Source organism: Mesorhizobium sp. WSM4828 (genome assembly GCF_055811175.1).
Genome location: NZ_JBVVQK010000007.1, coordinates 1 through 57,147, shown reverse-complemented (window position 1 = coordinate 57,147; position 57,147 = coordinate 1). Strand labels below are relative to the sequence as shown.

At 60.1% G+C, this 57,147-nt stretch carries 50 protein-coding genes, 1 tRNA gene and 5 pseudogenes; 34 read left to right on the top strand and 22 right to left on the bottom strand.

What is annotated here, in order from left to right:
• Positions 1-114 precede the first annotated feature (114 nt).
• A tRNA-Leu gene (locus AC0L2X_RS10525) sits at positions 115-199 on the top strand.
• A gap of 137 nt (positions 200-336) precedes the next feature.
• Positions 337-1,719, top strand: a complete 1,383-nt coding sequence (locus AC0L2X_RS10520) for a DUF6538 domain-containing protein (RefSeq protein WP_473599763.1) — start codon at positions 337-339, stop codon at positions 1,717-1,719.
• A gap of 535 nt (positions 1,720-2,254) precedes the next feature.
• On the opposite strand, the gene AC0L2X_RS10515 is transcribed toward AC0L2X_RS10520, so the two are convergent.
• Positions 2,255-2,452: a hypothetical protein gene (locus AC0L2X_RS10515; RefSeq protein ID WP_473599762.1), complete on the bottom strand. Its 198-nt coding sequence runs from the start codon at positions 2,450-2,452 to the stop codon at positions 2,255-2,257.
• 54 nt (positions 2,453-2,506) lie between these two features.
• Here AC0L2X_RS10515 and AC0L2X_RS10510 point away from each other — a divergent pair.
• From AC0L2X_RS10510 to AC0L2X_RS10495, 4 genes and pseudogenes are all read left to right on the top strand, one after another.
• A pseudogene (locus tag AC0L2X_RS10510) lies at positions 2,507-2,840 on the top strand (transposase); the annotation flags it as partial.
• Between the two features lie 174 nt (positions 2,841-3,014).
• Entirely contained in the window at positions 3,015-4,001 is a 987-nt protein-coding gene (locus tag AC0L2X_RS10505; protein ID WP_473599820.1) for a methyltransferase, read from the top strand.
• A 301-nt stretch (positions 4,002-4,302) separates the two neighbouring features.
• The gene (locus tag AC0L2X_RS10500) at positions 4,303-4,767 is read left to right on the top strand and encodes a GNAT family N-acetyltransferase (RefSeq protein WP_473599761.1); all 465 of its coding nucleotides are present in this window, start codon (positions 4,303-4,305) and stop codon (positions 4,765-4,767) included.
• 635 nt (positions 4,768-5,402) lie between these two features.
• A complete protein-coding gene (locus tag AC0L2X_RS10495; RefSeq protein WP_473599760.1) occupies positions 5,403-5,714 on the top strand; it encodes a DUF736 domain-containing protein in 312 nt (103 codons plus the stop codon).
• Between the two features lie 89 nt (positions 5,715-5,803).
• Here the strand turns inward: AC0L2X_RS10495 and AC0L2X_RS10490 are convergent, their stop codons facing one another.
• Positions 5,804-6,337, bottom strand: a complete 534-nt coding sequence (locus AC0L2X_RS10490; protein ID WP_473599759.1) for a Ros/MucR family transcriptional regulator — start codon at positions 6,335-6,337, stop codon at positions 5,804-5,806.
• Positions 6,338-6,963: 626 nt separating this feature from the next.
• On the opposite strand from AC0L2X_RS10490, the gene AC0L2X_RS10485 reads away from it, so the two are divergent.
• Positions 6,964-7,494: a DUF736 family protein gene (locus AC0L2X_RS10485; RefSeq protein WP_473599819.1), complete on the top strand. Its 531-nt coding sequence runs from the start codon at positions 6,964-6,966 to the stop codon at positions 7,492-7,494.
• Positions 7,495-7,724: 230 nt separating this feature from the next.
• Here the strand turns inward: AC0L2X_RS10485 and AC0L2X_RS10480 are convergent.
• Both AC0L2X_RS10480 and AC0L2X_RS10475 read right to left on the bottom strand, forming a co-directional pair.
• Positions 7,725-7,877 (bottom strand): annotated as a pseudogene (locus AC0L2X_RS10480) (transposase); the annotation flags it as partial.
• Between the two features lie 4 nt (positions 7,878-7,881).
• Complete coding sequence (locus tag AC0L2X_RS10475; protein WP_473599758.1) at positions 7,882-8,277, bottom strand: hypothetical protein; 396 nt, start codon at positions 8,275-8,277, stop codon at positions 7,882-7,884.
• 516 nt (positions 8,278-8,793) lie between these two features.
• Here AC0L2X_RS10475 and AC0L2X_RS10470 point away from each other — a divergent pair.
• Entirely contained in the window at positions 8,794-10,908 is a 2,115-nt protein-coding gene (locus AC0L2X_RS10470) for a DUF3363 domain-containing protein (RefSeq protein ID WP_473599757.1), read from the top strand.
• Between the two features lie 561 nt (positions 10,909-11,469).
• Here the strand turns inward: AC0L2X_RS10470 and AC0L2X_RS10465 are convergent.
• Genes AC0L2X_RS10465 through AC0L2X_RS10450 form a run of 4 tightly spaced genes read right to left on the bottom strand, consistent with a single transcriptional unit; the run spans position 11,470 to position 13,304 of the window.
• Positions 11,470-11,613 (bottom strand): hypothetical protein, encoded by a 144-nt coding sequence (locus AC0L2X_RS10465; protein WP_352566328.1) that lies wholly within the window; start codon positions 11,611-11,613, stop codon positions 11,470-11,472.
• 48 nt (positions 11,614-11,661) lie between these two features.
• Positions 11,662-12,123 carry an RrF2 family transcriptional regulator gene (locus tag AC0L2X_RS10460; RefSeq protein WP_352566330.1) on the bottom strand — a complete coding sequence of 154 codons (462 nt, stop codon included), beginning with the start codon at positions 12,121-12,123 and terminating at the stop codon, positions 11,662-11,664.
• A 51-nt stretch (positions 12,124-12,174) separates the two neighbouring features.
• Complete coding sequence (locus tag AC0L2X_RS10455) at positions 12,175-12,678, bottom strand: group III truncated hemoglobin (RefSeq protein WP_352566332.1); 504 nt, start codon at positions 12,676-12,678, stop codon at positions 12,175-12,177.
• Between the two features lie 56 nt (positions 12,679-12,734).
• Positions 12,735-13,304, bottom strand: a complete 570-nt coding sequence (locus AC0L2X_RS10450; RefSeq protein ID WP_352917304.1) for a PTS sugar transporter subunit IIA — start codon at positions 13,302-13,304, stop codon at positions 12,735-12,737.
• Positions 13,305-13,733: 429 nt separating this feature from the next.
• Between AC0L2X_RS10450 and AC0L2X_RS10445 the strand changes: the two genes are divergently transcribed.
• From AC0L2X_RS10445 to AC0L2X_RS10435, 3 genes are all read left to right on the top strand, one after another.
• Positions 13,734-14,147, top strand: a complete 414-nt coding sequence (locus AC0L2X_RS10445) for a DUF5602 domain-containing protein (protein ID WP_352566336.1) — start codon at positions 13,734-13,736, stop codon at positions 14,145-14,147.
• A complete protein-coding gene (locus AC0L2X_RS10440; RefSeq protein WP_473599756.1) occupies positions 14,144-14,668 on the top strand; it encodes a plastocyanin/azurin family copper-binding protein in 525 nt (174 codons plus the stop codon). Before AC0L2X_RS10445 ends, AC0L2X_RS10440 begins: the two co-directional genes overlap by 4 nt.
• Before the next feature lie 247 nt (positions 14,669-14,915).
• Positions 14,916-15,596 (top strand): ATP-binding protein, encoded by a 681-nt coding sequence (locus AC0L2X_RS10435; protein WP_473560257.1) that lies wholly within the window; start codon positions 14,916-14,918, stop codon positions 15,594-15,596.
• A 17-nt stretch (positions 15,597-15,613) separates the two neighbouring features.
• Here AC0L2X_RS10435 and AC0L2X_RS10430 read toward each other — a convergent pair whose 3' ends face one another.
• Positions 15,614-16,465 (bottom strand): LysR family transcriptional regulator, encoded by an 852-nt coding sequence (locus tag AC0L2X_RS10430; RefSeq protein WP_473560235.1) that lies wholly within the window; start codon positions 16,463-16,465, stop codon positions 15,614-15,616.
• Positions 16,466-16,569: 104 nt separating this feature from the next.
• Here AC0L2X_RS10430 and AC0L2X_RS10425 point away from each other — a divergent pair, with 104 nt between their 5' ends.
• The 9 genes from AC0L2X_RS10425 (at position 16,570) to AC0L2X_RS10385 (ending at position 25,465) form a co-directional block, all read left to right on the top strand.
• On the top strand, positions 16,570-17,412 hold the full coding sequence (locus AC0L2X_RS10425; protein WP_473560233.1) for a gluconate 2-dehydrogenase subunit 3 family protein: 843 nt from the start codon (positions 16,570-16,572) through the stop codon (positions 17,410-17,412).
• A gap of 30 nt (positions 17,413-17,442) precedes the next feature.
• A complete protein-coding gene (locus AC0L2X_RS10420) occupies positions 17,443-19,212 on the top strand; it encodes a GMC family oxidoreductase (protein WP_473560232.1) in 1,770 nt (589 codons plus the stop codon).
• Between the two features lie 281 nt (positions 19,213-19,493).
• The gene (locus AC0L2X_RS10415) at positions 19,494-19,745 is read left to right on the top strand and encodes a c-type cytochrome (RefSeq protein ID WP_473560230.1); all 252 of its coding nucleotides are present in this window, start codon (positions 19,494-19,496) and stop codon (positions 19,743-19,745) included.
• Between the two features lie 38 nt (positions 19,746-19,783).
• Positions 19,784-20,005, top strand: coding sequence for a hypothetical protein (locus AC0L2X_RS10410; protein ID WP_352566349.1), 222 nt, complete (start codon positions 19,784-19,786; stop codon positions 20,003-20,005).
• Positions 20,002-20,373 carry a DUF488 domain-containing protein gene (locus AC0L2X_RS10405; RefSeq protein WP_352566350.1) on the top strand — a complete coding sequence of 124 codons (372 nt, stop codon included), beginning with the start codon at positions 20,002-20,004 and terminating at the stop codon, positions 20,371-20,373. Before AC0L2X_RS10410 ends, AC0L2X_RS10405 begins: the two co-directional genes overlap by 4 nt.
• Positions 20,374-20,509: 136 nt before the next feature.
• Positions 20,510-21,166 (top strand): fructose-6-phosphate aldolase, encoded by a 657-nt coding sequence (fsa, locus tag AC0L2X_RS10400; RefSeq protein ID WP_473599755.1) that lies wholly within the window; start codon positions 20,510-20,512, stop codon positions 21,164-21,166.
• A gap of 238 nt (positions 21,167-21,404) precedes the next feature.
• Positions 21,405-22,940, top strand: a complete 1,536-nt coding sequence (locus tag AC0L2X_RS10395) for an FAD-dependent oxidoreductase (protein ID WP_473599818.1) — start codon at positions 21,405-21,407, stop codon at positions 22,938-22,940.
• A 76-nt stretch (positions 22,941-23,016) separates the two neighbouring features.
• On the top strand, positions 23,017-23,313 hold the full coding sequence (locus AC0L2X_RS10390) for a hypothetical protein (RefSeq protein WP_473560224.1): 297 nt from the start codon (positions 23,017-23,019) through the stop codon (positions 23,311-23,313).
• 769 nt (positions 23,314-24,082) lie between these two features.
• Complete coding sequence (locus AC0L2X_RS10385; protein WP_473599754.1) at positions 24,083-25,465, top strand: glucoamylase family protein; 1,383 nt, start codon at positions 24,083-24,085, stop codon at positions 25,463-25,465.
• Between the two features lie 520 nt (positions 25,466-25,985).
• On the opposite strand, the gene AC0L2X_RS10380 is transcribed toward AC0L2X_RS10385, so the two are convergent.
• The 3 genes and pseudogenes from AC0L2X_RS10380 to AC0L2X_RS10370 all read right to left on the bottom strand — a co-directional run bounded on the left by AC0L2X_RS10380 (position 25,986) and on the right by AC0L2X_RS10370 (position 29,018).
• Positions 25,986-26,606: a Tim44/TimA family putative adaptor protein gene (locus AC0L2X_RS10380; RefSeq protein WP_473599753.1), complete on the bottom strand. Its 621-nt coding sequence runs from the start codon at positions 26,604-26,606 to the stop codon at positions 25,986-25,988.
• Positions 26,607-26,654: 48 nt separating this feature from the next.
• Positions 26,655-28,220: pseudogene (ctaD, locus tag AC0L2X_RS10375) on the bottom strand (cytochrome c oxidase subunit I); the annotation flags it as partial.
• A 135-nt stretch (positions 28,221-28,355) separates the two neighbouring features.
• The gene (locus AC0L2X_RS10370; protein WP_473599752.1) at positions 28,356-29,018 is read right to left on the bottom strand and encodes a 5-formyltetrahydrofolate cyclo-ligase; all 663 of its coding nucleotides are present in this window, start codon (positions 29,016-29,018) and stop codon (positions 28,356-28,358) included.
• Positions 29,019-29,146: 128 nt separating this feature from the next.
• Between AC0L2X_RS10370 and AC0L2X_RS10365 the strand changes: the two genes are divergently transcribed.
• Both AC0L2X_RS10365 and AC0L2X_RS10360 read left to right on the top strand, forming a co-directional pair.
• Positions 29,147-29,992 (top strand): LysR family transcriptional regulator, encoded by an 846-nt coding sequence (locus AC0L2X_RS10365; RefSeq protein ID WP_473599751.1) that lies wholly within the window; start codon positions 29,147-29,149, stop codon positions 29,990-29,992.
• A 71-nt stretch (positions 29,993-30,063) separates the two neighbouring features.
• On the top strand, positions 30,064-30,609 hold the full coding sequence (locus tag AC0L2X_RS10360; protein WP_473599750.1) for a DUF488 domain-containing protein: 546 nt from the start codon (positions 30,064-30,066) through the stop codon (positions 30,607-30,609).
• Positions 30,610-30,617: 8 nt separating this feature from the next.
• Here the strand turns inward: AC0L2X_RS10360 and AC0L2X_RS10355 are convergent, their stop codons facing one another.
• The 3 genes and pseudogenes from AC0L2X_RS10355 to AC0L2X_RS10345 all read right to left on the bottom strand — a co-directional run.
• Complete coding sequence (locus tag AC0L2X_RS10355) at positions 30,618-31,181, bottom strand: GreA/GreB family elongation factor (protein ID WP_473599749.1); 564 nt, start codon at positions 31,179-31,181, stop codon at positions 30,618-30,620.
• 162 nt (positions 31,182-31,343) lie between these two features.
• Positions 31,344-31,802, bottom strand: coding sequence for a nucleoside diphosphate kinase regulator (gene rnk, locus AC0L2X_RS10350; protein WP_473560212.1), 459 nt, complete (start codon positions 31,800-31,802; stop codon positions 31,344-31,346).
• 924 nt (positions 31,803-32,726) lie between these two features.
• Positions 32,727-32,969, bottom strand: a pseudogene (locus AC0L2X_RS10345) (NADP-dependent oxidoreductase); the annotation flags it as partial.
• A gap of 464 nt (positions 32,970-33,433) precedes the next feature.
• Here AC0L2X_RS10345 and AC0L2X_RS10340 point away from each other — a divergent pair.
• From AC0L2X_RS10340 to AC0L2X_RS10310, 7 genes are all read left to right on the top strand, one after another.
• A complete protein-coding gene (locus tag AC0L2X_RS10340) occupies positions 33,434-34,396 on the top strand; it encodes a LysR family transcriptional regulator (protein WP_473560210.1) in 963 nt (320 codons plus the stop codon).
• A 195-nt stretch (positions 34,397-34,591) separates the two neighbouring features.
• A complete protein-coding gene (locus AC0L2X_RS10335) occupies positions 34,592-35,605 on the top strand; it encodes an amino acid ABC transporter substrate-binding protein (protein WP_473560252.1) in 1,014 nt (337 codons plus the stop codon).
• A 70-nt stretch (positions 35,606-35,675) separates the two neighbouring features.
• Positions 35,676-36,863 (top strand): amino acid ABC transporter permease, encoded by a 1,188-nt coding sequence (locus tag AC0L2X_RS10330; RefSeq protein WP_473599748.1) that lies wholly within the window; start codon positions 35,676-35,678, stop codon positions 36,861-36,863.
• Between the two features lie 18 nt (positions 36,864-36,881).
• Positions 36,882-38,006 (top strand): amino acid ABC transporter permease, encoded by a 1,125-nt coding sequence (locus AC0L2X_RS10325; protein ID WP_352566407.1) that lies wholly within the window; start codon positions 36,882-36,884, stop codon positions 38,004-38,006.
• A 63-nt stretch (positions 38,007-38,069) separates the two neighbouring features.
• Positions 38,070-38,798: an amino acid ABC transporter ATP-binding protein gene (locus tag AC0L2X_RS10320; protein ID WP_473560250.1), complete on the top strand. Its 729-nt coding sequence runs from the start codon at positions 38,070-38,072 to the stop codon at positions 38,796-38,798.
• Positions 38,799-38,859: 61 nt separating this feature from the next.
• Positions 38,860-40,092 (top strand): MalY/PatB family protein, encoded by a 1,233-nt coding sequence (locus AC0L2X_RS10315; RefSeq protein WP_473560207.1) that lies wholly within the window; start codon positions 38,860-38,862, stop codon positions 40,090-40,092.
• A gap of 79 nt (positions 40,093-40,171) precedes the next feature.
• Positions 40,172-40,351: a hypothetical protein gene (locus tag AC0L2X_RS10310; protein ID WP_473560206.1), complete on the top strand. Its 180-nt coding sequence runs from the start codon at positions 40,172-40,174 to the stop codon at positions 40,349-40,351.
• An 82-nt stretch (positions 40,352-40,433) separates the two neighbouring features.
• Here AC0L2X_RS10310 and AC0L2X_RS10305 read toward each other — a convergent pair whose 3' ends face one another.
• Positions 40,434-40,661 (bottom strand): GcrA family cell cycle regulator, encoded by a 228-nt coding sequence (locus AC0L2X_RS10305; protein WP_352566386.1) that lies wholly within the window; start codon positions 40,659-40,661, stop codon positions 40,434-40,436.
• Between the two features lie 383 nt (positions 40,662-41,044).
• On the opposite strand from AC0L2X_RS10305, the pseudogene metH reads away from it, so the two are divergent.
• Together metH and AC0L2X_RS10295 are read left to right on the top strand one after the other, a co-directional pair.
• Positions 41,045-44,855, top strand: a pseudogene (gene metH / locus AC0L2X_RS10300) (methionine synthase).
• Positions 44,856-45,557: 702 nt separating this feature from the next.
• Positions 45,558-46,625 (top strand): cyclic nucleotide-gated potassium channel, encoded by a 1,068-nt coding sequence (locus tag AC0L2X_RS10295; RefSeq protein WP_473560203.1) that lies wholly within the window; start codon positions 45,558-45,560, stop codon positions 46,623-46,625.
• 177 nt (positions 46,626-46,802) lie between these two features.
• On the opposite strand, the gene AC0L2X_RS10290 is transcribed toward AC0L2X_RS10295, so the two are convergent.
• The 5 genes from AC0L2X_RS10290 to AC0L2X_RS10270 form a co-directional block, all read right to left on the bottom strand.
• Positions 46,803-50,006 (bottom strand): efflux RND transporter permease subunit, encoded by a 3,204-nt coding sequence (locus AC0L2X_RS10290; RefSeq protein ID WP_473599747.1) that lies wholly within the window; start codon positions 50,004-50,006, stop codon positions 46,803-46,805.
• Positions 50,003-51,109: an efflux RND transporter periplasmic adaptor subunit gene (locus tag AC0L2X_RS10285; RefSeq protein ID WP_473560248.1), complete on the bottom strand. Its 1,107-nt coding sequence runs from the start codon at positions 51,107-51,109 to the stop codon at positions 50,003-50,005. Before AC0L2X_RS10285 ends, AC0L2X_RS10290 begins: the two co-directional genes overlap by 4 nt.
• Positions 51,110-51,425: 316 nt before the next feature.
• Positions 51,426-51,695 carry a DUF1194 domain-containing protein gene (locus AC0L2X_RS10280; RefSeq protein WP_352490230.1) on the bottom strand — a complete coding sequence of 90 codons (270 nt, stop codon included), beginning with the start codon at positions 51,693-51,695 and terminating at the stop codon, positions 51,426-51,428.
• 16 nt (positions 51,696-51,711) lie between these two features.
• A complete protein-coding gene (locus AC0L2X_RS10275; protein ID WP_352490229.1) occupies positions 51,712-52,692 on the bottom strand; it encodes a phosphatase PAP2 family protein in 981 nt (326 codons plus the stop codon).
• A gap of 236 nt (positions 52,693-52,928) precedes the next feature.
• Positions 52,929-54,293: an RtcB family protein gene (locus AC0L2X_RS10270; RefSeq protein ID WP_352490228.1), complete on the bottom strand. Its 1,365-nt coding sequence runs from the start codon at positions 54,291-54,293 to the stop codon at positions 52,929-52,931.
• Between the two features lie 154 nt (positions 54,294-54,447).
• Between AC0L2X_RS10270 and AC0L2X_RS10265 the strand changes: the two genes are divergently transcribed.
• Both AC0L2X_RS10265 and AC0L2X_RS10260 read left to right on the top strand, forming a co-directional pair.
• On the top strand, positions 54,448-54,765 hold the full coding sequence (locus tag AC0L2X_RS10265; protein ID WP_023676569.1) for an ArsR/SmtB family transcription factor: 318 nt from the start codon (positions 54,448-54,450) through the stop codon (positions 54,763-54,765).
• A complete protein-coding gene (locus AC0L2X_RS10260) occupies positions 54,762-55,244 on the top strand; it encodes an SRPBCC family protein (protein ID WP_473560200.1) in 483 nt (160 codons plus the stop codon). The genes AC0L2X_RS10265 and AC0L2X_RS10260 overlap by 4 nt, the downstream gene beginning before the upstream one ends.
• Positions 55,245-55,832: 588 nt before the next feature.
• On the opposite strand, the gene AC0L2X_RS10255 is transcribed toward AC0L2X_RS10260, so the two are convergent.
• Positions 55,833-56,198 carry a winged helix-turn-helix transcriptional regulator gene (locus AC0L2X_RS10255; protein ID WP_473560199.1) on the bottom strand — a complete coding sequence of 122 codons (366 nt, stop codon included), beginning with the start codon at positions 56,196-56,198 and terminating at the stop codon, positions 55,833-55,835.
• Positions 56,199-56,306: 108 nt separating this feature from the next.
• On the opposite strand from AC0L2X_RS10255, the gene AC0L2X_RS10250 reads away from it, so the two are divergent.
• A complete protein-coding gene (locus tag AC0L2X_RS10250; protein WP_473560198.1) occupies positions 56,307-57,011 on the top strand; it encodes a glutathione S-transferase family protein in 705 nt (234 codons plus the stop codon).
• The last annotated feature ends 136 nt before the right edge of the window (positions 57,012-57,147 follow it).

The window sequence follows — 57,147 nt, the reverse complement described above, 5'->3', positions numbered from 1 at the left end:
GGCCCCTTGAAGAGTTATGCCGATGTCCGGCCGATTATTGCTGGCCGCGCACTTGTTTCACCGGAAACGATTTGCTACACGCCGCGGGCCGGTTGGTTCCGGCTCCTACCACGTGCGGTCGTGGCGGAATTGGTAGACGCGCAGCGTTGAGGTCGCTGTGGGGCAACCCGTGGAAGTTCGAGTCTTCTCGACCGCACCATTAAATTAGTGAACTGACTCTCCTAACTCATTGAAATGTCATATCGACAGATCCCCCTCTCACGGGGGATCTTGGAATTCTTGCCGTAGTGCGATACAGTCTGCGATACAAAATGAGATACATCGCGAGATTGGCCCATGCGAAAAGAGGCCTTCCCAGAGCCCGCCAGGGACCCGGATCGTTACCTCATCCAGCGCGACGGGATTTTCTATTACCATCGGCGAGTGCCTGCCAAGCTGGCCGGCATCGACGATCGAGGCACCTTCATTCGCAAGTCTTTGGGAACGGACGAGCGCCGCCTGGCACGTGCAATGCGCGACAGGCTTGAAGACGCGGACAAGACCCTGTGGGCCGTGCTTCTTTGCGGCGGCGAGACAAGATCAGCACTTGATCAGTATCGTGACGCCGTTCACCGGGCTGAAGCCATGGGCGTCTCTTACCTTTCAAACGGACAAGTGGCAGGCTTTCACAATGTCGATGCGATCTTAAAGCGCGTCGAGGCGCTGGAGCGCGTCCAAGCGGCTCCCGCCGTGGCCGACGCTCTCCTCGGCGGCGTGCAAGTGCCGCCGGTCAAAATCTCGGAGGCTTTTGATCTCTACGCCGACGAGATCATGGCGCATGAAGTTGTGGGTAAGAGTCATTCGCAGCGCAGAATGTGGAGGAAAGTAAAGCAGAGGGCCGTCAGCAATTTTATCGCCCTGGTCGGCGACAAGCCCATCGGTGAAATCACGCGCGAGGATGGACTGGCCTTCTACCGATTTTGGCTCAAGCGTGTTGCGCCGTCGCCCGACGTCGGACCCGCAACACATTCCGCGTCGGCCGGCAATCGAGATCTCGGCAACATGCGCGACCTCTACAGGCGCTATTTCGCTCATCTGGGCGAGGAACAAAAAGGCACCCCGTTCGATGACCTCCGCTTTTCGGAGCGTGGCAAGCGTCGTCGTAAACGGCCGTCATTCGAACCCAAATGGATATCCCATCAGATCATGAGGCCAGGCGCATTAGCATCTCTGGATGCTCAAGCGCGCCGATGCGTTCTGGCGCTGATCGAGACAGGCGCGCGGCCAAGCGAGATATGCAATCTCGATGAGACCGTGATCTTCCTTGACACACCGGTTCCCTACATTCGCATCACCCCACGGGAGGACCCTGATGATCCGCGCGAAATCAAGACCGAATGGTCCGTGCGAGATGTGCCTTTGGTAGGTGTCGCCTTGGAAGTTTTTAAGAAAAGTCCACAGGGATTTCCGCGCTACCGCAATCGTGAAGAGGCACTTTCAGCAAACCTGAATAAGTATTTCAAAACCCACAGACTGTTCCCGACTCCGAAGCACAAGATTTACTCGCTCCGGCACAGTTTCGAGGATCGTATGAAAGAGGCAGGCCTCGACAGTGAGCTTCGCAAAATCTTGATGGGCCATACGATCGAGCGGGTAGAGTATGGTTCGGGCGGATCACTGCAATGGCGACGCGACGAGCTCAAGAAAATTGCTTTGCCTTTCGATCCTGAGATCGTTTGAGCCGTTCCTGGACGCGCAGCATTGCGCCCGTCTCTGCAATCAGTTTCTTCTTTTCCCGTTCAAGACGCTCGTAAATTGGGAGATACGCTTGTCCTTTTTTGCCAGCCTTGTGAATAGCAAGCGCCAGTGTATCCAGAGCGCGGTCAATTCGCTCTAACGTCACAGACTCAGGAACCGTGCTGACCCGTGGCAGAGCACAATTTGTCCGCGGTTCCCATCTCCGTTTTCGGCTCGGTGATGACACAGAGGAGATAATGGCAGCAGGAGCAGGTGAGAAAAGCGGTTTGGCTCTGGCATAGTGCGGCGGCGCGCTTCGGCGTAGAAATCGGAAAACGGGCCTGCGGCGGCAGCTCTGAAATCGATCGGCGTTAGGCCTTCATCCGCCGGAGATCGGAATCCGCAACCCACCATCTATGGCACGCGACTGCAGATCAGTCGCGGTACGGCACCTCTCGCCGGGGGTGGCGGTCCCGCGTCTCGCCTGTGGCGCCGCTATGCTGACGCTCCTTCGGCACCCGGTTAACCGGTCTCGAGGTCACGAACTGGCTACGTCGACGAAATGAATCCTCCTTAGACCAATGGACATTTCATCGACTGCGCTTTGTACGCCTTTTTTATTGACGAGGCGTTCTTTTGCTACTGTGGGCAAGCGGCCTGACAACAAATCGAAATCGAGTCCCACGAACTCGAAATTGAGAGTCATGACGATGGTTGATGGGGCATGACCTGCCACTGAGTTTTTCCTCCATTTGAGATTAGAGTCCGGCCTCGATTGAAGGACGGACCGATGAAGAGAAAGCGGTTTACGGAAGAGCAGATCATCGCGGTTCTGCGTGAGCACGAAGCGGGGGCGAAGGCGGGCGACCTGGCGCGCAAGCATGGGATCTCCGAGGCGACGCTGTATAACTGGAAGGCGAAGTATGGCGGGATGGACGTCTCCGATGCCAAACGGCTGAAAGCCTTGGAAGACGAGAACGCGAAGCTGAAGAAGCTGCTCGCCGACCAGATGCTGGAAGCGTCGGCACTGCGCGAGCTTCTTTCAAAAAATGGTAGGGCCCGCCGCCAAGCGTGAAGCCATCGCGCATCTGCAGGCCTCGATGGGCCTGTCGGAGCGGCGGGCCCGAGGCGGCGATAGACATTCTCAGAAGCTGACGTTCAGCTTTGCCAGGAGTATCCGCTACGTCATCGTGTCGGTCGCTCCAAATAATGATTTTGTCTTCACTTTCCGGAGAACGGAGGTTCTAATCTATGGGAGCTGCTTCAAATTCGGTCCTGGATCGCGGAAGGGGGGCGACATGGTGGATTCTGCCCGGATCGACAAGCTGATCGCAGCGGTGCCCGCCGCCTTAGCGCTTCGAGCCGGGCTGGACCTTGGCATCTTCACCCGGCTCGGTGGCAGCGCGATGACCGCTGACAGCCTGGGGGCCGCGCTCAAAGTCGAGCCCGATCGTCTGTCGCGGCTCCTCTACGCGCTCGCCAGCATCGGTCTCCTCGAAGTCAAGGATGGTCAATTTCGCAACGGAGCCGAAGCATCGGCCTTCCTCGACGCGTCCAAGCCGACCTATCGCGGCGGCGATCATGCGCTCCTGCGCGAGCTCTGGGAAGCCGACTTGCTGACCGCAGAGTCGCTGCGACAGAACCGGCCGGCTGCGCTGCACGACTTTTCCGAAGCAGGGCCCGAGGCCGCGGCGGCCTTCAGCCGCAGGCTCGCACCGGGCGGGGTGATCTTCGGCCGACATCTGGCCCGGGCGATAGACCTCTCGGCGATCGCTTCGGTGATCGACATCGGCGGGGGCCCCGGGACAATTCTCGTCGGACTTCGCGAGCGGTGGCCGCATATTGCGGCGACGCTGATGGAACTGCCAACGGTCGCAGCGGCCGCGCCAGATATCCTGTCAGAATACGGTGCCGACGACGTGGTTGTCGAAGAGGGGGACATAACTGTCGCGCCATCGATCGGTCGGCACGATCTGGCGATCCTGAAGGCCGTCGTCCAGGTCCTTCCGCCTGACCAGGCGCGCAGTTCGATCCTGAACGCGGCGCGTTGCCTCACACCGGGAGGCGAGATCGCAATTGCGGGGTGGGGTGTCGTCGATGACGACCGCCTCGGCCCGCCTGAGGGTGTCTTTCTCAATATCACCTTCTTGAACCTCTATCGCCACGGCGAATCGTACACTGAAGGTCAGTATCGAGCGTGGATGACCGAGGCTGGATTCCGGGATATCTCCAGGTCGCGCCTGGCGGACGGCTGCACCTTGTTTCGTGCGCGCCTCACGGGCTGATTGTGGTTGGATGGTTGGTTTCGGACGCAAGGCTCTCCGAGGCGCCGATGAGCACACGGCAGTATGCCCGGCTGGTCGATAAATGGCTCTCAGCGATTGGGCTGCGACCTGAAGACGGCACACTACCAAGGGGCTGTCATTGGTGATTAGCGGAGCGGCCTGCCAGGCCGTTGCATTGGCGCCGCCTCAGGTCGAAAATGCCCCATGGAAGCAGTCCGATTTCCCAAGCTCACGACACCAAGGCTCGTGCTTCGGGCGCCGAGCGAACGGGATATCCCAGCATGGTTTGCGCGCGCGATGGATGTCGTCCCTTGCCGGCGATCCCATTCGTGACGACAGAAGGGCAGGCGAACGGTGGTTCGCCCGTTCGCGTCAGCGATTCGCTGACGGCAAGGCGATCCAGTGGTCCGTAGACCAAGCAGGAGTATCGGACGCGATCGGGACGATAACCCTGTCCTTCGGCGCAACCGACGCCAAGGCAGCCGCATTGGGATTTGTGCTGGCGCGTGCGCATTGGGGGCACGGACTGGGCAGCGAGGCGGCGCGCGAAGTCCTCCGCTACGCCTTTGAAACTCTGGCGCTTGAACAGGTGACGGCCGAGGCGGCGGCGCGCAATTTCGCGTCGCTGCGAATATTGGCGAAGCTCGGCTTCAAACATATCGAGAGTTTAATCGATGAGTCCCACGGCGAGCGCTGCCAGCGTTTTGCGCTCGAAGGAGAGGTCGGATCGTCACTGTTGGCGAGCAACGCGATGCCAGACTGCTAGGCTTTGAACCATCCGCCAATGGAGATTGTTTGTTCTGTTTAGGTCCGCAATGAGGTCGCCAGCGGAACGTCCATTTGCTGATGACTTCAGCCTAGAAGCTGACAGTCGGCTCATGGCCCCATTCCTGACATAGTCGCTACTGCTCAGAAAATCACTTGCTCTGCCGGCTTCCACCGTAGGAATACTCACTTGAGCGTTTGAGCCTGAGTTCTTCGTTCGCTACGGGAGCCTCGCGCGGCGTCACAACCATACGCGTCATCGCCGCGCTCATAACACGGATGGGCAAGCGCGTGACTGATCGCCGTCCCCGCGTTCACTCCTGTCTGTTCATCCTAAGCCCAAGGCGTCCTCGAATGGATTGGGTCTGACCAAGGACCGCCTCCGCTTCGCTCAGTCTCGATCGTCTTCGCGCAACGACGGCGCTCTCGTTTTCTTCCCCTGGCCATACCACCCCACCACGCAGGCATGGCGGGGAGCCCGGTTTGCGTCCATTCCTCGCGGCCCAAGAAAGGCTCGCGCCGCCGTCTTTCACTTCGTTTCAGCCACTTTGGGGTGCGGACCCATCGTCCACGGTCTCACGACCACCATCGAGGCCGCGATAGGCGCGGCCTCAGAAAACAGAAGGAACGACCACAATGGCGACGATTGGCACTTTCTCCCGCACCGCGAACGGCTTCTCCGGCTCGGTCAAGACCCTGAACCTCAACGTCAAGACGGTGACTTTGACACCGGCCGAAGGCGACAACGAGAAAGGTCCGGACTTCCGCATCTTTGCCGGAGCCACCGAATTCGGAGCGGCATGGAAGAAGACCTCGCGCGAGGGCCGCGACTACCACTCCGTCAAGCTCGACGATCCAAGTTTTCCCGCTCCGATCTATGCAAGCCTGGTTGAGACCGACACCGACGGCGAGTTCTCGCTGATCTGGTCTCGCCGCGCCGCAGAATGATCCGACTCAACACGAAGCCCCGCCGGCAAGGTGGGGCTTCGCCATGTTCAGGTCCGGTGCTGCCTGGCACATCAGTCGGGTGCGGAACGCTACGTTTTTGCGGGTGCCTTGCGCGCCTTCCTAGTCGGCGACTTGATTGCCGTTGCGGTTGCTGTCGCTGCTGCCGCACGGGCAGCCCGTTTTGGTTTTTCCGCCGCGGCAGGAGTGGGCGCCACCGCCTTGCGTCCGAGGCCGATTGATTTTGCCAGAGCCGAGCGGGTAGCTGCGTAGTTCGGCGCCACCATCGGATAGTCGGAGGGCAGGTTCCATTTCTGGCGGTATTGGTCAGGGCTGAGATTGTAATGCGTCCCGATATGCCGCTTCAAGGATTTGAATTTCTTTCCATCTTCCAGGCAGATGATGAAATCAGGTGACACTGATTTCTTGATCGATACCGCCGGCTCCAGCTTGACTGCGGCCGGAGCGACAGGCGTGCCGATCCCTTGCAAGGCAACATAGGTGTCCCCAATCAGCTTCGACACCTCGCCGACCGGCAGCGGATTGTTCGACACGTAGGCGGAAACGATGTCGGCGGTAATTGCTACGAGATCATCGTTGTAGTTTCGGTCTGCAGGAACGGTCATCGAGTTTTCCTCTTGTCTAATGGCGCGCGTTGAAACGGATGAGCTGTTTATTGCCAATGTCGCAAACAATTCGTTATTTCCGCCAACAAACCTCATTGGTTGCAAATATCAAGGGGGAAGCTTCGCTTCCATCATTCTGCCCGGCAGATAAAGTTACTGATCGCGTCGGAAAAGCGAGGCCTTCCGCTCACCTTGTGCGCGGGAGGCACCCAGACCTGGACACACCGGCGCCAGAACGTATCGCGCCTGCGCTGCACGACTGAGCGATGAACGTGCGTGCAACACTTGTCGCCGCGACGCTCTGCGGTGCGATCCTCCTCGCGCGCCAGTGTGAATTGGACGTTCGAGTGCGGTTCATCTGGAAAGGATCGGTCGTGTCAGGTTGGGCTGTATCTAGTCGCGCCAGCGGCAGGATGGATGTTACTCAAACGGCAACCGTCATGCTTTTGAACGGCAGGCCAACCTACTGACTCAGCGAATTGCTCTGGCGTCCCGCCTCAGAAGCGCTTGCCAGCTACAGCCGACAACCGGTTTGCCGACGCGGCATCGCTGTCGTCGCTCGGGGTGCCAGCCTTGGACATGGGCGCGAACAAGACCACGCGGCCGAGCACTGCCTGCCTGCCAGGGTGCGGTGTGGTCGCCGGCTACGAGATCCTTCTCTTTCTGACGAACTGGGACAGTCTGACCGCCGCTATTTCGGCCCGCTCTCGCCCACATCAATCGTCCAGCGCAATGCCGTCTGGGTCACCAACACCTCTCCGGCGTCGGGTTTTTCCAACGATGGCTGCGCGGCGAGCCGTGAACGCGCGGACAGTCATCGTCAAAGGCTCACGAAAGCACAAAAGCAGCGGGCAAATCTGCACCTTTCGCGACGACACCCGCATCTCGGTGACATCTCAACTCTGACGCTCGACGGAAAGCTTGCTGTTGTGCTGACCGAGGAGCCGACGCAGAAAGGCCTCAGACTGTCGCGTCTTCTGCGAAGGCAGGAGATCGGCGCGTTGTGGGATCGCGCCGGCGACAAGGCCAGGTGGTATGTCTCCATCTCGATCGACCATCCACAGCCTGTCCGCGCCGACCTGTTCCAGTCCGTTGCCGAGACAAGTGTCTGGACCTCGCACTGGACCCGGCTGTCGAACCGCGATGAGCGCGGCTGAGCGGGTGCTCGGATGGCGACGGTCATGACCTCTTCTTCTTGCCGACGAGCTGCTGCTTCACCCCAGCCGGGTTGGCGTCCGCCGGGTGCAAACACGCGCCGTCCATCAGCCAGCTCAATCGCCACCATGCCGTCGGGCGGCTGCACCAGATCGCGCAAGGCCCCGAGCGCGGGCAGCCCTTTTGCTGCGCCATCGGCAAGCACCAGCGTTGCCAGTTGCGGCGCCTTGCGAGCGGTCCGGCCGAACTCGACCCGCCAGCGGAACAGCATGCTGATGGCGCCGCCATGGCGGCGACAGACCTGCGCCATGGCGACACCGGGCTTCTCCGGCTCCTGCACGATCGCCCGCTTCTTTGCGTCCCTAAAGCAGCGCCGGTTCGACAGGCCGTCAACCCGCGGTGTCTAGTAGCGCCGTACGCAATTGGCGGCGCTGCTTTAAGTGGGCTCGGGCACTCGGATGAAGCAGCGATCGCCGGTCCATTTCGTCGCCGGATTCTTCCAGGCGATTGCGCCAGAGCCGCAACGCATGCGGCGACAGACCAAGTGCAGCGGCATACTCCGCGTGCCCCATGCTGCTCCAGTTCATCGCCTCGACATGCATGCTGCAGAACGCGCTAAGAGCGATCCGGCCGCTGTCGGTGCGCCTGCCGTAGCGATAGCGTGGGGGCCTTTTGGGCCGCTTCGGCGGCACCTTCTTGCGCAAACGCGCTGCCTTCTCCCGGCGCAGATTCTGCAGCTTTTCCGCACGTTTGCGCAGATCATCCGGGCTCACCAGATGACGCATCCACAGCTCGAATGTGGCGATCGAGAGATCGCGCCGGCGACAGTATTCCGGTGCATCCTGGTTGCCGCGATACCAACTCGCAACACGCGACGACCGCTAAGGACTGTTGGCCTTGGCCCAGGAGCGGCGAGCCGCCATCGGAGATCCTCCACATGACGAAGGAACCCCACATGAAGTTCATTTGCACTAACCGAATAGGTGCGGGGACTGGACGCTTACGGAGGGTGGATTAGGAGATTAGGACAGCAAGATAAAGCGAGCTGGCGCTCGCGCTCGCTTCGCTCGTAAGTCTCTGTCTGCACATTGTTTTTCCGGGCGGATGTCGACGCAACGCAGAATGACGCGAGGTGCGGGGCTGACGGTCTATGGCTATGCTGTTGATCAGAAAAGCAAAGCTGTCGTGCCGCAGCGATGTGCGATCGGTTGTTCTACGCCGCAGCAAGTCTTTGCGCGCCGTAGAACGCCCGGCGCTCCGGCCACCTTGAAGCACCAAATCCGACTCCCGATGCTGTCGTCATGGCAGATCGTGACAGCGACAGATTCGAGGTTCGCATTGGCCGGATCCGGCGCAGCAGCACGCCGGTCAATTCGCGCACGCTGCCCTTTCTGCGCCAGGTCGAGATTGCCATCCGCAAGCAGGGCGGCAATCCCAATCGCCTCGGCGCAAGCAGGAACGACGGGCAGGGGAGCGGCCGCTTCAACGCGCGGGGCCGCGGCGGCAAGGTGGTGTCAGGCTTGCCGAAGGATGGCGGCGGCTGGAAGCAGGACTCCAATGGCGCCCGTTTTCGTTCCCGCCGGGTCGTGGTGAAGGCCCGCGTCGTCAAGCTGCCGGGACGAGGGAAGGGGACCAGCGCGCGCGCCCAAAAATTCGTGACGACCAGCAAGGCCGTTGATGCGCATCTGCGCTATCTCCAGCGCGACGGCGTGACCAGGGACGGCGAGAAGGGCAGGGTGTACTCGGCCGTCGACGACGAGGCCGACGGCAAGGCCTTCGTCGAGCGCGGGCGCGGCGACCGGCACCAGTTCCGCTTCATCGTCGCGCCGGAAGATGCTGCCGAGATGGAAGACCTGCGCTCCTTCACCCGCGACCTCATGCGGCAGATGGAGACCGACCTTGCCACCCGTCTCGACTGGATCGCCGTCGATCACCACAACACCGGCCATCCGCACACCCACATCCTGGTGCGCGGTGTCACCGATGACGGCAAGATCCTCAACATCGCCGGCGACTACATCGCCCACGGCATCCGCCATCGGGCAGGCGAGCTGGTGGAACGGGAACTCGGGCTGCAAAGCGAGGTCGAGGTCGCCCGCAAGCTGGCCAACGAGGTGGACGCTGAACGGCTGACAAAACTCGACCGCATGCTGGTCGCTGAACAGCGGGAGCACGATCTTGTCGATCTCCGTCCCAACGCCAGCGACAGCTACACCATTTCCAGCAATCGCTATTTGCTGATCGATCGGGCGAAGAGACTGCAGCACTTCGGCCTGGCGAGCGAGATCGAGCCCGGCCGGTGGGTGATCTCCGACAGGACCGAAAGCACGCTGCGGGCGCTTGGCGAGCGCAACGACATCATCAGGACCATGCACCGGGCGCTCGAGGAGCACGGCCTCGCCCACTCGCGGGGTGCGGCGCAATATGTCATGCACCGGCGCACCATCACCGAGCCGGTCATCGGCCGTGTGCTCGCCAAGGGCCTTGCCGGCGACGAAATGAGCGACCGGCTGTCGCTGGTCGTCGACGGCGTCGATGGGCGCACCCATTATGTCGAGACTGCTGATGCGGCAAAGCTCGAAGACATCCAGCGCGGCCATATCGTGGCGCTCGATCCGATCCTGCCTAAGCAGGAGCCGCGTGCGGCCGACCGCAACATCAGCAGCGTAGCCGGCGAGGACGGCATCTATCGCCCGAGCCAACACCTCGAGGCAATCCGCGAGACATTTTTGGAACGGGGCAAGGATCCGGACGCCTTCGTCCGTTTCCATGTCCGCCGTCTCGAAGCGCTCCGCCGGGCCGGCCACGTCGAGCGCATCGACGAAGATCATTGGCGCGTTCCAGAAGACCTGTCCGCGCGCGGCATCGCCTACGATGTCCGCAACGCCGGCAAGGACTTCTCCCTGCGTGTGCTCTCGACCTTCGATCTTGACGCGCAGGTCGGCAGCGACGGCGCCACCTGGCTCGACCGGCAGCTTACGGCCAAAAACCCGGTGCCGCTGGTCCGGTCAGGCTTTGGTCTTGAGGTGGACAACGCGCTCGACAGGCGGGCCGCCCAGCTCGTCACGATCGGCCATGCCGAACGCGATCCAACCAGCGGGACGATCACCTTCGCGCGCGACCTTATGGCCACTCTGGAGCGCCAGGAGGTCACGCGGGTCGGCAAGGAAATGGCCGCTGCGCGCGGCCTCATCTTCGCGCCCGTGCAACTTGGCGATAATGTCGGCGGCACGCTGCTCGGCTCGGCCAACCTTGCCAGCGGGCGCTTCGCCATGCTGGACGACGGGCTCGGCTTTCAACTGGTGCCGTGGCAGCCGATGCTCGACAAGCGCATCGGCCAGCACATCAGCGGGTTCGTGCAAAGCAGCGGCGGCATCGACTGGAGCTTCGGCAGAAAACGTGAAATCGGGATGTGAGCGCTCATCGGCGCGGCAGTTTTGGCTCGTAACTATCGCCGGCATATTGCTGCGCCTTTCTGGCTAACGAGTACGGATCGCCGGGCTGAACTGACAGCTTTGCCGACCACAACAGATTGCATTTAATCAGGGCGCTCTGTTCTGCCTTGTACCTGGGATCCACTGCTGCTCGGGGGTCAGCAGTAAAGATCGTAACTCCCATCAGCATCGCAAGTAAAGAACGCTTCATTGTAGCCCATAAGGAGCGACAGAAGCCGAAATTTCTCTACCTTTCAAGCTTGGCATTTCGGGGGGCTAAATGGAGCAAGCCCATACGGCCCTGCTGCTGCTCATGGGTTTCGACCGACAGGGCGGCCGCGTTTCGTTGCTCGCGGTGCGTCGAGAAGCTCAAGTTGGCAGGGATGAGGAACATTCGATAGCGCCAGGGATTCCTTACTGCTCTACCGCTGGCGAGAATTATCACGAGAGTGTCGGCCCTTGATCGTTCCACAAAACACGCATGTGGGCACTTAGCCTGCAGGAATAAACGTTTCGACAGCGCCACACGCCGTCGTTGCGAAACTAGACAAACATCATAACGAGGATCGCGCCGAGGACTATCAGGACAAGCCCACCGATAAGCATTGGCATCAGACTGTTGTCAGGGTCGATGCCAGAATCAATCTCCTTCGTTAGCGGCTTGTCGTTCTTCTTTGATTCGGCCATGACTCATCTCCATCCGAGTAAAGCAGCAAGCCTCTAAACCACGTAATATTACGCCCCGTTGCGTGCCACCCCTGTGCGCACCGATAGTATTGGGCTGCCAATGAAGTCTTTCGGCATCAGCGTGATGTCGGCCAGCGTATAGCGGTCAAGAGTGTTCTGGAAGGATGCTATCGCTTCGCCAAACATGCTTGAAAGCTTGCAAGAGCCGGTCAATACGCACTGGTTTGCGGTGGAGAAACACTCAACCAGTGCGAAATCCGGCTCGGTCAATCGCACGACATCGCCGATCCGGATCAACTCGGGCCGGCGCCCCAGAACGAGACCACCGGAACGGCCACGGATCGCCTTCAGATAGCCGCTGCGGGTCAGCGTGTTGGCGACCTTGTTGAGATGCGTCTTCGACACGGTAAAGCTACGCGCAGCTTCCTCGATCGTTATGACCCGGCCACCGGCAGAGGCCGTGTACATCAGCAGCCGCAATGCATAGTCCGAGAAAGCTGTAAGCCGCATGGATATCTCCTTGATCGCTGCGTGTTTGTGGAAACCCTCACAAACCAATCATCACAGGTCCTTCTCAACGATGGGTTCGATGCCGATCGTGGTCTCGCCGCGATTGAAGGCGATCGCGAGACGGAAACTGTGAGCGATGCGCAGCGCGCGCTCCATAAAAAGCGCTGCCACCTCGGGCGGGCAGATGCGGCGCACCGTTGTGCGAAACAACTGCAGCCAGCGACGGAAATGCGCTGAGCCGAGGCCGGCTATGGCCAGATGTGGTGGCAGTGGCCGGCCTTCATATCGGGACGTTCGAAGTAACGTCGCAGACCAGAAGTCGCACATCTTCGCAAGATGTTGTGGCCATCGGTCCGGCTCGATCTGATCGTGGAAAATGGGGCCGAGAAGGTCATCGCGACGAATTTCATCATAAAAACCATGCACCACGCCGCGGATCATTGTCTCGTCGAGCAGGTCCGGCAGCGGAACGCCATCGACTACGATCGTTCTCGTGCTTCGACCATCCTCGCTCATCTGCAGCTCCTGCTTTTTCTCCCATGCAAGCCGGTTCAAGCCGTTGGGTTCGCTCCTTGAGGCATCCTCTATAAAAGATAGATTGTCAATCTATGTTATTCTCCGACGGAGGGTTCGGACCAAAGGTAGGCCTGTCCGACCTGGGCATTGCTGAACTGCGTGGACATCATCACGCTAGGCCCGACCCGGGCAGTAGGCAAATTGGCGGAAATTCTCCGATGTGACCCATTTTCGAGAAAGGCCAACGCCTCATCGGATGAGCGTGCCGATCGGAGTCGCTCCCGAACCTGAGATGCCTGGAGGAGACGACAAATTTGCGAAAGGGCAGGGAGGAAGGCGGAAGTGGCAGAGCGCGGCCAGAGTACCGTGTAAATGAGATCAACAGGATCGTCGTCGGGGCCGTCGAAATCGATGGGCTTGGCCAGACGTGTCAAAGACGCGGCAGGCGAAGAGATTGTGCCAAGTAGAGCGTGAGGGATCGCGACCCCACGACCTAAGCCCGTCGAGCCGCGATACTCGCGGTCGAAAAGGCCACGAAGAACCATCTGCTCGTCCAGCCCGGTCCTTCGCGCAATCCTGATTGCAATTTTTGACAGGGCTGATTGCTTTCCCTTTGTCACAAGATCAAGCGAAATGTCTTCTTCTGACAAGATGGGGCAGATCATCGGGGTCAACCTCAATGTCGATCCCAACCGGAATCGCAAAATGGGAGTGCAGCCGCACTGCTTAGGCAGGCAGAATGCACCGCGGGATAAGTGGAAATCCTGGCTACCGCCGGACGCGAAGCCAGGGCCTTCTCGCGTCCGGGCTAAAGGCCCGTTTTTAAGCGCTTCGGCTCCCGCCGGAAATCGAGACTGAAAATATACATAGCAGTTCAGAGGTAGTGAAAGTTTTTTTGAAATCAAGCAAACAGTTGCACACCCTAGCAGCAGAAATAATGCACTGAAATGCCAGTTAATTTCGTTTGACGAGCGAAACAGTCTGCTGCTTGCTGGGCGGACGCGAACAGGTCGTGTCGAAAATGGAAATCGCTTTATCAAACAGCCTTCCAGATCTTCGGCCAGCGCAGCTTTATTTCAACAAGGAGATCCGTGATGAAGAAACTCGTCCTCGCAGTTGCCCTGACGACGGGGAGTTCGCTTTGCGCCATGGCGGCGGGTGAGGTTACCAAATCTCCGCCAGCCGCGCCTTACCAGCAGGTCAGCAAGCTTGTGAAGCTGCCCGACTTCCTGCCGGGCATGGGCCAACTCTTCGTCGATCCGACGACATTGCCGGCCGGACCATTCCTTGCCTATGACCACGACGGCAAGCTTGTCAGCACGATTTATATGCTGCCGACCAAGGACCTCAATCCAGACAAGCGTTTTGACGATCTCGCTTCACCCGGAGGCAATGTCGACCATGTCGACGTCTACTACAATGCCGGCCATCCGGGAGTCGAAGAGCCGCATGTCCACGTCGTGCTGTGGCATGTCTCGGCCGCTGACGAGGCCCAGGTCGCCAAATGACACTCACGCGTCGTGAGATACTAAGCGCGGGAGGCGGCCTTGCCGCCGCCCTCTCGCTCTCTTGTGTGGCAGTATGGGCCGGCGAGGCGATCCAAATCGGGATGCAAGGGCGCGACGACGGTTCGCAAGTCTGGTTCGACCCGATCGGCATTCTGATCAAGCCAGGGCAGACGGTCCGATGGACCAACCTCAATCCTGGCAATTCGCACACGACGACGGCTTACAATCCGGCAAACTTCGGGCGACCGCTTCGCATGCCCAAGACGGCAAAATCGTGGGATTCCGACTACCTCCTGCCTAAGGAAAGCTTTTCGGTTACTTTCACAGAGCAGGGAGTCTACGATTATTACTGTATCCCGCATGAGCATGCTGGAATGGTCGGCCGTGTTATCGTCGGCGAACCAGGGGCACATGGCTGGGCTGAAATGGTCGGAGCAAATGGCGACCTACCGGAGGAGGCCCTAAAGGCATTCCCGACTGTCGAAGACATCATGACGAAAAGGGTCGTCCGGCGCGCTTAGATCATGCGCATGAAAGGCGCGGCCCTCCGCAACAAAAGCGACCGAAGATGCCAAAACGGGGCGAGAGCTCCTTGGGTGTCGTGAGTGAGGGACTTTCATGACAGGCTGCGTGTTTCCGTGTGAAACTCAAACATCATCTCAGGCCGGACGCGACGCGCGCACCCAAGTGCCGGACGCACCTCTCGATGCCCGAACTGCTGCCGAGCAACGCGAGCGTGCAACGCACCGGCTTGCCGCCTTGGGCGAGATGACTGGCGGTATAGCCCACGACTTCAGAAACCTCCTGGCAGTAATAGAATCCGGGCTCGGGCTCGCTGAGCGAAGAGCCGACGAGCCCGAAAGGGTTCGTGCCTACATTGCGGCAGCGCGGGAAGGAATCGATCGAGGGATCGAGCTAACGTCACAGCTATTGACCTTCGCGAAGCATCAGGAACTCGATATCCACGCTGGCAATTTGAATGAGTTCCTCACGTCTTTCGAGCCTTTCCTGAGGTATGGCGCGGGAGCCGATGTCCGCGTCAGGCTGGAGCTTGGTTCCGGTGTCCCAGACTGTTTGATCGATCCCGCACTTTTCGACACCGCAGTGCTTAATCTCGTCATGAACGCACGAGATGCGATGCCAAGTGGCGGGGAGATCCGCGTCATCACCGAGCGATTGGTGCAGACAACCGCGACACCTGACCCGCCCGGTCCTGGAACCTACGCATGCGTTCGCGTCAAAGACCACGGTTGCGGTATGGCTCCTGAAGTCTTGCGGAAGGTGTTTGATCCATTCTTCACGACGAAGGGTGAGAAGGGTACCGGGATAGGGATGCCACAGGTGCAGGCACTGACCCAGATGGTTGGTGGTCGGATCCGGATAAAGAGTGAACGAGGGATTGGAACAACGGTCGACCTTCTGTTCCCGTCAGTCCCGTCGGACATTTAGACGCCCAACTAGAACTCTCACAATTTGATGTCGCCGCTTGCGACGGAATGCAATCCCGTCAGCGCTGGACCAACTACGCTCTCGTCCGCACTTGCGGATTGCACCGCATAGACCGGATAGGAGAACTGCGGCATCTCAGGCACAAGATGCAGCCGGCCGGCTTCTATGTGAGGCTGCACAGAACTCATCCTGAAATATCCGGAACCGCCGGTTGCTAGAACATAGTTCAGTGCGAGCGGACCGAGATCGAAAGACAGATCCGGCGCAGCGCTTGGGAAATTCATCCCGTGGTGAAGCCCAAAATCCGGCCCCCAATCCATGTAAACATAGTCGGATTCGTCCAGGAGGCGTGCTTCGGAATTGGTAGTCACGAGAACAAGTTTTTCTTCCAGTAGCAGATCGATCTTCAAACCCGGTCTGTGCGGGGGCGCGTACATGATGGCTAAGTCGACCATTCCCGACGCGACCTGATTGATCAAATCCTGCGGCACATCGACGTGCACTCGAAGCGCAATATCCTCAAGCGAGGCGCGCATCCATCGGACCCAGTCAAGCAGCAGAGGTTGCGCAAGGCTGACTTCGCTGCCCACCGTCAGAACAGCCCGGCGTCCCGGCGGCACGGCAACCTGGTGAAGTGTACGTTGCCATAGCTGGACGAACATCGGGGCGTGGCGCAGAAATTGCTCGCCGGCCGGGGTCAGCGAAGCTCCGCCTTTGTGGCGGACAAAAAGGGCCCGGCCCAGTTGCTGCTCGAGGTTGCGGATTCGTGCGCTTACCGTCGTCTGCGCAACATTCAAGCGCTCGGAGGCCCGAATGAAACTGCCGGTCGATACGATCTCGATAAAGGTGCGGGCGAGTTCGATGTCCATCACGGATATAGCATAAAATTTGCGTTTAAATGTCAATCAATTTCGCTTGCCACATAGTTAGTGTGAGCACTACGCTCGAAGAATTCCACCAAGGCTAGCGCTGGATGCTGCGCAGCGCCGGTTGGAGCGGGCGCAAGCTCTCTCCAACCTCACTCATCCTTGCCAGCAGGGTCACAGGAGAAATCATGTCGACGAAAGACAAGAACCAAGACGACGTGGGGCGTCGCGACTTTCTGAAGCTCTTCGGTGCGGCAGGAGCGGCGGCGAGTACCCTGCCGCTGGGTGGGTCCGCATCGGCGACCGAAATGATGGCCGCGGCGACCGGCAAGCCGCATCATCACACAAGCGACGCCTCGAAATCCGATGCAGGCGGCTCCGCTTATGAATTCTTCAATGTCGATGAGTCCGCCTTCATCGAGGCCGCGGTGGACACACTGATTCCGAGCGATTCAACAGGCCCCGGCGCCAAGGAACTCGGCGTTGCGATCTACATCGATAGACAAATGGCCGGCGGGTACGGAAAGGGCGACCGGCTGTATCTGGAAGGGCCATTTGGCGAGGGTACGCCCGAGCAGGGTTATCAATTGCCGATGACGCCATCGGAACTGATCCGGGCCGGCATCGCCGACGTCAGTGCCTACGTGCAGAAAAACCACAAGAGCGCTTTCGAGAGCCTTTCGGCAAAAGATCGTGTCGCGGTGATGAGCGACCTCGAGGGCAAGAAGGTCGAGCTTCCAACAGTGCCAACCGAAACCTTCTTCGGGCTTCTGCTCCAGCTCACGATCGAGGGTTATTTCGCTGACCCGATGTATGGCGGAAACAAGGACAGGGCGGCCTGGAAGATGATCGGTTTCCCAGGCGCCGACGCCATGTACATGGACAAGATAGAACCATTTCGGAACAAGGCCTATGCGGCTGACCCGAAGGGAATTCAGGATCTCGTTTAATCGACGAAAGAAGACGAAGGAGACTGTAGCATGGCCACCAAACTCAACGAGGTCGATGTCCTGATTGTCGGCCTTGGCTGGACGGGCGGAATCATTGCCAAGGAGCTTGCATCGACCAAGCTGAAAATCGTCGCTCTAGAAAGGGGAGGCCCGCGTGACACCAATCCGGACTTCATCGACCCGCAGATCCATGACGAATTGCGCTACGCCGCCCGACACGACCTCATGCAGAACGTGCGGCGGGAAACCATCACCTTCCGCAACAGTGAATCGCAAACGGCGCTGCCGATGCGCCAGCTCGGCTCGTTCCTGCCCGGCCAGGGCGTTGGTGGCGCCGGCGTGCACTGGAACGGCGTCACCTGGCGCTGGCTCGAATGGGATCATCAGGCGCGTACCCGCACGATCGACAAATACGGAGAAAAGATCATCCCTTCAGATATGCAGCTGCAGGACTGGCCGATCACCTATGACGATCTCGAGCCCTATTACGACAAGTTCGAAAAGACCTGCGGCACCTCCGGCAAGGCCGGCAATATCAACGGCCGGAAGATCGACGGCGGCAACATCTTCGAGGCATCGCGAAAGGACGAGTACCCCAATCCGCCTATGATTGCGGCGCAAAGCATGGTGATGTTCGAGAAAGCGGCCCGCAATCTTGGCTATCACCCTTTCCCCAATCCTTCCTCGAACGCGTCGCGGGACTATGTCAATCCCGATGGCGTCGCCTTCGGCCAGTGTCACTATTGTGGCTTCTGCGAGCGCTTCGGCTGCGAGGCGAATGCCAAGGCGAGCCCGCATTTCACCGTCATTCCGCTGGCGCTGGAGAACCCCAATTTCGAGTTGCGCACCAACTCGATCGTGCTGAAAGTCAATCTGGACTCGACCCGCAAGAAGGCAGTCAGCGTCACCTATCTCGACGCACGAGGGCGGGAGTTCGAACAGCCTGCCGACCTCATCATCCTGTCGGCCTATGCGCTCGGCAACGTCAACCTGCTGCTGCAATCGGGCATTGGCGTGCCTTATGATCCGGCAACGGGCAAGGGCGTGGTCGGCCGCAACTATGCCTATCAGTGCGGTGGCGGGGCTACCGCCTTCTTCGACAAAAGAACCATCCTGAATCGCTTCATGGGGGCCGGCGCGCTCGGCACCTGCATGGATGATTTCAACGGCGACAACTACGATTTCGAGAAGGCCGGCTACATCGGTGGCGGCGGCATCAGCTGCAGCAACTCGGGCGCCAGGCCGATCCAGTCGCATCCCACGCCGCGGGGCACGCCGCGCTGGGGCTCCGACTGGAAGGAGGCAGTGGTCGACAATTATGACCACGCGGCCAGCATTGGCAACCAAGGCGCGGTAATGGCGTACCGGCAGAACTATTTGAGCCTCGATCCGACCTACACCGACGTTTTCGGACGTCCGCTGATGAGGATGACGTTCGATTTCCAGGACAACGAGGTAAAGCAGATGAACGCTCAGGCCGACATCTGCGTGACGATCGCCAAGGAGATGGGTGCGACCAAGGTCGATCGGAGCATTCCCCCGGTGCCTTATTCGATCGTGCCTTACCAGAGCACACACAACACAGGCGGGGCAGTCTTCGGAGCCGACTCGAGCACCAGTGTTCTGAACAAATACCTTCAGGTCTGGGATGTCCCGAACGTGTTCGTCACCGGCGCTTGCGTGTTTCCCCAGAACGCGGGGAAGAACCCGACCGGACCCGTAGGCGCTCTTGCTTACTGGGCGGTGGATGCGATCAAGAACCAGTATCTGAAGAGTCCCGGCCCACTTGTTCCCTCCTGAGGCGACATCAATCGATGCGGATCGGCGGTTTGGATCCGGATCCGGGACTCCAGGGATGTTTCGTACCATATTGCCCCGGCCAGTTCGGCCAGAACCAACCCGTGCTCGTTGAAAGCAGCAAACATGAAATGGACCATGCCTGGATTGGCGACCGCGATTCTCACTGCAGTCGGTTCGGCCCATGCGCAGGACACATCTTCCGGCAATGCCGAAGCCGGCGCCGTCGTCTTCAAGAGATGCATGGCGCCTGCCACAAGGTCGGCCTTGAGGCAAAGAACGGAGTGGGCCCGGTCTTGAATGGCGTCGTCGGCCGAGCGGCCGGTGAGTATCCCGATTACAGCTATTCCTCGGCGAACAAGAATTCGGGTCTGACCTGGGATGAACCGACGCTGACGACCTATCTGAGGGCGTCGCGCAAACTGGTGCCCGGCACAAAGATGGCGTTTGCCGGTCTCAGCAAGGACCAGGAGATCGCCGACGTCATCGCCTATCTGAAACAGTTCAACGCTCGGGGCCAGAAGGTCGGCCCCTGACCAGACGGGAAGCTGTCCCTGGGCAAAGTGCAACCTTGATGAAATTTCTCCTGCACAAGGGTCTGGGGGATTCCACGATCCAACAGATCGGCAGCTACCTGCGTAGCCGCGGCGCCGGCCATCACTGGATCGAGCGATATCGCGGCGACATCTTCGTATTCGTGTCGGATGCGGTCGACGAAGAAATCCTGAGGAGCAAATTCGCCAGCCTTCTCGATGCCGTCAACGACACAGACATGGACGGGACAGGATCTCGATGAGCGAAGAAATCTTCAACGAGAGAGTAAGATTGAAGAGGGCATATGAGAGGCCTGCTGCCGGCGATGGCAAGCGCGTATTGATTGACCGGCTTTGGCCGCGTGGGGTCAAGAAGACCGAAGCGGCCATCGACCATTGGGTGAAGGACCTCGCGCCAAGCACCGAGCTTCGGAAATGGTTCGGACACGATCCAGCCCGCTGGTCGGAATTCCGCCGGCGGTATGCGGCGGAAATCCAGGAGCATCGCGGTGAGCTTGACCGGCTGCGCGAGATGATACGGGAGGGCACCGTCACACTCGTCTACTCGGCTCATGACGAGACCCACAACGATGCCGTCGTCCTTAGAGAGCTTTTGCTGAGACAGCGATGAAGACGCCGCATCGCTCCTCCGTTGCCAAAGACGTAGGCGTGCGGTCTCGACAGCGACAACAAACCCGTCTCCCGGAACCAAACCAAGGAAAATTCATCCAATCATCGATGGGCGGGCTCAGTTGAGGAGAAAGACAATGAAATTCTTTGTCGATACCGCCGATATATCTGAAATTCGAGAGCTTGCTGCCGCTGGAATTCTCGACGGGGTAACCACAAACCCGTCCCTTATCGCAAAGACTGGCCGACCGATCACAGATGTGATCCAGGAGATTGGCCAGACGATCGAGGGCCCGGTTTCAGCGGAAGTCACGGCCATCGACTTTGACGGTATGGTCGCCGAGGGACAGCGCTTGGCCGGCATTGCGACCAATGTGGCTGTCAAGGTGCCGTCCACCTGGGATGGATTCAGGGCTTGCCGGGCGCTCAGTCAGCTCGGACACAAGGTCAATGTCACCCTGTGCTTTTCGGCCAACCAGGCACTGCTCGCGGCAAAGGCAGGCGCGACCTTCATTTCACCATTCGTCGGCAGACTTGACGATCTCGGTCTGGATGGCATGGAGGTGATCCGAGAAATCCGCACGATCTATGACAACGATCAAGCGTTCACGACGCAAATCCTGGCGTCCTCTATTCGCACGCCTCTGCATGTCAAACTGGCGGCAATGGCGGGCGCCGATATCGCAACCGTACCGCCCGCGGTACTCAGAAACCTCGCCAAACACCCGCTCACCGACAAGGGCCTCGAGTCCTTTCTTGCCGACTGGGAGAAGGCGGGGCAAACGATCCTGTAATTGCCCGGGCGAGGGCATGCAGGGAGCTATCATAAAACTTGCACTCAATTGCCGATTAAATTCGTTTGCATGATGCCGGGAATGGCGGGAAGTTGAGCCGCGGAGCGCCAGTTTCGCTCTAGTCGGGCGAAAGCGAAATCGAGAATTTGAAGACGCGCTGGCTTTGTGCGCTCAGAGGCTGATGAGCCTGTCGCCGCTCCCTGGATGCGATTTTGTCGAAATCGCCAAGGAGAAGAAAATGGCTGTGGACCCTACCGAAGTGATCGGACCAGACCTGGTCCAGGGCATCGCGTTCGCCGATCTTCCCGACGGTGGAAAGCTGGTCGGCCATTGCGGCAATGAGCAGGTGCTGCTGGTGCGCCGCGGGGCCGAGATCTTCGCCGTCGGGGCGACTTGCACACATTACGGCGGGCCGCTCGTCAACGGTCTTGTGGTGGAAGACACGGTCCGGTGTCCGTGGCATCACGCGTGCTTTGATTTGCGTACAGGCGAAGCCTTGCGAACGCCTGCCTTCAGGCCACTCGCGTGCTGGTCGGTGGAACAACGCGATGATCAGATATTCGTGGGCGAGAAGCGCAATCGAACCGCACCCAAGCCGCGCGATGGAGGCTCCGGCCCCGTTCCGGAGAAGATCGTCATCGTCGGCGGCGGCGCAGCCGGTTTCGCGGCGGCCGAAATGCTGCGGCGCGAACACTATCAAGGCAGCGTCGTCATGCTCAGCAATGATGAAGCACCGCCAGTTGATCGCCCCAACCTTTCCAAGGACTACCTCGCCGGCAAGGCACCGGAAGACTGGATTCCGTTGCGTGGCGAAAGCTTCTACGCAAAGAACAATATCGACCTGCGTCTTAATGGCAATGTCGCTCGCATCGACGTACGTTCTCGCGAGGTTGTGCTCGCGGACGGGAGCTCGACTCCTTACGACAAGCTGCTTCTTGCGACCGGGGCCGAACCGGTTCGCTTGACCATACCCGGGGCAGACCAGCCGCATGTCCACGCACTGCGCTCGTTCGCAGATTGCAAGGCGATCATTGAGCGAGCCACCACGGCGCAAATCGCTGTTGTGATTGGTGCCAGTTTCATTGGGCTGGAAGTAGCTGCGGCCCTGCGCTCGCGCAACATCGACGTTCATGTCGTGGCGCCGGATAAGCGGCCCATGGAGCGGATCCTGGGTCCGCAAATGGGTGACTTCATCCGCACTATCCATGAGGAGAACGGGGTTGTTTTCCATCTTCAGGACACGGCGAGCAGCATCGATGGCAAAAAGGTGAAGCTCAGCAGCGGCGGCACGTTAGCTGCCGACTTCGTCGTCGCCGGCGTAGGCGTGCGCCCGCGGATCGGCCTCGCGGAAAAGGCCGGGCTCATCCTTGACCGCGGGGTTCTCGTGAACGCCTTTCTGGAGACGAGCGCACCAGGCATATTCGCCGCCGGCGACATTGCGCGGTGGCCAGATCCTCACAGTGGCGAGAACATTCGGGTCGAGCACTGGGTGGTTGCAGAGAGGCAGGGGCAAGCAGCCGCGCTCAACATGCTCGGCCATCGTGAGAAATTCGAGGCCGTGCCGTTCTTCTGGAGCCAGCATTACGATGTTCCCATCAACTATGTCGGTCACGCCGAGCGGTGGGACGAGATCGCGGTAGACGGCGACATAACCGCCAAAGATTGCCTGCTCCGCTTCAAACGAGAAGGGCGCACGCTGGCTGTCGCCTCAATCTTCCGCGACGTTGAAAGTCTGCAGGCCGAGCTGGAAATGGAGCGCCAAATGGCAAGCTAGCTTCGACTTCCGAAAAGCGGAAGTCAGAGTCAGAATGGCGAAGCGGAATGTGGTTGTGACTGAAAGGAGTTCGACTATGTCCACAGAGCAGCAGGAACTAGGTGTCACCCGTGGCTTGGACATGGTTGCGCCCGCCCAGCGTTATTCAAAGATCGTGAAATTCGTCGACGAGGTCGCCAAGCAGGCGGCTAACGATGCACCGACCCTGGTTGAAATCTTCTCGGACAGCGGCCGCTGGTATTGCCGTGTTCGTCGCGGCGATGAAAAGACCCGGCCAATGGGTCCATACACCAAACAACAGGCTCAGCGGATCCAGGAAGCTCGGAGAATGTTGCTCGCCAAAAGAGGTGCCGCTCGCATCATGTTCGAGTAGGAGAAGGAACCCTTGCAATCGTACCGGCCGGCGGACTCCTGCCACAATGATCGTCATGAGTTTTCGAACAATGCAGAGCAGGCCTCCGGCGTCTAGCCGAGCCGGAGGCAAGGACGTCTCAGGCTGGATAGATATTCCGGCATCGTCAACAGACCAGACGGACCTTGTGAGAGAAATTCTCGAGCTTCTCTAGCTTGCGCGTATGCAAGTGTGGTTATGCCCTGACCGCGTCAAATTATAAGATGCGATGTAAAGGGCCGTTGCCGTTCTCCGAGGAAAGATAGGAGCGCGAACGCTTAGCGTGCAGGGTTGGGGTTGCTCATCCTCTATTGATTTTGTACCAAGTAACGATCGACAAACCTGGGATCTGATTATGGACGACTACGATAACCAGAAAGGCGCTGAGCCTGAGGACGTGCGCGCCGCATTGAAGGGGTAGGCATGGTTTGGTGTTCTAATGAGCATTGTCTTTGGTGTCGCCTACGTCCTGATTGAGATGTAGTGGCCCACGAAGCAGCTAGCCCTTGCGGACTGCCCGAGAAGATCGGCAACGTCATTGGCGCGTTTGCAGTGACTTGGGCTGTGCTCGGTGCTGGTATATTTAGGCTGCGGACTACTAAAAGCGAAGTGACGATCTGATGACCGCCAAAGCCATGCTCGACAAGAAGGCGCCGCTGGCACTTTCATCGGTATAACGGGCTTTGGCGCCAGCGGCCCGGCGGAGAAACTCTAAAAACTTTTCAATATGCCGCAAAGCCGGTACGACATATTGACCGGCGGTCTGTATGCCCATTTCAGGAACACCGGCTCGATGATTCCCAGCACGCTCCAAGCACCCGACTTCCCGGCAAACGTTCGCGAGCTCGACGATGAAGCGCTGCTGGATATCGTGCAACGGCAAACGGCCCGGTACTTCTGGGAAGGCGCACATCCCGTCAGTGGTCTTGCCCGAGATCGCCAGAAGACCACCGGTGCTCCGGCCAACGATCTCGCAGCCATTGGCGGCTCTGGCTTCGGCATCATGGCAATCATCGTTGCTGTTGAACGCGGTTGGATCGATAGCACGGCCGCATTATGCCGATTGCAGCGAATGCTGGATTTCCTGGAAAGCTCGCCGCGCTACCATGGCGTGTTCCCGCATTTCATCAATGGCCGTACCGGTGCGACAATTCCATTCCGTCGCAAGGATGACGGCGCTGATCTGGTCGAAACCACTTTCCTGTTTCAAGGTCTGATCTGCGCCCGCGAGTATTTCGACGGGATGGCAACCGAGGAGGCACGCCTTCGCCATAGCGTGAACGCGCTGTTGTCACAGGCCGAGTGGAATTGGTTCGCACGCGGGGCCCGGCAACTGATGTGGCACTGGAGCCCGAACCACGGCTGGGCGATGGACAGCCCGATCAGAGGTTGGAACGAATGCATGCTCACCTTCGTGCTGGCGGCGGGATCAACTCGCCACTCCATTGATCCGGGCATCTTTCACGAAGGCTTTGCTGGTGGATCCGACTTTCGAAACGGGCGCGATCATTACGGGATCGTGCTACCATTGGGAATGGATTCTGGTGGTCCGCTCTTCTTTTCGCAATATTCCTTCTGCGGGCTTGATCCACGAGGCCTAAGCGACCGATACGCCGACTACTGGCAACAGAACCTCCGTCATACGCAGATCAATTATCGGCATTGCGTCCGCAACCCCCATAACCATTTGGGATACGGCCCTGACTGCTGGGGTCTGACCGCGAGCCATGGGCCGCGAGGATACATCGCAAGTGCACCCGACAGGGACTTTGGCGTAATCACCCCGTCCGCTGCCCTGTCGAGTTTCCCTTATGCTCCGGGGGAAGCGATGCGCGCACTGCGCGGTTTCCTGACCAAGCCTCGAAACCGCATATGGGGCCGCTTCGGCTTTGTCGACGCGTTTTGCGAACCTCGCAACTGGTACTCCCGGACATATCTGGCGATCAATCAGGGGCCAATCATCGCAATGATCGAGAACCATCGTACAGGGCTTTTGTGGAGGCTGTTCATGGGCGCGCCGGAAGTGCGCAGGGGCTTGGCGAGGTTGGGCTTCACCAGCCAGCACCTCGACACATCAACGTCTGCTCAGGGGCCACGAGCTGCCGCGGGTATGGTTCCACTGGGTTGCACTTAGCGCCGCAGGGTGGTTTTGTCCCTGAGTGATCTGCTGGCAGGTCGGAGCAGTTCGCGAAGCGCGTCCCGCCGCGTCCTAGCTACTGCTCAGGATCGGGAAATGTCAGCGACTTGGTCTCGAGAAAGTCTAAGCGCGGGCTCCAAGCACCATCATGTATTCCCGAAGACGATCGAATAGATAGCGGCACCAATAAATAGCGCAGCCGACATCCTCATGAATAGCTGAAATGAAAAATAATCTCTCATCGCGGCCTCCTTTGTTTCTATTAATTTTTCTCGGCCAAGATTTGACCATATCACATGAGGATACGATCTGGTAATTTATTTCCAGGCCCTGCTACGCAGCTCGCTGCTTGAAAATGGTCGACTGAGCCCGTGTCATGTCCAATTAATCGCGACAGGCCAATAGTGGGTGGGTGCTGTCAAAGAATGACAAATCCGCTCAGGCCACCCAATGCTCCGGGTTGACTGCCCTTCAACGGTGACACGGGAGGCAGGCTTCTCGGAAGAGCACATACCTGTTAGTCGCCCTCGGTGGCGATCAAAACCCAGTCGCGCTTCGTTGACTGTGTTTCGCGGGCAAACGTCCAGGTGTCGATCACCTCAACAATCAGCGTGGGATCGCCAGCCACGACCCGGTCGTTGGCTGAACGGGTGACACTGACCACCTCGGAAACGAAGCGAACGCCGATCTCTGCGGTCCCATTCTCCTCGAGAGCCTCGATGACTTTTGCTTCACTCACGCCGATGAGGGTCAGCTGCAGCGTCTCTTCCCGATCCCGGCGCCCGGCAATAGCTCGTTCGAAGGTCTCAAGCACTTCCGGCCCGACAAGGCGTTTCAACGTTTGGATGTCGCCATTTGCATAGGCCCGCAGGATAACTTCATAGGCCGTTTTGGCGCCGGTCAGAAACGCGGCGAGGTCAAAATTCGGATCGATGTCGCGGATCACATCCAAGGGCTGGCCCGCCGATGAAGTGTAATTGGCAACGCCGCTTCGTTGCTCAGTCACCGCATCGCCCCGCTTGGTCTTGTCGTCATCCGAGCGCGGCAGCAGCTGGTCCCAGCCTGCCAGCAATGCCCAATAAAACGCGACAATTGCTACGAGCAGGATCTGGTTGTTTGGATCTGTGGTCTCGTTCATGACAGTCTCCCCAACAATAACAGACGCCGATTGAGCTGGAGGCGAGTGTTAGAGAATGCGCGGCAGCTTTTCCCATTGGTGGAAGGGTGGCGGCGACGGCAGCAGCCATTCGAGGGTGGCCGCCCCTTCGCCCCATGGGTTGGCGCCAGCCTGGCGTTTGCGGCTGAAGGCTTCCGCTACCGTGATGAAGAAGACGACAAGTCCGGCCGTTGAAATGTAGGACCCGATCGAGGAGACGAAATTCCAGCCGGCGAAAGCGTCGGGATAGTCGGCATAGCGTCGCGGCATGCCGGCCATGCCGAGAAAATGCTGCGGGAAAAAGACCAGGTTGACGCCAATGAACATCACCCAGAAATGCAGCTTGCCCATCGTTTCGTTGTACATATAGCCGGTCATCTTCGGGAACCAGTAATAGAAGCCGGCGAAGATGGCGAAGACCGCGCCCAAAGACAGCACATAATGAAAGTGGGCGACCACAAAATAGGTATCGTGATACACGCGGTCGATACCAGGGTTTGCAACCATGATGCCGGTGACGCCGCCGATGGTGAACAGCAGGACGAAACCGAGAGCCCACTGCATCGGTGTCTTGAAGTCTATCGATCCTCCCCACATAGTCGCTAGCCAGGAAAAAACCTTCACGCCGGTTGGAACGGCGATGACCATCGAGGCGAAGGCGAAGTAACGCTGGGTGTCCACGGACAGGCCGGTCGTATACATATGATGCGCCCACACGACGAAGCCGATCGCGGCGATCGCCACCATCGCATAGGCCATGCCGAGATAGCCGAAGATCGGCTTCCTGGCGAAGGTCGAGATGACATGGCTGATGATGCCGAAGCCGGGTAGAATCATTATGTAGACTTCGGGATGGCCGAAGAACCAGAACAGATGCTGATAGAGGACCGGATCACCGCCGCCGGCGGGCGCGAAGAAGGTCGTCCCGAAATTGCGATCGGTCAAAAGCATGGTGATGGCGCCGGCGAGTACGGGCAGCGACATCAGCAGCATGAAGGCAGTAACCAGCATCGACCAGGCGAACAGAGGCATCTTGTGCATCGTCATGCCAGGCGCGCGCATATTGAAGATGGTGGTGATGAAGTTGATAGCGCCAAGGATCGAAGAGGCACCCGACAGGTGGATTGACAGAATCACGAGGTCGACCGCGGGGCCTGGCTGGCCATCAGTCGACAAGGGCGGGTAGAGCGTCCAGCCGCCGCCATGGCCAAGCGTGCCGGGCGCTCCTGGAACGAACATTGAGGTGATGAAGAGGATAAATGACATCACCAGCAGCCAGAATGAGATGTTGTTCAAGCGCGGAAAGGCCATGTCGGGGGCGCCAATCATGATCGGTACCATCCAGTTGCCGAAGCCACCAATCAGTGCCGGCATTAGGACGAAAAAGATCATGACCAGCCCGTGGGCACTGACGACGACGTTGTAGACCCCCGGATCGCCAAATATCTGCAGGCCCGGCTCCTCCAACTCCATGCGGATCAACACGGAAAGCGCTGTACCGAAGACTCCGGCCATGATCGAGAACAGCAGGTAAAGCGTCCCGATATCCTTGTGGTTGGTGGAGAACAGCCACCTGACGACAAACCGTGGCTTATGATCATCCAAGGCCGTGGTGGCTGGATTGGACATGATTTGCTTCCTGCTCTTCACTGGAGGCGCGGCGGACTCAAAGATGGACCCGGCCGTCGGCGATCCGCCGTCACAGGAGGATCAGGTCTCGCCTGCACTCATTCATTCATCGGTGACGATCACATCCATCGGAATGTCGTGTGGCTGCGGATAGATGGTCTGGATCCTGCTGCCGGCGTAACCGACGCCCACGACGAGAGGCCGCTTCGGCACGGCCGCTAGGGTCCGGTCAAAAAAGCCCCCGCCATAGCCCAGGCGGTAGTTAGCCTGGTCGAAACCGACAACCGGCGCGATGACGACATCCGGCTGGACCGATGGCCCATTTGACGGAACAAGAATGTTCCAGATGCCGCGTTCGAGCGGGTCTCCTGGTCCCCAGATCCGAAACTCCAGAGGCCAACCTTTTTTGATGACGACCGGCAGCGCGATCCGCCCGCCGCGCTCGATCACCCGTATCGCCCAGTTGCGAAGGTCCGGCTCGCCGCGAAAAGGCCAGTAGCCGCTGATGATGCGCCCGCTGACCCGGCTGACAGCCCGGTCGAGCGCGGAGGCAACGCGAGTAGACCTCGCCAAGCGTTCCTCGGCGTCGACGGCAAGACGCTCCTCGATCAAGCGCTTGCGCTCCGCCTTGCGCCATCGACAGACTTCTGTCCATGCGTCTTGCACAACCGGCCCGGTGCCATATCCGGGAACGAGTTCGTGCATGAAGCACGGCGGCGAGGCGTACTCTCGCGTTTCCAAGGGAAGATCCTCCTGATCAGACATTGTGCGCGCCATCAACTCTTGCGGCGGAAGCCAGCGCGGCCTTCTGAACGTTGCGCTGCGTAAAACAGGAAGGCAAACGGAATTAAATGCTGTATTGATGCAAAATTATTGCACTGACGGGAGCCAGAATGGACATCGACCGCGCTCGCACTTTTTTGGAAATCGTCCATTCCGGCAGCTTTCTGAAAGCCGCCGACCGGCTCCACGTTACCCAGACCACGGTAAGCGCGCGGATACGCACGCTGGAAGACGAACTCGGCCGTCAGCTCTTTATCCGCAACCGCAATGGCGCGCAGCTGACTCCGGCGGGCCGGGAATTCGAGCGGTTCGCCCAATCATTCGTACAAATCTGGGAACGGGCACGGCATCAGCTCGCCATCCCATCGGGACGGACAAGCGTGGTTGCCTTGGGCGGAGAGCTCAGTCTGTGGAATCCGCTGCTGCTCGACTGGCTGGTCTGGATGAAGAACGCCAGGCCGGAAATCGCCATCCAGGCCCAGGTCGGCGTTCCGGACCAACTCCTCGAGCAGCTGAGGACCGGCGTTCTGGACATTGCCGTGCTCTATGCGCCGAAGCTGCTGCCGGGTTTCAAGGTAGAGCTTCTCGTCGAGGAGCAACTCGTCCTGGTTCGGACCACGGACGGAGACCGGGGAACGGTCGGGTCCAAGGATTATGTCGATGTCGATTGGGGACCGCTGTTTGCGGCCCAGCATGATGCCAGCTCCTCAGCCTTCGGCGAGCCAGGATTGATGGTCGGCCTTGGTCCGCTCGGGCTGAGCTATATCCTGCGCGCCGGCGGAATGGGCTATTTCCGCAGGGGCGCCGCAGCGTCCCATATCGAGGCGGGACAGCTGGAGGTGGTGGAAGGCGCCCCGGAATTCACCTATCCAGCCTATGCAGTCTATCCGGAAGCAAGCGAGGTGCGTGCCGACGTGCAGGAGGCGTTACGTGGTCTGAAGCAGGTGGTGAAATGACAGCGTTGTTTCAGTTCCAAATCATCGGTCATCAAGCCGGAAAGAAATCCGTTGCCATGGGTTGACCGTACATGCGTTATCCATTCCACACCATCGGTCACTCGACGCGGTCGATCGCCGAATTCGTCGCCCTGCTACGGATCGCAGAGATCACCCTGGTTATCGACATCAGGACTGTCAGACGCTCGCGGGCGAACCCGCAGTTCAACAGCGAGGTGCTTCCCGAAGCGCTGGCAGCGTTCGGGATCGGATATGAATACATTGCCGAGCTTGGCGGCCTGCGCGGCAAGGCGCACGACGTTCCACCTGTGCTCAACGCATTCTGGATCAACCAGAGTTTTCACAATTACGCCGACCACGCGCTCTCGGCGGAGTTTCTTGACGGCCTGAATCGGCTTCTCTCCCTCGGCAGGCAGCGGCGAAGCGCCATCATGTGCTCGGAAACGCTCTGGTGGCGCTGTCACAGAAGAATCGTCGCCGATTATCTCCTTAGCCGCGGCGAGGCTGTCTTTCATTTAATGGGCAAGGATAAGATCGAGCCGGCGAAACTCACCGACGCCGCGAAGGCAAGGGCCGACGGAACGCTTGTCTACCCGTCTTCACATCCTTCGGGATAGTCGAGCTCTCAGGCCGCCGACGGACCTGGGTCGTCGAACCCGGTGTCGAAGGCCGCGATGTTTTTGTCCGCCGCTTGGTCCTGCATCTCATCGGAACGATGAACGACGCGCAGAACCGGCCCGGCCGATCGCGACGAGCCCGGCGCGGCAGCTCCCGCCAGCTTCAATCTCTCGCGCCTTGCGGTTTCCGGCTGATAGACCACTTCATGCACACTCAGCGTTTCAAGGCCGCCGTCCGCAGTTGGAATGGACATCGACTCACCTTCGGCCAAGCCAAGCAGCGCCAGACCGCGCGGATTGGTGATAGGCAAAAGCATTCCAACCAGACCGCGCATCTCGTCATGTGCGACGATGCGGGTTTCGGCAGGGCCGTCGTTTACCCGATAAGCCACGCGGCTGCTGAGCGTCACGACGGTTGCCGGAACATCATCCCGAAACATTACAACGGCGCTCGAAATCTTCCGGTCAAGGATAGCCGAGAGGATTTCGCCGCGGCTCGGATAGCGTTCCCGCATTACTTCAAGAATTGCGTAGTCCTTGATGGTCAGTTGACAGCTGTCGGTAGTGGGCATGGCGCGTCTCCAGCCGGTTCCGCGGGGCGGAATCCGGCGTTAAGCAATTGATCGGGTGGGAAAACTTCCCCCTGTGCCGGACCATAATAGGCCGGCACAGGGGTCAGACTCCCGCGATCAAGCTGCCCGCGTGATTGAGGAGACGCACGGAAATGCCCATGTCTAGACGCTCGCCTCGATAGTCGAAGGCGCTGGCGGGCGCTGTTCGGTCACGCCTTCCGGAGCCGGTTGTTTCACCGCTAGCACCGAGAGTTCGTGCCGCCGCCCGTCTCGCGCAGTCCACATGATCGACTGTCCGGCCGAGAGGCCGATCAGGGCCGTGCCGATCGGCGTGAGGATTGAAACCTTGCCTTCGGTGATATCCGCATCGCCAGGAAAAACCAGCGTGACCGTTTTCGCGTCGCCGGTGTCTGGCTTGAACGTCACTGTCGAGCCCATCTGGACGGTACCTGTGGGAATCCAACCGTCGGGGACGATACGAGCCCGTTCCAGTTCGGCGAGCAGTTCATCGGAAGCCTCCGGATTTCGTGCGGCGACGGCGCCCGCGAGCGCCGACAGACGCGCATGGTCCGACTGCGAGATGCGGATGTTCGGCCTACGCCGGGTCTTCTTGTCATGCATTTGAATACTCGTATCTCGTTGGGACGCCGCCGCGAAAGATGATGCGAGCGGCCAATTCAAGAATGTCCTGCTCACAGCCGAGCCGAGTCGATCGGCGGCCCGCGGACTTCCATGTCGATTTTTTAAGTGTTGCCCCTCGGCTCGGGGGCACATGCCAGCCGAGCCGGGGGTTACGATCCCGCGATGGGGCAAACCCGGAAAAGAAAGTCGTGACGGATTTTAACGGCGGCATTCATATCATGATAGTTGGTGAACAGATCCGGGAAGTCAAGGAAGCCGCCTCGGCGGGTATTAAAGTCGCGAGCTAGTCAACGCGAGCGCCAAGCAAGGTGTTTATCACCAGCTCTCTTCGAGAGTTTCTGCCTGTCCCGCTCGGTCTCTCTTCGGCAAGCCCGAGGAGATAAGGCGTTCGGCCAATACTTTCGACAGCGCCTGGCAGGTCCACGGTTCGTGCGTTTGAGCGCCGCTGCTCCTCCTCGGTGAGGTCGCTCCAGCCCAGAGCGCGGCCTAAACCGCTGCCCACGAACCTCAACGCTCAAGACGACACCAGAAATTCGGCTGAGCCCATGATCCGGGCTACATTTCGCGTGCGAAGAACGCGGCTGGCGAGATCGTGCCCGCGTTCATGCGCGCGAAGTTGTCCTCGGCTTGCCGGTTGCCAGCGATCGCCCCGAAGAGTTGCTGCATCTCCATTGGCGGCTCCTCGTTGCGAGTTGGCAGGTGAACTCATACATCGGCAGCGAGTGTTGGTCGCGCTGTCGCTGATAGTCCGCCATAGCCGCCTCGAAACTGCTGTCACCCGGCATCGCCAACGAGCGCCCAGCTTTGCAGAGGAGAGTGCTTTGATCCGGCGTTGCGTACAGGACGCAGCCGGCCTATCTGGACAGCGGCGGCCGGCCGGGCGCATTGACAGGCGCGTGTCGCTCACGGACGAACGCTGATGATCGTCTTCCCCGAGCGTCGCTCGGTCGTTTTGAACGCGGAAACGGCATCGTCGAGGGTCGAGATGTTGCCGATGTTCGTCCGCAGCCGTCCGTCCCGCACGCGCTGGACGATTTCACTCAGTTGAGCACGATCGGACTCGACAACGAAGTCGACCGCCAGGCCATTGGCGGGCGGCGCGTCGGGCGGCCCGACGACGGTCACCAGTGTTCCTCCGGCTCGAACCGCAGGAGAGGGGCCAATCCGTGCTGCTTGTCGATGTCATGGGTTCACCGAAAGAAACTTTTGTCTCTTGGACGGCGAATGCCCGCTTCGCGCCTAATGTCGGTCGTTGCGATGATGTGCGAAAATCCCAAAAGCGGACACTCGCCCCGGCGGCTTACCTCTGCGCCACGAACAGTTTGATCAAGGCAGGCAGATGCCGGCAAGGGAAGCAACTGGCTTGATGATATGATATATAGGCAAAGTCATGCAGATCTGCCCGTCGGCGAATAGAATTCGCCGGAGAGCAAAAAGGGGAGACCAAGCCGTCTGCGCGGGCTTGGCCATACGACAGCCACGGCCAGCGAAGCCGTTGAGAGTGAAGCTACGATAGGGTCTCGTCACGGCCGTCGACAGCAGGCGCAAATCTGGCTTTCGCCCGCCGCTTGAAAACAGTGTAGCATGCGAAAAACTGTGCGGACGTTCTCATGAGTTTTGATGATATCGACCTCAATTTGCTACGAGTATTCGACGTTATGATGCGTGAAAGGAGCGTAACGCGTGCAGCGATCGAATTGGGAAGAACACAATCCGCTGTAAGTCATTCCCTATCAAAGCTTCGGTATCTCTTGCAGGACGAATTGTTCACGAGAGACGGGGGGGAGATGCGGCCAACCCCACGGGCGGTGGAGTTGCTGTCAGATATTTCTGCCGCACTGGCAACGATCCGCGCGTCGATCGACCGGCATCAGGTGTTCAATCCGGCAACGACGCGACGCAACTTTCGCGTTGGACTTACCGATTACCACGCCATGATATTTATCCCTGGGCTCATTCGAGAATTTTCGAGGCAAGCTCCTGGCGCGACGCTGAACGTCATTCCCGCAAACGGACCCGAGATCGGTTCATCAGTCTATTTGAGACAAGTCGACTGTGCGCTGACGGGAGCCGCGATACGCGATGACCCGGGTCTCCTGAAGGTGGAACTTGGCCAGGATCAGCTATTTTGCGCGGTGTGGAGTGGAAGCAAGATAGCCAGGAACGCAATGACACTGGAAACGTATTTGGCCAGTTCTCACCTGCAGATTTCCGCAGATGGTCTGGCAGAAGGTCTTGCTGATGCCGCCCTCAAGCTAATGGGTCTACGGCGCAATGTCGTTGCGACCATCCCGAATTATCTGGTGCTGCCCTGGGCGCTTCGCGGCACTGAACTGATTACCCATTGCGGCGATGCCATCCTGCAAATGCTGGATGAGAGGAGCGAGGTGACGCTGGTCCCGCCGCCCCTTCCGATATCAAATGTGAATGCGTGGCTCATTGTTCACCGCCAGATGGCGAATGACCCGGGTACCAAATGGCTCCGGGAAATCATCATTAGCATCTACAACGAGTCGCGGACCAAGAGAGATCAAGGGCCAACCGTCGGAGCACCGGGGTTGGCTGCACAATAGATCGCGCGCACTGTCGCTCATTCGATCAGCCCGCTCAAGCAAACCGGCCCGATCACCACTCAAGTCCCTTTTCACCCGAGAGCGGGTGCCTCGTAAATTATGAGCAGCGCTCATTTTCGTAATGAGAACAATCAATTTGACGAATACTTATGCTTGAGAGCACAGTCTCTTGAAGAAAAACAGGGGAATACCGAAATGAGATCCACGTTCAAGGGCCTCCTTGCCCTCGCTATCGCGTGCACCGCCTCCTCGGTGTGGTCCGCAACCCTCGACAATGTCAAGAAAAATGGCGTGTTGACGTGTGGCACAAATTCGGCCACGGCTGGCTTCAGCCTTCCCGACAATGAAGGCAAATGGACCGGATTTGTGGTCGACTATTGTCGCGCCGTGGCCGCTGCCGTGCTCGGGGATGCGCAAAAGGTCAAGTTCATCCCATTGACGCCAAAAGATCGCTTCACCGCCTTGCAGTCGGGAGAGATCGACATTCTCGCACACAACGCAACCTGGACCTCCTCCCGCGATACATCCCTCGGCATACTGTTTGCCGGCACGTATTTTTATGACGGTCAGGGATTCATGGTGCGCAAGGCGGACAACATCACGTCAGCCAAGGGGCTCGAGGGCGCATCGATATGCGTCACCCAGGGCACCACGACCGAGTTGAACCTTGCCGACTATTTTCGCTCGCAGTCGATCAAGTATACGACGGTTGGTTTCGCCGACGAGGAAGCGGTCGTGAAGGCTTACGAGGAGGGTCGTTGCGACGTCTTGTCCGCGGACACCTCCACCTTGAACGCGTCGCGGCTTCGCATGGCCAAGCCGGACGACAGCATTGTTCTTCCCGAGCTGATCTCAAAGGAGCCGCTTGGCCCGGCGGTGCGGCAGGGTGACGACCAGTGGTTCAATGTGGCGAAGTGGACGCTCTACGTCATGGTAGCCGCGGAAGAAAACGGGGTCACCTCCAAGAACGTCGATGCCATGAAGTCGTCGGACAATCCCAGCATCCGCCGTCTGCTTGGCGTGGACGGTAGCATAAGCAAGGACATCGGGCTCGGCGACGACTGGCCGGTCCAGGTGATCAAACAGGTCGGCAACTACGGTGAAGTCTTTGATCGCAATATCGGCAAGGATTCGCCGCTGAAAATGGAGCGTGGCATGAACGCGCTCTGGAACAAAGGCGGCGTTCAGTACGCTCCGCCGATCCGCTAGGCAAAGCATGGTTGCAAGGCGCTGGCGTGTTACCACCAGCGCCCTGCACGGATCCCGATAGGAACAGGCCATGTCCCATTTGTCGCTTGCCGCGCCGTCGCGCAGGAGCCTGTCGCTGCACGATACGAAAGTGCGAGGCGTTCTCTACCAGCTCTTGCTCGCTGGCTGTCTGCTGGCCTTGGCCCTGGGCATCGGGATGCAGACAGCATCGAATATGCGGGTCCGGGGGATTCCGCTCTCATTCGATTTTTGGAATGAGGCTGCCGGCTTCGACATCAGTCAGACCCTGATCCCGTACGATGCGCTGTCCACCTATGGTCAGGCCTTCTGGGTGGGAGTGGTAAACACCCTCTACGTCAGCGTACTCGCAATCCTGTTGGCGACCTTGCTTGGCTTCGTCATCGGCGTTGCCCGCCTGTCGCGGAACTGGATCGTTTCGAAGGTGGCGACCGCCTATGTCGAGCTTGTGCGCAATGTCCCGTTATTGCTGCAGCTGCTGTTCTGGTACAACGCCGTCCTCAAGCCGTTGCCCTCCCCGAAGGCGTCCATCGCCATTCCCGGCGGCATTTATCTCAACAATCGCGGCCTCATCATTCCGGAGATCCAGTTGCATCCGGGAGCGGGGTTGGTGAGCCTGGCATTCGTGACGGCCATTTCCTGCTGCGTTGCATTCTGGTTTCGCGCCAGGAGCGTCCAGAGACGGACGGGCAAGCAGCTGCCGGTGCTTTTGGTCAGTCTGGCGACGTTGATAGGATTTCCGCTGGTCGTGTTCCTGGCGGCTGGCGAGCCGGTCTCGTTCGTCGCGCCGCAGCTGCGCGGCTTCAATTTTCAAGGCGGGCATCAGCTCTATCCGGAGTTTGCCGCTCTCCTGATCGGTCTGTCGGTCTACACCGGTTCATACATCGCCGAGATCGTTCGAGGTGGAATCCAGGCAGTGCCAAAGGGCCAGACGGAGGCTGCGTATGCGCTGGGGCTGGCGCCGGGCAAGACGCTTCGTCTGGTCGTCGTTCCCCAGGCGCTGCGGATCATCATACCGCCTTTGACAAGCCAGTATCTCAATCTCATCAAGAACTCGTCGCTGGCGGTGTTCATCGGCTATCCCGACCTCGTGCAGATCTTTGCAGGGACGGTGCTCAACCAGACCGGCGCGGCCGTCCAGGTCATGGCGATCACCTTGTCTGTCTATCTCGTTATCTCCCTCGCCACGTCGTTGGCCATGAACGCGTGTAACCGACATTTTGCGATCGTCGAGAGGTGACGCGTGAGCGATCAGTCCATGCATTCGCCTTTTGTCAGCGGTGCGCTCATACCAGCGATGGCGCCCCCCGCCGACGTTCGGCCAGGTCCAGTGACCTGGATGAAAAAGAATCTGTTTTCGACGCCGGCTTCAGGCGCGCTGACAATCTGCTTTGTCGTCCTCGCCGTGTGGCTGCTGCATCACTTTTTGAGCTTTGCGATCTTCGACGCGGTCTGGAGCGGCGGTCGCGAAGCATGCCGTGCGAACAGCCAAGGAGCTTGCTGGCCTTTCATTGCCGAGAAGTTCGACTACCTGCGATACGGCGCGTACCCGGTTTCCGAGCGGTGGCGCGTGGATCTTGCGCAGGCGATCGGCGCCATCCTCATCGTTTGGCTCCTGTGGACGAAGGCTCCGCGGCGCGAAGTGGCGGCGTTGCTATTCTTCCTCGTCTACCCCATTGCCGCGTTCGTTCTGGTGCGCGGCGTCGCCTGGCTCCATTTGCCTGTCATCGACACGACGCTCTGGGGCGGTCTCTTGATCACGCTGCTGATGTCGATTGTGGGCATCGTCTTCTCGCTTCCGATCGGAGTTATCCTGGCGCTTGGACGCCGGTCGGAACTCCCTTTCGTCAAGACGGTTTGCGTCACATTCATCGAAGTCGTCCGGGGCGTGCCGTTTATCACGGTGTTGTTCATGGCGAACTTCATGATGCCGCTTTTCGTCCCCGACTATCTGACGCCTGATCGTCTGCTGCGCCCGCTCATCGCGATAGCGTTGTTCTCATCCGCCTATATGGCCGAGGTTGTGAGGGCCGGCCTTCAGGCGATCCCGAAGGGCCAATACGAAGCGGCGAAAGCGCTCGGGATCAACTACTTCGACATGATGCGCCTGATCGTCCTCCCCCAGGCGTTGACGATCGTTATCCCGAGCATCGTGTCGACCTTCATCGGCCTGTTCAAGGACACGACGCTGGTCGCCATCGTCGGCATAGCAGATTTCCTGAAGGCCGTCGAAACGGCGCGAGTCGATCCGAACTGGGCAGGCCCGACGATCTCCTCAACCGGCTACCTCTTTGCCGGACTGGTCTACTGGGGCTTTTGCTTCGGCATGTCCCGCTACTCGCAATCGATGGAGCGCCAATTGGCGCGTGGCCACAAATCCTAGGACGAGATGATGATGCCACAAGCAATGCACGCAGCGACGAAGGCAACGCCCTACGGCAAGGCGATGGCCATCGAACTGCGTGGCGTCAATAAATGGTTCGGTTCGTACCATGCGCTCAAGAACATCAACCTCTCGGTGACGCGGGGGCAGCGCATTGTGATCTGTGGCCCCTCCGGGTCGGGCAAGTCGACGATGATCCGCTGCATCAACCATCTCGAGGAGCATCAGTCGGGCGACATCATCGTCAACGGCAAGTTGGTAACCGAGGATCTGCGCAAGATCGACGCAGTGCGCAGCAACGTCGGGATGGTGTTTCAGCACTTCAATCTGTTTCCCCACCTTACGGTGCTTGAGAATTGCACGCTTGCGCCGTTTTGGGTGAGAAAGATGCCGCGGTCGGCCGCTGAGGAATTGGCGCGCCATTATCTCGATCGCGTCAGAATTGCGGAGAAGGCGGAGAGCTACCCAGGGCAGTTGTCGGGTGGCCAGCAGCAACGCGCTGCAATTGCCCGGGCTCTCTGCATGAACCCAAAGATCATGCTTTTCGACGAGCCGACCTCTGCCCTCGATCCGGAGATGGTCAAGGAGGTGCTCGACACGATGGTGTCGCTTGCGAGTGAAGGCATGACGATGCTGTGCGTGACGCATGAGATGGGCTTCGCGCGGGAGGTGGCCGATCGGGTGGTGTTCATGGACCGCGGGGAGATCGTCGAAACCAACACGCCCGATCAGTTCTTCACCAACTCCCGATCGGAACGGGCACGGCAGTTTCTGGCGCAAATCCTCAAATAGGGACGTCCGCAGAAGCAAAGCGGCTGTAACCGTAGCAACAGATTTTCTAGGTGACTATCAAATGGCTTGTGCAGACACGCCCGCATCGGCGCTTGGGCAACGAAATATCGCGGGAATAGATTTCGACCAAATCCACGACCGCCAGCAATTCGGATCCGCCAAATGGGCCAACCAGTGGGATGAGTTCTCTCCGCAGGTCGAGGGCCAGAACCTGCTGTCCCTATGGACAGCGGATATGGATTTCCGCGCTCCGGAAACCGTCATCGCGCGGCTGCGCGAGGCCGCGGACCATGGCATTTACGGCTACACACGCCGCGATCCGCGCCATTATGAGATCGTGCAATCGTGGTTCGCGCGCCGGCACAACTGGTCGCCGAAAGTGGAGACCTTGCTTCCCGCCCCGGCGATCATGCCTTCGGTCGCTGCGATACTGCGAACCTTCACGAAGCCCGGTGACGGCGTCATTGTGCAGTCGCCCGTGTACTCCCCCTATTTCGAAGTGGTTCAGGGAAACGGGCGGGTTCTGCTTACGAACCGGCTGAGATTGCACAACAACAGATATGAGCTCGATCTGGAGGATTTCGAGAGACTGGCGGCTGGCGGTGCCAAGGCATTCCTGCTGTGCAATCCTCACAACCCTGCCGGAATGGCCTGGACACTCGAAGAATTGGCGGCGCTTAACGACATTTGTGAGTGCCATGGGATCCTGGTCATATCCGACGACATTCACTGCGACATAAGGTTGTCGGATCGCCCCCACATCGTCTTCTCCTCCATCTCGGAAGATGCCGCGGAGAAATCGTTCATCTGCACCGCGCCAACGAAGACTTTCAATCTTGCCGGGGTTCCTTCGGCAACCATTTCAGTTGCCAGCAAAAAGCGCCGCGAGACGCTTCTTGCCGCAATGCGGGCGTCATTCATGGTAAATGCAAACTTTTTCGGCCGCTTGGCCCTGGAGGTTGCCTACAGCAGCGGCGCGCCATGGCTCGACCAACTCACGCGTTACATCGCCAGCAACATTGATCTGGTTTGCGAGTTCGCCGGTGAACACCTTCCAGGCATCACGCCCATGCGGCCCGACGCATCGTTTCTGGTGTGGCTGGACGCGTGCGCGCTCGATCGCAGAGTGGGTGGTATTCAGAAGTTCTTTGTCGATCAGGCCGGGGTCAATCTCTACGACGGCCGCGTCTATGGGCCTGGCGGCGAAGGCTTCATCCGGCTGAATGTCGGCTGCCCGCGTCCTCTGTTGCACCAAGGGCTGGAGCGCATGTCCAGCGCGCTGGCATCTTTGTGATTGAGCGCAACCAAGCCGGAATGCTGCGAATGCGAATTGCCGTCATCAATCCCAACACGACCGCTTCGTCGCAGCCGCCATGGCGGTGGCGGGCCCAGGGACCGAGATATTGGGCATGCAGTCCATGGCTGGACCTGAAGCGATCGAAGGGCCATTTGACGGTGAACTCTCCGTACCGGGCCTGCTCAAGCAGGTGGTCGCGGCGGAAATGGACAATGTCGACGCCATATTATTGCGTGCTTCGAGGCACCATTGCTGATCGACGCCCGCAAGCAGGGGGAAGCCTCAAGGTGATCCACCGGGTGTCTACTCGCAAATTGGCGACCCGCCCGCCGCCTAATTTACGCGGCGCGTCGTTGAGCGAGGACCGAACGGGCCCGACGAGGGTCGACAGCGGTTACGATGCCGTGGTGGTGATCGCAGTAGACGCGGTCCGGCGAAGTTGACCCAGCACAAAAACGGTAACCGCCGGGTACCGACGGGTCTTCGCTTACCGGGAAGCGGCACTGATAGAGGCCTAGCTGAATGAGGGGGACGTCTCTCGAAATTACTCTGATATTTTCAGGCATGGTTTTCAGGTTCCTAGTTCATAGCCATTGCCGGTTGAGGGCCGCAGTGCGACCGCGGCAGGCCAGCTTCTCTCGTTTTGGAGGGCAATGGATCACCATATGGTGTTGGTTGCAGCGTCAATGAAGCCCGACGGCCTGGTTTCTGAAGCCAATAGTTTGCGACTTAAGGCCACAGTTGCCGCTGGGTAGCGTGCGGTTGACAGCGCGAAGGCGGCCCGGCGCCCATGTTGCCGTACCTCTGATCGTGGCGGTCACTGCCCCTGCCTCAGGCCGGCGAAACCGATGCGTGGGGAACAAGGGTGACAAACAGAGCTGGAGGGCGTATGTTGACATAAAGATGTCTTTATGTGACTTGAGTGCGACTGTCGTCTCGAGGATGAAAAATGTCGCAAAGTTCCTCATCGCTGGATGACCTGTTCGGCCCCGCCACAGCAAAGCCCAACGGTTCCGAAGTGCTTGCTGCGCTGACCGCAGCGGTGCACGAACGCATCCTCATCCTTGACGGCGCAATGGGCACGCAGATCCAGGGCCTCGGGTTTGACGAAGACCATTTTCGGGGTGAGGCCTTCGCCGGCTGTGCCTGCCACCAGCAGGGCAACAACGACCTGCTGATCCTGACGCAGCCGAGGGCGATCGAGGAGATCCACTATCAGTACGCCATCGCCGGCGCAGATATCCTTGAAACCAACACCTTCTCCTCGACCTCAATCGCCCAGGCCGATTACCGCATGGAGGATGCGGTCTACGCGTTGAACCGCGATGGCGTGCGACTGGTGCGCCGCGCCGCTGTTCGTGCCGAGCAGGAGGACGGCAAGCGCCGTTTCGTCGCCGGCGCGGTCGGGCCGACCAACCGCACCGCCTCGATGTCGCCAGACGTGAACAATCCCGGCTATCGCGCCGTAACCTTCGACGACCTGCGCCTTGCTTATGGCGAGCAGTTGCGCGGTCTCATCGACGGCGGCGCCGACATCATCCTGCTCGAGACGATCTTCGACACACTCAACGCCAAGGCGGCGATCTTCGCCTGCAACGAGATCTTCATCGAGAAGGGCGTGTACCTGCCGGTGATGATCTCCGGCACCATCACCGACCTGTCCGGCCGCACGCTGTCCGGGCAGACGCCGACCGCCTTCTGGCATTCGGTGCGCCATGCCAGCGCCTTCACCATCGGCCTGAATTGCGCGCTCGGCGCCAACGCCATGCGCGCGCATCTGGCAGAGATATCCGGTGTCGCCGATACGTTCACTTGCGCCTATCCGAATGCCGGCCTGCCCAATGAATTCGGCGGGTATGACGAGAGTCCGGAATTCATGGCCGCGCAGATCGAGGATTTCGCGCGCGAGGGATTGGTCAACGTCGTGGGCGGCTGCTGCGGCTCGACGCCCGACCACATCCGCGCCATCGCAGCGGCGGTGAAGAAATATCCGCCGCGTGCGGTTCCCGATATCGAACCCAGGATGCGCCTGTCTGGCCTCGAGCCGTTCACGCTGACCGACGAGATTCCGTTCGTCAATGTCGGCGAGCGCACCAATGTCACGGGCTCGGCGAAGTTCAGGAAGCTGATCACGGCGGGCGACTATGTCACCGCGCTCGACGTCGCGCGCGACCAGGTCGCCAACGGCGCCCAGATCATCGACATCAACATGGACGAGGGCCTGATCGATTCGAAGAAGGCGATGGTCGAATATCTCAACCTGATCGCCGCCGAGCCCGACATCGCCCGTGTTCCCGTGATGATCGACAGTTCCAAATGGGAGATCATCGAGGCCGGCCTGAAACGCGTGCAAGGCAAGCCGCTGGTCAACTCCATCTCGATGAAGGAGGGCGAGGAAGCCTTCCTGCATCATGCGAGACTCGTGCGCGCCTATGGTGCGGCGGTGGTCGTCATGGCCTTCGACGAGGACGGCCAGGCCGACACCAAAGCGCGCAAGGTCGAAATCTGCACCCGCGCCTACAAGCTGTTGACCGAGCAGGCCGGATTCCCGCCGGAGGACATCGTTTTCGATCCGAACGTCTTTGCCATCGCCACCGGCATCGAGGAGCACAACAATTACGGCGTCGACTTCATCGAGGCCGCGCGGCAGATCACCACGACACTTCCCCATGTCCATATTTCGGGCGGCGTGTCGAACCTCTCCTTCTCGTTCCGTGGCAACGAGCCGGTGCGCGAGGCCATGCATGCCGTGTTCCTCTACCACGCCATCCAGGCGGGCATGGACATGGGCATCGTCAATGCCGGGCAGCTTGCCGTCTACGACACCATCGATCCGGAGCTGCGCGAAGCCTGCGAGGATGTCGTCAACAACCGTGAGCCGAAAGGTGGTAGCACGGCGACCGAGCGCATGCTGGAACTTGCCGAACGCTTCAAAGGCACGGCCGGCAAGGAGGCGCAGGAGCGCGATCTCGCCTGGCGCGACTGGCCGGTCGAGCAGCGCATTTCGCATGCGCTGGTCAACGGCATCACCGAATTCATTGACGCGGACACGGACGAGGCGCGGGGTGCGGCCGAGCGTCCACTGCATGTCATCGAAGGTCCGCTGATGGCGGGCATGAATGTCGTCGGCGACCTGTTCGGCTCCGGCAAGATGTTCCTGCCGCAAGTGGTGAAGTCCGCCCGCGTCATGAAGCAGGCCGTTGCCGGCCTGCTCCCCTACATGGAGGCGGAGAAGCTGGCGAACGCCGCCCACGGCATCGACAATGGCGAGCGCCAGACCGCAGGAAAGATCCTGATGGCGACGGTGAAGGGGGATGTCCACGACATCGGCAAGAACATCGTCGGCGTGGTTCTGGCGTGCAACAATTATGAGATCATCGACCTCGGCGTCATGGTGCCGGCGACGAAGATCCTGCAGACGGCGCGCGAGCAGCAGGTCGACATCATCGGCCTGTCCGGCCTGATCACGCCGTCGCTAGACGAGATGGCGCATATGGCGGCCGAGATGGAACGCGAAGGCTTCGACATTCCGCTGCTGATTGGCGGCGCGACCACCAGCCGCGTGCACACAGCGGTCAAGATCCATCCACGCTACACCAGCGGCCAGACGGTCTACGTCGCCGATGCCAGCCGCGCGGTCGGCGTTGTTTCGGCGCTGCTGTCGAACGAGGCCAAGGCCGGCTACGTCGACAACGTCCGCGCCGAGTACAAGAAGGTCGCCGACGCGCATGCCCGCTCCGAAGCCGACAAGCAGCGACTGCCGCTGCCCAGGGCGAGGGCCAATGCGCACCGGATCGACTGGTCGGCCTATGAGCCACCGAAGCCGTCCTTCACCGGCGTAAAAGTGTTCGACAACTGGGACTTGACGGAGCTTGCGCGCTACATCGACTGGACGCCATTCTTCCAGACCTGGGAGCTGAAGGGCCGTTATCCTAGGATCCTCGAGGAGGAGGCGCAGGGGCCAGCCGCGCGCCAGCTGTTCGAGGATGCGCAGGCGATGCTGAAGAAGATCATCGCCGAAAAATGGTTCGCGCCCAAGGGCGTGATTGGCTTCTGGCCGGCGAATACCGTCGGCGACGACATCAGGCTGTTCACGGACGATAAGCGCTCGCAGGAACTGGCGACCTTCTTCACCTTGCGCCAGCAACTGGCCAAGCGAGACGGCAGGGCCAATGTCGCGCTGTCGGAATTTCGTCGCGCCCGCCGACAGCGGTAAAGCCGACTATCTCGGCGGCTTCATCGTCACCGCCGGCATCGAGGAAGTGGCGATCGCCGAGCGCTTCGAGCGGGCGAACGACGATTATTCCTCGATCATGGTCAAGGCGCTGGCCGACCGTTTCGCCGAAGCCTTCGCCGAGCGCATGCATGAGAAGGTGCGCAAGGAGTTCTGGGGTTACGCGCCCGACGAGAACCTGGCACCGGACGACCTGATCGGCGAACCTTATCGCGGCATCCGCCCGGCACCCGGCTATCCAGCGCAGCCCGACCACACCGAGAAGGCGACGCTGTTTCGCCTGCTCGACGGCGAGCGCAATGCGGGCGTCAGCCTGACCGAAAGCTATGCGATGTGGCCGGGCTCTTCCGTGTCGGGCATTTATCTCGCCCATCCCGAAAGCTATTATTTCGGCGTCGCCAAGATCGAACGCGACCAGGTCGAGGATTATGCTAGCCGTAAGGCGATGCCAATCGCCGATGTCGAGCGCTGGCTGGGCCCCGTTCTCAACTATGTGCCGGCACACTATGCCGAGGCGGCTGAATAGTGGGAACGGCGGCATCGTAAATTCGTGCCTTCTAAATCTCCGCTGCCTTTTCGACCGGATGGCTTTCGACAGTTTCTTGTGCTCCTTCCTTGCCAAGCGTTTGAGGTAGGCAAAAGACTCTTGAAGCGGGCGGGTTTCGGCCTTCGTAAGAAGGGCTACTTAGCTGGTGCCGGGTCCGCATCGTGCGATACGGACTGAGATACAAACTGTGATACAAATCGCTACGGAATTCTACCAAAAACCCCTTTAAAATCAACGCGGGAGGCGGTGCAGCGTTGCATCTCGACCGCACCAATCAAATTCGAAAGCGGAACCTCACCCGTTGAATTCGAGCACGGCAGTGACCTTGTCAGGGCACGTGCTTTTTGCCTGATTGCGGTCGCGAGTTTGGCCGATGCGAAGAAGCAATCAGCGCGCGTAGCCATATATGCGGTTGGCGCACCTGATTATTCGCGCACCAGGCGTCCGGTCGCCCACCAGATCACCGACACAACAACGATCGATGCGTAGCCGTCCACGGCATAGTGCCAGCCAGTGAACACCGATCCGTACAGGATCAGGTCCGCGTTGTAGCCTGTCTGTTCATTTTCCCGGACATCTGAGTTCACCGTTGGTGATGAACATCGCAGCGAAAGTAAGCACCTTTGCGCTTGCCTTGAAGGCATCCTACTCTGGAGGATAATAGCCGCTCGTGAGCATAGAATGTCGGTACTGCCTTTCTTAAGAATCTACGCACCGCTCAACGCGCTGCTGGCTGCGACTGGGCTTGTGGCGGTGGCTGCGCTCACGACACCGGATATGTCCGCACGAAGCAGACTGGCTCTGGCTACCGTGCTCGCGGTCATTTGGGGCGTCTATCTCCTGCAACTGGCTGAGACGGTCCTCAAGCGCCGGGCGGGAGACGTTCGGGTCAGGACGCCGGCAATTGCCATTGATATGCTCGCGGTTTTGGTTCCACTCGCCGCATTTCTGCTCGTCGGTACGCCTGACCGGAGCCTCTACTGTGCTGTCTGGCTGCTGAAACCGCTGCGCGACTCGACTTTCTTCCCGCTGCTGGGCAGGATCCTGACCAACGAAGCGCGCAACCTGATCGGCGTCACCACGGTCTTCTGCATCGTTCTGTTCGGTGTTTCGCTCGCGGCCTATGTCATCGAGCGCGACGTCCAACCGGAAAAGTTCGGCAGCATCCCCCAGGCAATGTGGTGGGCGGTGGTCACGCTGTCCACCACGGGCTATGGCGACGCTATTCCGGAAAGCTTCGCCGGCCGCGTCCTTGCCGGGGCGGTCATGATGAGTGGCATCGGCATCTTCGCGCTCTGGGCTGGCATTCTTGCCACCGGCTTTTATCAAGAAGTCCGTCGCGAGGATTTCGTCCGCAATTGGCAATTGATCGCCGCCGTGCCGTTGTTTCAGAAGCTCGGCCCGGCCACACTAGTCGAGATCGTGCGCGCATTACGACCTCGCATCGTGCCGGCGGGCGCTGTGATCTGCCGCAATGGCGAGACCGGTGATCAGATGTTCTTCGTCGTGGAGGGGCGCGTCAGCGTCGCGACGCCGACCCCGGTGGAGCTTGGCCCTGGCGCCTTCTTCGGCGAGATGGCGCTGATCAGCGGCGAACCGCGCTCGGCGACCGTCAGCGCCACAACGGTGGTCTCACTCCTGTCGCTACACTCGGCGGATTTCCAGCTGCTGTGCAGCAGCAGCCCGGAGATCGCGGAAATCATCCGCAAGACCGCGCTCGAGCGGCGCGGCGCGGCGCCTAAGGGTTGACCGTGATTAGGTGTTCGTCAGGAGGAGGATGCGACCGATGCAAAATATCGCTCGGTGCGGGTCCCCAGGTGGGAACACACCAGCTGAAACATCAGGACCCGTGCCTTATCCACCTTGGCCAAGTCTATTGCAATGACCCGCGAAACGTCTCCTTTTGCATATTTACCAGCCGCTACCCTACTCGGCGGCCGTCTCCGATGCCGCATCTGCCGGCCCCGAAGGCTCGGCCTCGGTGCGGGGCTTGCGCCGTGAAAACAGCGACCTGAGCGTGACGTAGAACACCGGCGTCAGGAACAGGCCGACGAAGGTGACGCCGAGCATGCCGGAGAACACCGCGGTGCCAAGCGACTGGCGCATTTCTGCGCCCGGGCCCGTTGCGATCACCAGCGGCACGACGCCGAGGATGAACGAGAAAGCGGTCATCAGGATCGGCCGCAGCCTGAGCCGGCAGGCTTCGACGGCAGCCTCGGCGGCCGACAGGCCGCGTTCCTGCGCCTGGCGCGCGAATTCGACGATCAGGATCGCGTTCTTGGCGGCAAGCCCGATCAGCACGATGAGCCCGATCTGCACGAGGATGTTGTTGTCCAGCCCTCGGAAAGACACGCCGAGCAACGCCGCGAGCACGCCGAGCGGCACCACCAGCACAATGGCGAACGGCAGCACCCAGCTTTCATATTGCGCCGCCAGCGCCAGGAACACGAACAGCACCGACAGTCCGAAGATATAGACAGCGGCATTGCCGGTGTTGCGCTCCTGATAGGCGAGCTCGGTCCATTCATAGGAGGTACCGGCCGGCAGCGTCTTTGCCGTGATCCCTTCCATCAATGCCAGCGCGTCGCCCGTGGAAACGCCGGGCGCGGCGTTGCCCTGCAGCGGCACCGAGACGTACATGTTGTAGCGCTGGACCAGCGCCGGGCCGGTGACGTCGCGGATCTCGATCAACGTGCCGAGCGGAACCAGCGCGCCGGTCGCCGAGCGCACCTTCAGTTTCAAGATGTCGGCGCGATCGAGGCGGAATGCCTGGTCGGCCTGCGCCCGCACCTGGTAGACGCGCCCGAAAGCGTTGAAGTCGTTGACGTAGGCGGTGCCTAAATTGATCGACAGCGTCTCGAAGATGTTGGGGATCGGCACGTTCAGGATGCGCGCCTTGTCGCGATCGATCGCCAGGAAGAATTGCGGGCTCGACGCGGAGAACGTGGTGAACACGCCCGTCAGCCCCGGCGTCTTGTTGGCCTTGCCGGCGATTTCGTTGGCAAGCGCCAGGATCTGCCGCATGTCGGCGCTGTTGCGCTCCTGGATCTGCAGCTTGAAGCCGCCGGCATTGCCGACGCCGCGGATCGGCGGCGGCGGCAGTGCGATAATGAAGGCTTCCTTGATGCTTTGCAGACTGCCGAACAGATTGCCGATGACCTGGGTCGCCGACTGGCCGGCTTTCAGTCGCTCGTCAAAGGGCTTGAACCTGGCGAAGATCACGCCCGCGTTGCTGGCGTTGGTGAAGGTCGCGCCGGAGAAGCCGGCGAAGGCGACTGCATAGTCGACGCCTGGCGTTTTCTGGATGATCTGCGACGCCTGCTGGATGACCCCATCGGTCCTCGACAGCGAGGCGCCGTCCGGCAACTGGACGACGACGATCGCATAGCCCTGGTCGAGCGACGGAATGAAACCGCGCGGCACCGCCTGCACCATGTAGACCGTGGCGTAGATGAGGGCCGCGAAAACGGCCAGCATGGCGGCGATCGTTATCCACGAGCCGACCAGCACGCGGACGATGCTCGAATACCAGTGGGCGACCTTGTCGAAGCCGCGATTGAAGCCGTCGGCGAGCGCCCGTCCGAACCGCGCCAGGAAAAAGCGCGGCGGCGCCGCCGCGGCGTGGTGCGGCTTGAACAGCAGTGCGGCCAGCGCCGGCGAAAGCGTCAGCGAATTGAATGCCGAGATCGCCGTCGACACCGCGATAGTGATCGCAAACTGCAGGTAGAACTGCCCAGAAATGCCGGGGATGAAGGCTGTCGGTACGAACACGGCTATCAGCACCAGCGAGATCGCGATGACCGCGGTTCCGACTTCGTCCATGGTCAGGTGCGACGCCGGATTGGGCGCCAGCCCTCTGGCGATATTGCGCTCGACGTTCTCGACCACGACGATCGCATCGTCGACGACGATGCCGATCGCCAGAACGAGGCCGAACAGCGTCAGCATGTTGAGCGAGAAGCCGGCGGCGTAAAGCACCGCCAGCGTGCCGATCAGCGACACGGGGATCGCCACGATCGGCACGATCGCCATGCGCCACGATTGCAGGAAGACGATGATGACGATGATGACCAGCAGCATCGCCTCGAGGATCGTCTTGTAGACCTCCTGGATCGACTCGGCGACGAACTCGGTCGGATTGTAGACGATGTCGTAGCTCAACCCCTTCGGGAAGTCGCGGGAAAGCTCCTTCATCTTGTCCTGGATCTCCGCGGCTGCGGCGAGCGCATTGGTGCCCGGCCGCTGGAAGATGGCGAGCGCCACGGCCGGTTTGCCGTTGAGATAGGAGTTGGTGACGTAATCCTTGGCGCCGAGCTCGATGCGCGCCACGTCCTGCAACGAGATCAGGCGACCGTCGTCGGCCGATTTGACGATCACGTATCGGAAGTCGCGTGCGTCGTTGAAGCGGCCTTGCGTGGTGACCGTGTACTGGAACGCCGTGCCGGTGCTGGTCGGCGGCGCGCCGATCGAGCCACCCGACACCTGGACGTTCTGGTCGCGCAGCGCCTGCACCACATCGCCCGAGGTCATCCCCAGGGCGGACAGTTTTTCCGGATCGAGCCAGATGCGCAGCGAATATTCGCGTTCGCCGAAGATGATGAGGTCGCCGACGCCGTCTAACCTGAGCAGTATGTCGCGCACCCGCGAGCGGGCGTAGTTCGAGACGTAGAGCTGGTCGTAGGTATTGTCGGGCGACAGCATGTGCACGACCATCATCAGGTCGGGCGAGGTCTTGGTGGTGGTGATGCCGAGGCGGCGGACTTCTTCGGGCAGGCGCGGCTCGGCGACCGACACGCGGTTCTGTACCAGCACCTGCGCCTGGTCGAGATCGGTGCCCAGCTTGAAGGTGATGGTCAGCGCCATCGCCCCGTCGCCCGACGAATAGGACGACATGTAGAGCATGCCCTCGACGCCGTTGATCTCCTGCTCGATCGGCGTTGCCACCGTCGCTGCGACCGTCTCGGCGTCGGCGCCCGGATACTGCGCGCGAACGACGATGGTCGGCGGCGCGATCTCGGGATATTGCGCGACCGGCAGCTGGGTATAAGCAATCCCGCCGAGGATTAGCAGGACGATCGAAACGACCGATGCGAAGATCGGACGGTCGACGAAGAAATGTGCGAACCTCATTGCTGCAACCCGGCGGTCTCGGCCCTGGGCGGCAACGTCACCATCTCGACCTTCACCTTGGTGCCGGGCCTGGCGTGCATCAGCCCGTTGACGATGATCGTCTCGTCGCCGGTCAGGCCCCCGCGGATCACCCGGTAGCCGTCGAGAAGCGGGCCGGTGCGCACGGGCTTTGCCGACACCGTCCCGGCCTCATCCACCAGGAAGACGATGCGGCGATCCTGATCGGCGCCGATCGCCTCGTCGGGCACCAGCACGCCGCTATGCGGCAGCGACCCCGGCACGTTGATGCGCCCGAACATGCCTGGCTGGAGAATGCCGTCGGCGTTGGGAAACCTTGCACGCACCCGCATGGTGCCGGTCGCGTTGTCGATCCGGTTCTCGGCAAAATCGAGCTTGCCTTTGAATACCGCCTCCGCGCGGTCGGCGACGCGAACCACCACATCGAGCCCGCCGGCGCCTTCCTGCATGCTGCCGCCACGCTCCTTCGCGTCGCGGGCGTAGCTGAAATACAGGCGCTCATCGACGTCGAAATAGAAGTCGATCGGATCGCGCGTAACGATGGTCGTCAGCAAGGTGGAATCCGGCTGCACGAGGTTGCCGACCGACACCAGCCGGCGGTCGATGCGGCCGGACAAGGGCGCCTTGATCTCGGTGAATTCCATGTTCAGGCTGGCCGTCGTCAGCGCAGCCGTCGCGCCCTGCATCTGCGCCTGCGCCGAAAGGTATTCCCGCCGGCGGTCGTCGACCGTCGCGGTTGAGATATTGCCGGTCTTGGCGAGTTCGTCGGCGCGATCCAGCTGCATCTTGGAGAATTCGAGCAGACTCTTGGCGACGTCCACTTGCGATTTGGCGGCATCATAAGCCGCCTGGTACGGACGCTGGTCGATGGTGAAGAGCAGGTCGCCCTTGTTGACCAGTGCGCCGTCCTGGAAGCTGATTTTGTCCAGATAGCCGCTGACGCGCGAACGGATGGCGACCTGGTCGACGGCTTCGAAGCGCCCGACGAACTCGTCGTCTTCGACGATTTCACGGACCACCGGCTTGGCCACCGTCACCACGGGAAGCTGCTGGTCCTGCGCAAACGCAGTGCTGCTGAAAGCCATGCCGAGCAGGAATGCCGCCGACATGGCAGCGCGGGCAAGCCAGCCGGCCGATCGACGGGGTCGCCCGCCCGCGTCGCGATGCAATTGGCCATTATCTGGGGTGTCCATTTGCGTCCTCGCTCGCTGGACCGGAGGTCGGTTGATCCGCTTCTACGCTCAGGCTTCTCGTCGAGATCAGAGCACTGCAGTGTTGTGCATGGCAACATGATCATTTTCCATGTGGGCTGAAATGTCCACCCTTTGGCTGCCCCGCCATTGGGCTAAAGTCAGTCGCGAATTAAGGGATTCAGGATTCCTTTGATGGACGGCTTATGATTCATATTGGTCGAAGGAGATCGATATGGGCATTACCACGCCGGCCGGATTCAAATGGACTGCAACACTGCGGCATCGAGCAGCCGTTGACATATCCCTCCCGCTGCAGCCGTTGTTCCGTCTCGCTCATTGAAGAGGATACATCGACATAAAGAACCAAGTTCGAGATCCACCGGCAGGGAGCGTCCTTGTAAGGGCACCTGCTTTTTGCCTGGTTACGGTCGCGAGTTTGGCTTATTCGAAGTGGCCATCGGCGGGCATGGCCATCCATCGATAGGCGCACGTGATTATTCGCGCACCAGGCGTCCGGTCGCCCACCAGATCACCGACACAACAACGATCGATGCGTAGCCGTCCACGGCATAGTGCCAGCCAGTGAATACCGATCCGTACAGGATCAGGGCTGCAAAGGTCCAACCCAGAACGCCAAGCCAGCGATTGATCGATGACAGCAAATAGGCGTTCAATGCGGCAAAGGCGACATGCATGCTTGGCATGGCCGAGATGCCGCCGCCAAGACTTGGCCGGCCGCTCTGGTAAGCCATCAGGAGGTATGCCGCGGGGTCCCGCACCATGTAACTATGGTCCAGTCTGTCCAAGGCCGCATTCAATCCGTGGAAGCGATCCACGCCAACAAAGTGGTGGTAGTAAACCGGTCCGACCGATGCCAGCGCCAGGGCCAAGACCGTTCCGAGGACGCACAACGTCAGCGCTGCTGCGCAGAGATAGCGGATGCGGGCAATCTCGTCCGACCAGAGCGACACGAAAAGGATGGTGCCGAACCACTGGTAAAACCAAATGACTTCATAGCTGTTGAAGACGACGAACGACCAATTGTTGCTGTCGAGCTTATGGACGATCTCCCATGGCGGCATCCCGTGCAGCCATTCATCAGCGTCGGCCAACCAGTTGTCGGCATAGTATGGGACGACGGACGGGATGGCGATCTTGTAGGTAGAGAACGCGGTCAAGCTGGCAAAGAAGAACAGCAGCACCAGCAGACAGCCGCGCCAGCGCCCTTGAACCAAATCCAGTGCGTAGCGAACCGGTTGCCGCCGGCCATGGATTAGCGCGGCACAACAGACGCCACCGATAAACAACACCGGAATGCCAACAAGAAACTTGTGAGAATAGATTAAGGCTGACGTATAGAATACTTCTGGATATAGTGCAGATGCGCCTAATACGTATGTCGCCATGAACAGGGAGAGGCGCAATTGCCATATGGCGGAGGGCCTGTAGCGAGAGGCGTCCGTGGTGAGGGCCAAACCAATTTACCCGTTCTTAAAGTTTCGCCGGAGAGACACATACACCGATAAGGTAAAAACCTTGCCGCCAGGTTTACCTTTTCCCCGGTGGTCGACATTTGCCGGCTCGAGACATGGTCCGGCCGTTCAGAGTAAGGTAGTTGCGGGTCGACCGTCGCCTGGCAAAGGAGTTCAAGGCGATGTCGGCGGAAGCACTCGGCTTACCGCTCGGTAGCGTTCCGCCATTTTCCGACATTTCATTTCTTGTTTCTCCACGGCATGTCCTTTTCCCAATCGCCTGCCATGATCGAGCCGTAGGGATCGACAAAGTCCTGGATGGTCGCCAGGCCATGCTTCTCGATTTGGCCAATGACCTGTTTGGCGCTCTTGTAGGCCGCCGGCAATTCGGACAGGTCTGGTCTTCCCATCCAAAACCGGATGTCCAACCCGCGCGTTTCAGCCTTGAGAACGTCGTCGAGTTCCCGCGAGCCGATCACGTCGCGCAAGTAGCGGGTTCTGCTCATGTTTCGGCCGGCACCATGAGGGGAGAAGCCAAGCGACGCCTTTTTGTCGGTGTGGCCGGTGATCAAGATCGGCTCGCTCATATTCATCGGGATCAGCGTACGGCCAACGTCGTCCGCCGAGAAGCGAGAGAACGAAGGCGTTGCGCCTTTGGCATGATAGAAGAGCCCGTCGTCCCGGCGAAAGACGAAGTTGTGCTCGTTCCAGAACCGATCGACAATATGGTTGCCAAGGACACCCTGAACGCGGTCATGGATGCGGAAATGGTTTTGCTTGGTCCACTCGCGAATGGTTTGCAGTGCTTCCCAGTATGCGCGGCCTTCGTCGGTTTCAGCCTCGATCCATGCCGCCCCAGAAGGCGTTCTTGGCGACACTATTGCCGTATGCTTTTTGGCCAATGCCATGCCGCGTTTGTACAGCATCGCTCCCGGACCGCGTGATCCGTGATGGGTTACTATAGCCGGCTGTCCGGTCGACCTGAGATGACCGACATAGAGGAAATGATTGCCGTCGCCCTGCGTGCCCATGTTGCTGTCGCCGATAGGCACAATGTCGGAAAGGAAGCGGTTCGACTTAAATCGCACGGCAAGTTCCCGCGACATGTCCCAACCACGCCGATCCTTACGCCCGCCGGGCCCGAAATGCGTTGCGTCGAACGCCGCGTCGAGTATCTTCTTCGGATCGTCGTTCCTCTTGAACACCGTGATCGCCATCGAGCAGCAAATATCGGCCGAATGGAAACCAGGGTGGATGGCGTTTCTAGCCGCCACGACACCGCCGACGGGGATGGTTCCTGCCGGACATGCGTCGGGCATGACGACCCCGGCCACGACTGTTGGTGTGCGCAGGAGGGCATCCATGGCCTCGACCACCAGGCCAAGGTTTTCGCGCTCGACATCGTTTTCCGGCTCCAGGAAAACGCTAAACGCCAGCGCATTGGTCCTGGGCATCATCTCGACCGGCATCAGTGTTTGCAGATAGGCGAAGATGTCGTCCTGCGAGCGTCCTTCGCTTTCCATGCGTTGCGCGTCGGCGATAGCAGCCGGAAACCACTTGCCCGGCTTAAAACCCCACTGGATGAGTTCCTTGCCGGTGATCACGGCCGTCTCCTGTCGTCAAAAAGATCAGGCTGATTATCACGCTGCCCGAACGCGCGCACCACCCGAGCCTCGGGGGCCGAACCGGCCGGGTGTTTAAACACCGGTCCACCGCTCCGTCAGTTGACCTATCATAAGTTTTAGCTTATCATAAGTCATGATTTATGATTATGCAGGAATGGTGGCCTTGGCCGACCCGACGCGCCGCAAGGTGTTCGAGCTCATCGCCGATCGGCCACGCTCGGTCATCGATCTGACGCGAGTGCTTCCGGTCTCGCAGCCGGCCGTATCGCAGCACCTCAAGGTCTTGAAGGAGGCCCGGCTGGTCCGCGCAGAGCCCAAGGGTGCCAGCAACATCTATCATCTCGACCCGCATGGGCTCGGCGAGATGCGCGCCTGGCTCGACCGCATGTGGGGCGATGCGCTCGACGCCTTCAAACGGGAAGTCGACAACAGTAAGGAGAAGAGGAAATGACGACCATGATCAAGCCCGCGCCGGTCAGGAAGTCGGTTACGGTGGAGGTGCCGCTCGACAGGGCATTCGATGTGTTCACCACAGGATTCGGACGGTGGTGGCCGGCTTCGCACTCGATCGGCAAAGCCGCCCTGACGACCGCGGTGATCGAACCGAAAGCCGGCGGCCGCTGGTACGAGATCGGCGAGGATGGATCACAATGCGATTGGGGCGAGGTTCTCGCCTGGGATCCGCCGTCCAGGCTGACGCTCGCCTGGCGCATTGGAGCCGGCTGGCGCTACGATCCGGGATTGCTGACCGAAGTCGAGATTCGCTTTGTCGCGCTCGGCGAGAACGCGACGCGTGTGGAACTCGAGCACAGGCTTCTGGAGAACATGGGCGAAACCGCAGAGGCGATGCGCGAGGCCTTCGAATCGGAGGGTGGCTGGAGCGGTCTCCTGGACCGCTATGCGGCTGAGGCCAAGCGCCACGCCGCCTGATCGGGAATACCAGCGAGGCCGTCGCACTGTCGGCCTCGCCTCATTCCCGGTGCAGCATGTGCCGCTCTGCCCGGCCACTGGGACCAATATTGTTGGGCGAACGATGCCCCAACCGGAACGGCGGGCACACCCACACCAAGCGTTGTCGCAGACCACCCGGCGGTTGGTCCGCGGCGGTACCAGAGCTGGATTACCGGTGCTTCTCGACGAAGGCCTTGCAGGCGGGTGACAACTGCTCGATCATGCTCTGAAGGTCGCATTTGCCGATCGGTGTCATTGGGCAAAGCCGTTTGTAGTCAGGCTTGCATTCCTTGCCCTGAAAAGATTTGAAGGCCTTTGCCTCGGCGGTAATCGGGCTCAAAAGTATTCCCGAACAAACCAACGCGAATCCGTCCATACCCACGCAGGCAGACGCCTATGCGGCGATGGCTCTGTTCTTCTTAATCTCTGGCTCGAACTTGACGACGTTAGAGTATCTGCTCGGCAATGAAGCTTCTGGCGCTGCCGGTGCATTTCGGTATTCGGCCCGGATCCGACCCAAAGCGGCTGTCCAGCCTCGGGTGGCAAGCGTCAGATTTTCACGATCGGCTAGGCGGCTGTGTCTAGATTCGTTTCGGGCGTCGACGTAGCCCGGCCGGCCCGATCTTGCTCGGTATGTTCCCACCAGTCGCCGAGGGCGTCGACAAGCGGCACAAGCTTGAGGCCGGGCTCCGTGAGGTCGTAATCCACGCGTAGCGGATAGCCGGCGTGCGCCGTTCGCCGCACGATCCCGGCTTCCTCCAGCTTGCGCAGTTCCAGCGCCAGGATGCGGTGCGACACGGTTGGGTTGTCGCGCCTCAGGTCGCTGAAGCGCTTGGTCCCGTCCTTGAGATAGTAGAGAAGCAAGGTGGGCCAGCGACCGCTGAGCACACGCATGGTCTCCTCGATCGGGCAGCGTGAGACGACGTCTTTCATGGCGGGGACCTGGTTACAGAATAGTGCGTAATTTACATGGGGCGACCAGCGTTTAGGGTCAAGTTTCGCTGCGCAGCGTAATCCCTAAATCATGGAAGAGACAAAGAAATGGAACCTATTCTCCTTTACGGCTTCCCGCTGGGAAGTTCGATGGGGCTTGTCGCTGCTTTTGAACGCGTCGGACAGCCCTACCGCCTGTGTCGCGTCGACATGCTCACTGAGATGAAGAACGACGCCTATGCCAGCATCAACGGCCGTCAGGAAACGCCGGTGTTGATCACCGACGAAGGCAGGGTGCTCACCGAGACCATGGCGATCGCCGCCTGGCTCGAAGCTCGTGACACCCAACGCCGTATCAGCTTCGAGCCTCGCTCGCCGGAGGCCGACCGAATGCACCAGCTGATGGCTTTCGTGAACACCGGTTTCACCGCCGCTTTCACCCCGCTCTGGGCTGCATATGAAATGGAATCGGCCGAACCGGTGTTGTTGGCAACCTTGCGTGACTTTGGCCGCAAGATCGTTACCAACCGCCATGACCAGCTCGAGGCGATGATCGCCGACACGGACTTTCTGGTCGGCGACCGGCTGACGCTTGCGGATACCACGCTGATTGGCGTGGCGCGCTGGGCGGAGTTCCACAAGGCGGTCGACGGCGCGAGCTACCCCAAGCTGGCCGTGTTGCGCGGCAGGATCGAAGCCGATCCGGCCGTGCGTTACGCACAGGCCATCGAGGATGGCGAAAATCCGGCGGGTTCGGGTGCCTGTCTTGGCCATGTCCCGCTGGCCGAAGTGATCGATCGTTTCGCTGCCTAGCTTTTGTCACGCAGCTCAGCCGCGGGGGGGGGGGGGGGGGGGGGGGGGGGGGGGGGGGCGGGCGGGCGGGGGGGGGGGGGGGGGGGGGGGGGGGGGGGGGGGGGGGGGGGGGGGGGGGGGGGGGGGGGGGGGGGGG

Bases quoted from the DNA above. Each gene is read 5' to 3' on its own strand.
- AC0L2X_RS10520 (WP_473599763.1), top strand. From the start codon at position 337: ATGCGAAAAGAGGCCTTCCCAGAGCCCGCCAGGGACCCGGATCGTTAC.
- AC0L2X_RS10505 (WP_473599820.1), top strand. From the start codon at position 3,015: ATGGTGGATTCTGCCCGGATCGACAAGCTGATCGCAGCGGTGCCCGCC.
- AC0L2X_RS10500 (WP_473599761.1), top strand. From the start codon at position 4,303: ATGTCGTCCCTTGCCGGCGATCCCATTCGTGACGACAGAAGGGCAGGC.
- AC0L2X_RS10495 (WP_473599760.1), top strand. From the start codon at position 5,403: ATGGCGACGATTGGCACTTTCTCCCGCACCGCGAACGGCTTCTCCGGC.
- AC0L2X_RS10490 (WP_473599759.1), bottom strand. From the start codon at position 6,337: ATGACCGTTCCTGCAGACCGAAACTACAACGATGATCTCGTAGCAATT.
- AC0L2X_RS10475 (WP_473599758.1), bottom strand. From the start codon at position 8,277: ATGCGTCATCTGGTGAGCCCGGATGATCTGCGCAAACGTGCGGAAAAG.
- AC0L2X_RS10470 (WP_473599757.1), top strand. From the start codon at position 8,794: ATGGCAGATCGTGACAGCGACAGATTCGAGGTTCGCATTGGCCGGATC.
- AC0L2X_RS10465 (WP_352566328.1), bottom strand. From the start codon at position 11,613: ATGGCCGAATCAAAGAAGAACGACAAGCCGCTAACGAAGGAGATTGAT.
- AC0L2X_RS10460 (WP_352566330.1), bottom strand. From the start codon at position 12,123: ATGCGGCTTACAGCTTTCTCGGACTATGCATTGCGGCTGCTGATGTAC.
- AC0L2X_RS10450 (WP_352917304.1), bottom strand. From the start codon at position 13,304: ATGATCTGCCCCATCTTGTCAGAAGAAGACATTTCGCTTGATCTTGTG.
- AC0L2X_RS10445 (WP_352566336.1), top strand. From the start codon at position 13,734: ATGAAGAAACTCGTCCTCGCAGTTGCCCTGACGACGGGGAGTTCGCTT.
- AC0L2X_RS10440 (WP_473599756.1), top strand. From the start codon at position 14,144: ATGACACTCACGCGTCGTGAGATACTAAGCGCGGGAGGCGGCCTTGCC.
- AC0L2X_RS10435 (WP_473560257.1), top strand. From the start codon at position 14,916: ATGACTGGCGGTATAGCCCACGACTTCAGAAACCTCCTGGCAGTAATA.
- AC0L2X_RS10430 (WP_473560235.1), bottom strand. From the start codon at position 16,465: ATGGACATCGAACTCGCCCGCACCTTTATCGAGATCGTATCGACCGGC.
- AC0L2X_RS10425 (WP_473560233.1), top strand. From the start codon at position 16,570: ATGCTGCGCAGCGCCGGTTGGAGCGGGCGCAAGCTCTCTCCAACCTCA.
- AC0L2X_RS10420 (WP_473560232.1), top strand. From the start codon at position 17,443: ATGGCCACCAAACTCAACGAGGTCGATGTCCTGATTGTCGGCCTTGGC.
- AC0L2X_RS10410 (WP_352566349.1), top strand. From the start codon at position 19,784: ATGAAATTTCTCCTGCACAAGGGTCTGGGGGATTCCACGATCCAACAG.
- AC0L2X_RS10405 (WP_352566350.1), top strand. From the start codon at position 20,002: ATGAGCGAAGAAATCTTCAACGAGAGAGTAAGATTGAAGAGGGCATAT.
- fsa (WP_473599755.1), top strand. From the start codon at position 20,510: ATGAAATTCTTTGTCGATACCGCCGATATATCTGAAATTCGAGAGCTT.
- AC0L2X_RS10395 (WP_473599818.1), top strand. From the start codon at position 21,405: ATGGCTGTGGACCCTACCGAAGTGATCGGACCAGACCTGGTCCAGGGC.
- AC0L2X_RS10390 (WP_473560224.1), top strand. From the start codon at position 23,017: ATGTCCACAGAGCAGCAGGAACTAGGTGTCACCCGTGGCTTGGACATG.
- AC0L2X_RS10380 (WP_473599753.1), bottom strand. From the start codon at position 26,606: ATGAACGAGACCACAGATCCAAACAACCAGATCCTGCTCGTAGCAATT.
- AC0L2X_RS10370 (WP_473599752.1), bottom strand. From the start codon at position 29,018: ATGTCTGATCAGGAGGATCTTCCCTTGGAAACGCGAGAGTACGCCTCG.
- AC0L2X_RS10365 (WP_473599751.1), top strand. From the start codon at position 29,147: ATGGACATCGACCGCGCTCGCACTTTTTTGGAAATCGTCCATTCCGGC.
- AC0L2X_RS10360 (WP_473599750.1), top strand. From the start codon at position 30,064: ATGCGTTATCCATTCCACACCATCGGTCACTCGACGCGGTCGATCGCC.
- AC0L2X_RS10355 (WP_473599749.1), bottom strand. From the start codon at position 31,181: ATGCCCACTACCGACAGCTGTCAACTGACCATCAAGGACTACGCAATT.
- rnk (WP_473560212.1), bottom strand. From the start codon at position 31,802: ATGCATGACAAGAAGACCCGGCGTAGGCCGAACATCCGCATCTCGCAG.
- AC0L2X_RS10340 (WP_473560210.1), top strand. From the start codon at position 33,434: ATGAGTTTTGATGATATCGACCTCAATTTGCTACGAGTATTCGACGTT.
- AC0L2X_RS10335 (WP_473560252.1), top strand. From the start codon at position 34,592: ATGAGATCCACGTTCAAGGGCCTCCTTGCCCTCGCTATCGCGTGCACC.
- AC0L2X_RS10330 (WP_473599748.1), top strand. From the start codon at position 35,676: ATGTCCCATTTGTCGCTTGCCGCGCCGTCGCGCAGGAGCCTGTCGCTG.
- AC0L2X_RS10325 (WP_352566407.1), top strand. From the start codon at position 36,882: ATGCATTCGCCTTTTGTCAGCGGTGCGCTCATACCAGCGATGGCGCCC.
- AC0L2X_RS10320 (WP_473560250.1), top strand. From the start codon at position 38,070: ATGGCCATCGAACTGCGTGGCGTCAATAAATGGTTCGGTTCGTACCAT.
- AC0L2X_RS10315 (WP_473560207.1), top strand. From the start codon at position 38,860: ATGGCTTGTGCAGACACGCCCGCATCGGCGCTTGGGCAACGAAATATC.
- AC0L2X_RS10310 (WP_473560206.1), top strand. From the start codon at position 40,172: ATGGCGGTGGCGGGCCCAGGGACCGAGATATTGGGCATGCAGTCCATG.
- AC0L2X_RS10305 (WP_352566386.1), bottom strand. From the start codon at position 40,661: ATGCCTGAAAATATCAGAGTAATTTCGAGAGACGTCCCCCTCATTCAG.
- AC0L2X_RS10295 (WP_473560203.1), top strand. From the start codon at position 45,558: ATGTCGGTACTGCCTTTCTTAAGAATCTACGCACCGCTCAACGCGCTG.
- AC0L2X_RS10290 (WP_473599747.1), bottom strand. From the start codon at position 50,006: ATGAGGTTCGCACATTTCTTCGTCGACCGTCCGATCTTCGCATCGGTC.
- AC0L2X_RS10285 (WP_473560248.1), bottom strand. From the start codon at position 51,109: ATGGCTTTCAGCAGCACTGCGTTTGCGCAGGACCAGCAGCTTCCCGTG.
- AC0L2X_RS10280 (WP_352490230.1), bottom strand. From the start codon at position 51,695: ATGGATGGCCATGCCCGCCGATGGCCACTTCGAATAAGCCAAACTCGC.
- AC0L2X_RS10265 (WP_023676569.1), top strand. From the start codon at position 54,448: ATGATTTATGATTATGCAGGAATGGTGGCCTTGGCCGACCCGACGCGC.
- AC0L2X_RS10260 (WP_473560200.1), top strand. From the start codon at position 54,762: ATGACGACCATGATCAAGCCCGCGCCGGTCAGGAAGTCGGTTACGGTG.
- AC0L2X_RS10255 (WP_473560199.1), bottom strand. From the start codon at position 56,198: ATGAAAGACGTCGTCTCACGCTGCCCGATCGAGGAGACCATGCGTGTG.
- AC0L2X_RS10250 (WP_473560198.1), top strand. From the start codon at position 56,307: ATGGAACCTATTCTCCTTTACGGCTTCCCGCTGGGAAGTTCGATGGGG.